Raw genomic sequence first — 55,043 nt, 5'->3', positions numbered from 1 at the left:
TGTGCTCCCGTAAGGAATAGTATGATATGTAAAAGCGGCTTGTTTGTAAGTACATGTCTTATACTAGATTATGAGCCGAAGAAAATAGGTGAAACTCTTCTTGTAATAGAAGAGTTTTTTTATGTAGATTGAACGAGTTAGAACAATTCTCACGATTAGCTTGTTCTAATTTTGAAAGTACGAACTTACAATAATAATAGACAGGCAGCATAGAGGAGGGAATAACGTGAAGAAAGTTATTGGGTGGTCGCTTTTTTTGTACGTTGGGTTTGCGTTATTTATATATTGGTATTTATTTGGATGGAATCATGAACTCATTCCGGACATGTATAAAGGAACGAGTGCAGATCCAGAAACTTTTATGAATGCGAAAGAGCTTATGTTAAGCCAAGATTATTCGCGTATGAAAAATTTACTGTACTTTTTAGCGACGCCTCTTGAATGGATTATTTTATTATTTGTACTTGTGCTCGGTATTTCAAAAAAGTTTGAGAAATGGTCGAAGGAAACGACTAAAATAAGTGTCTTACAAGTTGCGATTTATTTCTTTTATTTATCATTACTTACAACGGTACTAGCATTACCGATGCAATGGATCGGCCGTAAAGTATCCGTTAATTACGGTATTTCAACGCAAAGTACACAAAGCTGGATTAAAGATCACGTCATCGATTTTTGGGTGAATTATGCGACTATGTTCCTCATTGTTACGGTTTTATTATGGCTCATCCGTAAATTCCCGAAGAGATGGTGGCTAGCAGGATGGGCACTCTCTGTTCCGTTTACGATTTTTTTAACGTTTGTGCAACCTGTTATTATTGATCCACTTTATAACGATTTCTCGACGCTGAAAAATAAAGAGTTAGAAACGAAAATTTTAGCGATGGCAGACAAAGCTGACATTCCTGCTAAACACGTATATGAAGTAAATATGTCGAAAAAAACGAATTCGTTAAATGCATATGTAACAGGAATTGGTCTTAACTCGCGTATTGTAATGTGGGATACAACGCTTAAGCAATTAAAAGATAAAGAGATTTTATTTATAATGGCCCATGAAATGGGACATTATGTTATGAAACATATATATTGGGGCGTTGCTAGTTATGTCTTGTTATCGTTTGTAGGTATGTATTTAATTAGTCGTATTTTAAATATGTGTATTCGAAAATGGGGAGATACGCTGCAAATTTCAAAAGTGGCATGTTTCTCAATTTTACCTTTGTTTTTCTTAATTTCCTCTTTACTATCTTTTGCATCACAACCAGCAACAAACTATGTTTCACGTATAGAAGAACGTGCGGCAGATCAATATGCTTTAGATATGACGAAAGATGGGAAATCAGGTGTGAGAACTTTTCAATATTTATCAAAAACAAGTTTAAGCCAAGTAAACCCGCCTGCGTTAGTGAAGTTTTTCTTATACACACATCCACCAATTTTCGAAAGAATTCATACGTTTGAACAATATGAAAAACAGAAGAAGCAGTAGGATACTGCTTCTTTTTATTGTGGAGTATTCGAATTTTGTATAATATATAGAATATTCAGTGAAATATTTAGGAGGTTAATATTTTGTTTCATTCAAAATCAATGCCAGCTATAAAAATGATTCTTTCGATGTCTATTTTTGGATCGATTGGATTCTTTTCTGTGCAAACTGGTTTACCGTCTTTTGAATTAGTATTTGTTCGTTGTATTTGTGCGACTTTATTTTTAGCATTATGTTGGTTAGTAACAGGGCAATACAAAAGTGAGAAATGGAACAAAAAAGAGACTATACAAATATTAGCTTGTGGTGTATTTCTCGTTTTTAACTGGGTATTTTTATTTAAAGCGTTTGAAGTCATGTCGATTACAATTGCGATTTCTGTGTATCATCTTGCGCCGATCATCGTATTAATGATTGGTAGTATTGTATTTAAAGAGAGATTAACAGCATTTGCGGTGCTGTCCATTGTCATATGTTTCATCGGCACAGTTTTAATAGCTGGAGTAGATGGCAATGTGTCGCTTGAGAAATTAATGTCATCTGGAATGGTGTGGGCGCTTCTTGCAGCTTTATTTTATGCATTTACAACGTTGCTCGGAAAAGGAATTAAGCATACGAGTGCATATGCGATGACATTTTTACAAACGTTTTTAGGTATATTTTTATTGCTACCATTCGTAGACTTCGGGAAGTTTCAAGGATTAACAGAGATGAACTGGATGATGATCACAGCGACAGGACTTATACATACGGGATTTGTATATTACTTATTTTTTGACAGTTTAAGAAATTTATCGACGAGATTAATTTCGGTATTAGTGTTTTTAGATCCTGCGGTTGCAATACTATTAGATACAGTCTTTACCGGATTTAGACCGACTAGTATGCAAGTAGTGGGGATTATCCTTATATTTGTAGGAATGGCATTTACTTTCTGGAAGCCGAGGGATGAAAGAGTGAAAGTGTACTCAGAAGCATAATATTTACCGGGATTAAAAGTAGCTACGTCATTAATGTTAATAGGTGGAATGTTTTTTAGTGCAAATGGACAATATTTGCACTTTTTTTGTCTGAAAAATGAAGTTTTTATAAGCAAAGGATTTAATGAAAATCTTATAGAATATGTTAATGTACAACATTGTAAATCCTTTGAAACTGAAGAAGGATTTACAGAGTGTACGTCATAATAATTTGTCTATGATTCGATATACCAATTGAAATGAGGACGGAGTTGCTTCCCTTTAGTAGTAATCTTCAAAATAATAGATGTTAAAAATGAATGTATTACATGAGATTTGCAAATACAGCATATGTAATATGGAAAAAGAATGTAGTCTATTATTTTCCATTTTAATGAAATGGAAATGAAGGAGAGAGGGCAATGAAGAAAAGAATGTTGCGTATAATGACGGTAGCGACTATTATGGGTGGTTTATTATTAAATGCAAATGTTCCTAATATAAAAGCAGAAGAGTATCCAGAAATGATTGTATTTGATGATGTTCCAGTAGACTATTGGGCATATGAATATATTATAGACGTTGCATATAATAAAGTTATGCTAGGTTATGGAAATGGGAAATTTGGTGTTGGCGATAATGTAACGCGAGAACAAGTGGCGGCAGTACTGTATCGCGCACTTAATATAAAACATGAAGGGCCATTACACAATCCGTATAAAGATATTTCTGAAAGATCAACAATGTTTCCAAAGGAAATTTTAGCATTAACAGAACATGGTATTTTTAAAGGTGATGAGAAGGGGAATTTCAGACCGAGGGAAACGATAACACGTGCAGAAGTAGCACAAGTCCTTACACGGGCATTTTCATTTGAAGTGAAGAAGAAACATACATTTACAGATGTACCAAATAATTATTGGGCAAAAAATGCAATTAGTGCATTGCAATCTAATAATGTCATAATAGGAACAGGGAATGGAAAATTTGAACCAAATAAATTTGTAACACGTGAGCAATATGCAGCATTTTTATATAAGGCTATTATTAATTTTCATTTGAAAGATGAGAAGTATTAAGCGGAAATTCAAAAGTTGTTTAATAGTAAGGTGAAAATATTTTAATTATAGTAATATGTTATTTAAAAAAAAGTGCAAAAGTTTTGCGCTTTTTTTTATGTAATTCATGTATATTTATTCATTTTAATACAAAACATGAATTTACCAAAAATGAAAAAAACAGGTGTGTTAAAGTGACAATTAATAAGAAAAAGATATTATTTAGTAACTTTATTATCAACGAAGTGTAAAGGAAAGTATGTGAAAAACCGTTCACAAATTAGACAAAATTTATATAAATAAGTATATTGATACTTTTTTATTAATTCTTTATAGTAGAAAAAAAGTATGTTTTTAGGGGGAAAATGCGGTGAAGAAAAAGTTTTTAAAAATAGCAACGGCTTTAACAATTATGGGTGGAGTTGTATTAAGTGCAGAAGGTACTAAAGTAAATGCTGAAGTAGTTGTGAAGCAACAACAACAAGCAAATTCTGTTGTATTTAAAGATGTACCAAAAGGTCATTGGTCTTCTGAAGCTATTAACACTCTAGCAGGCTGGGGAATCATTAATGGTTATGGAGATGGGAAGTTTGGTTTTGGCGATAATGTAACACGTGAGCAAGTAGCGGCTTTAATTTATCGTACGATTGATTTTAGCGAAGTGTTTGAGGAAGGCGACGTACTTGAGAATCCATACAAAGATATTAATGAAAATTCAACAATGTTCATAGAAGAAATTTTAGTATTAACAGAAGTAGGTATCTTAAAAGGTGATGGAACTGGGAACTTTAGACCGAAGGATACGCTAACACGTGCGGAAATGGCACAGGTTCTTACGAATGCTTTTGAATTAGAAGCAAAGGGACCTCATACTTTTAATGATGTTCCAGCAGATTCATGGGCAAAAAATGCGATTAGCGCAATACAAACAAATAATATTACAAATGGAATAGGCGAAAATAAATTTGGTCCGTCTATGAGTGTAAAGCGTGAACAATATGCAACATTCTTACATAGAGCAATTTTAAATGATGAGCAACAATAATTTATAAAAAGAGCTGGTGTTATACAACACCAGCTCTTTTTTTTTGCTTGAAATAAATATATCTTTGGAAAAAATCTGTTAAATTTTCAAAAAAAACTTCCTTTTCTGAAGATTTGTTATATAATATAAAACATAAAATCAAATCTGTTATAAAACAGTTTAAGAAGGGGATGCTAATATGTCGACGCAAACTTCACGGGTTACACTGCCCGGAGAAATGTTACCAGCGTACAACGAAATATTGACACCTGAGGCGCTTAGCTTTTTAAAGGAACTACATGGAAATTTCAATGAACGTCGCGCGGAACTTTTACAAAAGCGTGTGGAGAAACAAAAAAGAATTGATGCAGGGGAGTTTCCTACGTTTTTAGAAGAAACAAAGCATATACGTGAAGGTGATTGGACAATCGCTGAGCTTCCGAAAGATTTAGAGGATCGTCGTGTGGAGATTACTGGACCAGTAGATAGAAAGATGGTCATTAACGCTTTAAATTCAGGAGCACATCTTTTTATGGCAGACTTTGAAGATTCGAATGCACCAACTTGGAGAAATGCTGTTGAAGGCCAAATTAACTTACGAGACGCTACTAGGGGAACGATCTCACATAAAAATGAGAACGGAAAAGAATATCGTTTAAATAGTAATACGGCTGTCTTAATTGTGCGTCCGAGAGGGTGGCATTTAGAAGAAAAGCATATGCAAGTTGACGGCAAGAACATGTCTGGCAGTTTGGTGGATTTTGGATTGTACTTTTTCCATAATGCGAAGACGCTTTTAGCAAAAGGAAGTGGCCCATACTTTTACTTACCGAAAATGGAAAGTTACTTAGAGGCAAGATTATGGAATGACGTTTTCATATTCGCTCAAAAATATATCGGTATTCCGAACGGAACGATTAAAGCGACTGTGTTAATAGAAACGATTCACGCTTCATTTGAAATGGATGAAATTTTGTATGAACTAAGAGATCATTCTGCTGGTTTAAACTGCGGGCGATGGGATTATATATTTAGTTTCTTAAAGAGTTTCCGAAATCATAATGAATTTTTACTTCCAGATAGAGCGCAAGTCACGATGACAGCGCCGTTTATGCGCGCGTATTCTTTGAAAGTTATTCAAACGTGTCATCGCCGTAATGCGCCAGCAATCGGAGGGATGGCAGCGCAAATCCCAATTAAGAATGATCCAGAAGCAAATGAGGCGGCTTTTGAGAAAGTGCGTGCTGATAAGGAGCGCGAAGCTTTAGATGGACATGACGGGACTTGGGTTGCCCACCCGGGACTTGTACCGGTTGCAATGGAAGTATTTAATCACATAATGAAAACGCCAAATCAAATTTTTAGAAAGCGTGAAGAAATACGTGTAACAGAAAAGGATTTATTAGAAGTACCGATGGGAACGATTACAGAAAGTGGTCTTCGCACGAATATTAACGTCGGTATTCAATATATTGCATCTTGGTTAAGTGGGCGGGGAGCAGCTCCAATTTATAACTTAATGGAAGATGCAGCAACAGCAGAAATATCAAGAGCACAAGTATGGCAGTGGATTCGTCATGAGGGTGGAAAGCTAAGTGATGGCCGTGATATCACTTTTAAATTGATGGAAGAATTGAAAGAAGAAGAACTAGCAAAAATAGAAAGAGAGATTGGTAAGGAAGCATTTAAGAAAGGGAGATTTGAAGAAGCTACAAAACTGTTTACAAGCCTTGTTCGCAATAACGAGTTCATGCCGTTTTTAACATTACCGGGTTATGAAATTTTATAAGAAACAAGAAAAGGGGATGGAACATATGAAAAACGAAAGAATTGATACATTGCAAGAAAGCTGGGAGTTAGATACACGCTGGAAAGGAATCACACGTCCATATTCAGCGGAAGATGTAATTCGTCTGCGCGGATCAATTGATATTGAACATACGTTAGCGCGCTGCGGTGCGGAGAAGCTTTGGAAATCACTTCATACAGAAGATTATATTAATGCACTTGGGGCATTAACAGGAAACCAAGCGATGCAACAAGTGAAGGCTGGATTAAAAGCTATTTATTTAAGCGGTTGGCAAGTAGCGGCAGATGCGAATCTTTCTGGACATATGTATCCTGATCAAAGCTTATATCCAGCGAACAGTGTACCGGCTGTTGTAAAACGAATTAACCAAACACTTCAACGTGCTGATCAAATTCAGCATATGGAGGGTAGCGGTGATACGGATTATTTCGTCCCAATTGTGGCGGATGCTGAAGCTGGATTTGGTGGACAATTAAATGTATTTGAACTAATGAAAGGAATGATTGAAGCGGGGGCATCTGGCGTGCACTTTGAAGACCAATTATCTTCAGAGAAAAAATGCGGGCATTTAGGCGGAAAAGTATTATTACCGACGCAAACAGCGGTGCGTAATTTAATTTCGGCACGTCTTGCTGCGGATGTCATGGGTGTACCAACAATTATCGTCGCAAGAACAGATGCAGATGCGGCAGATTTAATTACGAGCGATATCGATCCAGTTGATCAAGAGTTTATTACAGGTGAAAGAACACCAGAAGGGTTTTATCGTACGAAAGCAGGTCTTGATCAAGCAATTGCACGTGGTTTAGCGTATGCGCCGTATGCAGATCTCGTTTGGTGTGAAACGTCGGAGCCAAATTTAGAAGATGCAAAACGTTTTGCGGACGCAATTCATAAAAAATATCCAGGGAAGCTACTGGCTTACAACTGCTCCCCTTCATTTAACTGGAAACAAAAGTTAGATGAAAAAACGATTGCAAGCTTCCAAAAAGAAATTGAATCATACGGTTATAAATTCCAGTTCGTAACGCTTGCTGGATTCCATTCATTAAATTACGGCATGTTTGAATTAGCGCGTGGTTATAAAGAGCGCGGCATGGCAGCGTACTCTGAATTACAACAAGCAGAGTTCGCAGCAGAAAAAGATGGTTACTCTGCAACGCGCCATCAACGCGAAGTAGGAACAGGTTACTTTGATGAAGTAGCACAAGTTATTACAGGCGGTACTTCATCAACGACTGCTCTAAAAGGATCTACGGAAGAAGAACAGTTTACGAAATAGAGATAGAAGTAGGTGCCTATAATAGGCACCTACTTCTATTTAAAATATCCAATTTAATATAGTGAATATGCCAACGATAGCAGTGAAAAGAAGGCATGCGAATAATGCTAGACATCCCCATGTAAATAGTTTGTCTTTCCATGTTTCTTCATAATCATCAATGAGTTCTTCTATAACTTTCTTCTGCAATGGCTGTAAAGGATGTTCGGTGTGTAGTCCTGTAATAATGTCATGATCTCCTTTGAATTTTAAAGCACGTACAATATGATAAGGGTCGTTTCCCATCGATTTTTCAAATTGTCGACATGCAGCGTGCATAATATCTGTTTTCTCTTTTTCGAGATACCAATATCGTCCAGCCATTTCGGGGTATTGTAATGTAAAGTAAATATCACCGAGTTTTTTTCTAAGTTCTAACTCATTCGGATAAGTAGCGATTAATCCGTGTAATCTATCTCTTGCTTTTCCGAGGTTGTTATTTTCAATCTCTTTTTCAATTCTCTTTAATGTTTTTTCGGGGATTATTTCTGCCATGTAATCCTCCTTTATTAAAATCGGTGTGGTTATATTTTATAAGAAATACTAAAAATTAGAAATTCTATTTTCGAAAAAGATTGTACATTTTATTTTAATGTGCTATGATGATGTCAGTTGAATAGTTAAATTAAGCAATCCATATATTATCAAGTGCCGAAAACGAACGAGAAAAAGTATGTGAGAACTAGTTTATGTTTCGTATTTGATAATGTGTGGATTCTTTTTTTATACAGGAAGACTAAAATAATTTGTATTTTCTTAGGAGGAAATAATCATGGCAGTAACAGGACAAGTAAAATGGTTTAACAACGAAAAAGGCTTCGGTTTCATCGAAGTTCCAGGCGAAAACGATGTATTCGTACATTTCTCTGCAATCGAAACTGAAGGTTTCAAATCTCTAGAAGAAGGTCAAAAAGTTAGCTTCGAAATCGAAGAAGGCAACCGTGGACCTCAAGCTAAAAACGTAATCAAACTATAATTTTATAGTTGATGATGGAAAAAAGGATGGCTCATGCCATCCTTTTTTTGTTGTTGAAATATACGAACATAATGATTATATTGGGGGAGAAGGTGGGAATATATATGATGGAAAAGTATATAAATGAAGTAATACTCGATGTTTGTAGAGGTAATGAAAAAGAGTAAAAGGCTTTCCAAAAAAGGAGGGCCTTTTACTCTTCTTTTCCAATTTTTTTCTTTTTGCGTTTCTTGCATTTTGGGCATTTTGATTTACGAAAAGGCTTTGCAAAGAACAGTAGAATGAAAAATAAAGCGAATATAATACTAGCTGAGTTTTTCACAATCACAATGCTGTTATTTTTTATATGAATTGTTGGTTGGATCTCTTTTTCTTCCATAATGGCCCCCCATATATTGGATTTATATTTTAATTATAGCAAAGTTAATTATTGTAATGATGTGAAAAGAGGAAGAGATTATAAATATTTTTTGTACAGGTTTTAATCAATTCATTATTATATAGTTATTTTTAAATTTGATAAATGTTTGATAAATGATAAATTATTGTAAAAAAGGGGGATTTGTAAAGCATTTCCTTTTCGTAGGTGCTAAAATTATACATGCAGCTGCTACTATAAATAGAAAAAAGGAGATAGTAGAATATGGAAAGTAAAGTAGAACGTTATGTCGAAAATTATGTTGTAAGTAAAAATACGATGGCCTTACTTCCTGTTGTTCTAGGAGAAAAGAAAGTGGTTACGCGAATTGTTGAAATGGAAGATTCTTTTTTCGTATTTCAAAAACCTCTCGATATTATAGAGAGAAGTTGCCGGAAACATGGTTCAAGTTTTTTTGGAAGAAAAGAAGGAACGAAGGAGTTAACTAGTATTACACATAAAGCTCCTATCGCAATTAGCCCGACAGATCAACTTTATTTTTTCCCTACGTATTCTTATTCTCGAAAAGAGTGTGCGTGGTTGTCTCATTTTCATATTGAAAATAATAAAGAATTAAAAGATGGAAATCTTATTATTAGATTTATAAATGGTTTCGCTGTGAAATTAGAAATATCCAAAAGTAGCTTTGAAAATCAGCAAAATCGTACAGCGAAATTACGGACAGAGTATGAAGACCGTAAGAAAAAACAAGGAAATCCTTGTTTTAAAGAGATTGATAAAAGTGAAGAATCTAAATTAACGCCAGCCTATGAGAAAGTGTATTTTGTAAGGGAAGGTGAAGTGTGAGAGGAAAAGGGTGAGGAGACTCATCCTTTTTTGATTTCATTATATATACCGTTACGCTGTAAGATTCATAAATAAAACGAGAAAAATTTGCGGATTTTTTGTTCTTTAATAGCTTAAGGAAGTGTAAAATTACAATATAAGGGTAATTTTACCACATATACTTATCGCGATGTTAATATACATCATTTTACATTTGCGGCATACAGGATATTTCTTACCTTATTATATAAAAAGGAGATGGTATGTTGAAAAGGACTATGTTATTTTGGGCGCAATATATTCTTGTTTTGCCTATATTATTTCTTACCTTTATGTTTACTGGTTTCGTTGGTAGTCAGTTAATGATAGGTGCTGATAAACAACATTTTATTTTTACGCCTCAAAATGCAACAGAATATAGTCAAATTAGTGAAGTTGATAAATTGCTATTTGCTTTTTCAATTCAGCCAGTTGTCACCATAGTATTTCTGCTATCGATTGTGTACGTACTGACACTTATTGTCTTTCAAATTATTGAATGTAAGAAGAAAAGAAAGATATTACATAGTTTGCAATATATGATTCTTATACCAATTTTTATTTACTTGTGCTTAGGGATAATGCAATTTTCCGCAGTTAGTTTAACTTGGATAGATAATTGGAAAGATTATCTTATATTCACTCCTAGTACGATAACTGATGAGCAAGATATATATACGATTGATAAGTTTTTATACAAATTTCGAATGCTACCTATTCCGAGTACAGTATTAATACTATCTTTCTTATATTTATTAATACTTATCGTGATTGATAGTATACGCTTACTAAAAAAGTTTCTTGTAAGAACTAGTCATTAGAAAAAGAGGATTGTTTGAAGGTATAACAATTATTTGTCACTACTCATTTCTACCTGTATGGAAATACGGATTGATACTTCTGTAGTTCCTTCTTTTTCATAATATGTAACCGTTAAGTTATAACCTGTGCGTGGTGTCTAAATTATTCTCATGTTCTGTCGAATATTGAAAGATTATCATAGCATAATAATGAAGGAATTCTAGCGGAAGATATGGAAACTTAATAATTACATCTCCATATGTCATATCTACCATTTCCTCTTTCATATAAGCGATGATACAGTAGAGGTAGTAATTAGAGTAAAGGGGTAATGTGTAGAATGGATTTTCAGACAATCAAAGAATATTTTTCACCAGAAAATATGGATCACATTGTTGAAAGTTATAAAGCGTTCGGGCCGCTTCTTGGTATTGGTTTACCGATGATAGAGGCGCTTATTCCAGCATTGCCTCTCATTGTGTTTGTACTGGCGAATGCTGTTGCATTTGGTTTTTGGTTCGGTTTTCTTTATTCGTGGCTTGGATCAGTAATTGGTGCAATGCTTGTATTTTTCATCATTCGTAGCTTTGGAAGAACGCGTTTCTTTTCTTTTGTAAATAAACATGAGAGAGTGCGAAAGGCGATGGGATGGATTGAAAGAAAAGGGTTTGCGCCAATCTTTGTCATATTCTGTTTTCCGTTCACACCATCTGCGCTTATAAACGTTGTAGCTGGTTTGTCTCGCATTAGCGTAAAACAATTTGGACTAGCGTTAGCATTCGGAAAGCTTGTTATGATTTTTATTTTAACGTATATCGGTCATGATTTAATGTCGTTTATTCATAAACCGGTAAAATCCGTTATTGTAGCAATTGGTATTTTTATTTTATGGTATGTAGGTAAAAAAATTGAAGTAAAGTTAGAACTACATTAGGAAAAGTCTTCTTTATAAAGAAAAGCTTCATTATTAAAGGGCGAGGGGAGAAGCGAATGAAGAAAACTTTGAAAAAAGAAGGGCTAGAGTGGATAAGAACAATTTTAATTGGTGTACTATTAGCTGTATTTTTTCGAACGTTTTTCTTTTCAACGTACGTTGTAGAGGGGAAGTCAATGATGCCGACATTGCAAGATGGCAATATGCTCGTTGTAAATAAGGTGAGTTATCAAGTAGGGGACTTGAATCGATTTGATGTTGTTGTGTTTCATGCGAATAAAAAAGAGGACTATGTAAAACGAATTATCGGTTTACCTGGGGATCATATCGAATATAAGCATGATAAACTATATATAAATGGACAATTCGTAGATGAACCTTATTTAGAGAAGTATAAGAAAGAGATAAATGGACGACAACTAACAGGTGATTTTAAACTAGAAGAGTTAACGAAAGAAAAGTCGGTACCACCTGGATATATTTTTGTAGTAGGTGATAATCGCCTCGGGAGCTGGGATAGTAGGCACTTTGGATTTGTAAAAGCTGATACAGTTGTCGGTAAAGTTGATTTACGATATTGGCCGATTAAAGAGGTGCAAACGAATTTTTCAAAAGGTTGATATAATTAAGTAAAAGTATAGAAAAAGACAAACAACTCAGTTTGTCTTTTTTCGTGTCCTATAATACAATTATGGTAGCAAACTAACGTTCGTTATGTAAGTGAAAGGTGGGATTACATGTCACTTCGATTTGTGATTGGTAGAGCTGGAAGTGGAAAAAGTACACTTTGTTTACACGAAGTGCAAGAAGAGTTAAAGCAGCGCCCAAGAGGGAAAACAATATTATATCTTGTGCCAGAACAGATGACATTCCAAACGCAACAGGCGTTAATTGGGAGTGAAGAGGTAAGAGGTTCTATTCGGGCACAAGTTTTTAGTTTTTCGCGATTAGCGTGGAAGGTGCTGCAAGAAGTTGGCGGAGCGAGTCGTCTTCATATTGATGAAGCGGGCGTGCATATGTTACTTCGTAAAATTGTAGAGTCCCGTAAAGATGGATTATCGGTGTTCCAAAAAGCAGCGGAGCAAAACGGTTTCTTTGAACATCTTGGTAGTATGATTGCGGAGTTTAAACGTTACAATGTGACGCCATCTAACGTATATGAAATGTGGCAACAATTAGATGCGCATAGCAGTAGTGCAGAGCAAAAGCTGCTAGCGAATAAAGTGTATGATTTACAGTTATTATATGATGATTTTGAACGTGCTTTAATCGGAAAGTATTTAGATTCAGAAGATTACTTACAATTATTAATTGAGAAGCTTTCAGAATCTGAATATGTAAAAGGCGCGGAAATTTATATAGATGGATTCCATTCATTTTCCCCTCAAGAGCTAGAAATTGTTAGAGGGCTAATGAGATTAGGAACTAGAATCACAATCACATTGACAATAGATGAAAAAACGTTAGCGCAGCCAGTGAATGAACTAGATTTATTTTATGAAACGACGTTAACGTATGAACGAATAAAGCAAGTAGCTCGTGAAGAGAAAATAGAAATTGAAAAAACAATTCCGTTGATGGAGCAGCCGCGTTTTCATTCTCCGGCATTAGCTCATTTAGAAGCCCATTATGAAGCGCGTCCGAATGAAAAATTTAACGGTGAAGCAAGTGTAACGATTAGTACAGCAGCTAATTTACGAGCTGAAGTAGAAGGTGTTGCTCGTGAAATTAGAAGACTTGTGGCGGATGAAGACTATCGTTACCGAGATATCGCAGTCCTTCTTCGTAACGGAGAAAGTTATTACGACGTAATGCGAACGTTATTTACAGATTATAATATCCCGCATTTCATCGATGAAAAACGCCCAATGTCACATCATCCGCTAGTAGAATGTATTCGTTCTGCACTCGAGATTATTAGCGGGAATTGGCGTTATGATGCAGTATTCCGCTGCGTGAAAACAGAGCTTTTATATCCATTAGATGTAAGAAAAGAAGCGATGCGCGAAGAGATGGATGAGTTTGAAAACTACTGTTTAGCGTACGGTGTACAAGGGAAGAGATGGACTTCAGAAGATCCGTGGATGTATCGCCGCTATCGTTCTCTTGATGATGCGAGCGAAATGATAACAGACAGTGAGCGTGAAATGGAAGAGAAAATAAATCAACTTCGTGACGTTGTAAGAACGCCAGTTATTCGTATGCAAAAAAGGCTGAAGCGTGCTGGAACAGTTATGCAAATGTGCGAAGCGGTATATTTATTTTTAGAGGAGCTTGACGTTCCGAAAAAACTAGAAGAATTACGTGTTCGTGCAGAAGAAAGTGGAGATTTCTTATTTGCGACAGACCATGAGCAAGTATGGGAAGAAGTGATGAGCCTTCTTGATACGTTTGTAGAGATGCTTGGTGAGGAGAAGATGTCACTATCTATGTTCACGGACGTTATGTCGACAGGTCTTGAGGCGCTTCAATTTGCGAACATTCCGCCGTCACTAGATCAAGTGTTAATTGCTAATATTGATCGTTCTAGATTATCAAATATTAAAGCGACATTCGTTATTGGAGTGAATGAAGGCGTTATTCCAGCAGCACCTATGGATGAAGGGATGCTGTCTGATGAGGAAAGAGAAGTTCTTGGCGCGGCAGGAATTGAATTAGCGCCAACGACGAGACAAACTTTATTAGAAGAACAGTTTGTTATGTATCAAATGGTAACGAGAGCATCTGAGAAATTATACATTTCATGCCCGCTTGCAGATGAAGAAGGGAAGACGTTACTTGCTTCTAGTTTTATTAAAAAAATAAAAAGAATGTTCCCTGATGTGAAAGAATCATTTATTACAAATGACGTAAATGACTTATCACGTTCGGAACAAATTTCATACGTAGCAACGCCAGAAGTGACATTGTCTTATGTCATGCAGCAGCTGCAAACATGGAAGCAATACGGATTTGAAGGTAATTTAGACTTTTGGTGGGATGTATATAATTTCTACGTTACTTCAGATGAATGGAAACAAAAAAGTAGCCGCGTGTTATCAAGTTTATTCTACCGAAATCGTGCACAGAAACTAAGTACAGCGGTAAGTAGAGATTTATACGGAGATACAATTAAGGGAAGCGTTTCTCGTATGGAATTATTTAACCGTTGTGCGTACGCTCATTTCGCACAGCACGGTTTATCGCTAAGAGAGCGTGATATTTTCAAACTTGATGCGCCAGATATCGGTGAACTATTCCATGCAGCGCTGAAAAGAATTGCAGACAGGTTATTACGTGAAAACCGTACTTGGGCAGATTTATCAATAAAAGAGTGTGAGCATCTTTCTACTTTAGTAATAGAAGAAATTGCACCATTATTACAAAGACAAATTTTATTAAGTTCAAACCGTCATTTCTATTTAAAACAAAAACTACAACAAATCATATTCCGTACATCACTCATTCTTCGTGAACATGCGAAGTCTAGCGGTTTTGTACCAGTTGATTTAGAAGTACCGTTTGGTATGGGCGGGACTGGATCTCTTCCGCCAATGGAATTTGCGTTGCCAAATGGTGTGAAGATGGAAGTAGTGGGCCGTATTGACCGTGTTGATAAGGCAGAAGATGAGAGTGGTACGTTCCTTCGTATTATTGACTATAAATCAAGTTCGAAAGCGTTAGATTTAACAGAAGTGTATTACGGACTAGCGCTTCAAATGTTAACGTATTTGGATGTTGTTACTTCAAATGCACATACGTGGATGAAAAAGGGCGGCACTGCATCACCGGCGGGTGTATTGTATTTCCATATTCATAACCCGATTGTTGAGATGAAAGGCGATGCATCTGAAGAAGAAATTGAGAAAGAAATTTTAAAGAAATTTAAAATGAAAGGGCTCGTACTAGGAGATGCTGATGTTGTTCGTTTAATGGATAATAAACTTTCAACAGGAAGCTCTGATATTATTTCTGCTGGTCTGAAAAAAGATGGTAGTTTTAGTGCGCGTTCTAGCATTGCAAGTGAACAAGAGTTTAATGTACTTCAAAAATATGTACACCACTCGTTTGAAAATATCGGAAAAGACATCACAGAAGGTGTTATCGATATTGCTCCTTACAAAAAGGGGAATAAAGCGGCTTGTACGTTCTGTAACTTTAAATCTGTTTGTCAGTTTGATGAATCACTTGAAGATAACCAATTCCGTACGTTAAAAGATATGAAAGATAGCGAAGCAATGGAGAAAATTAGAGAGGAGGTTGGCGAAGAATGATAGAAAATTGGCCTGAAAAACCAGAAGGTAGTCAATGGACAGATGACCAGTGGAAAGCGGTTGTAGCGAATGGACGTGATATTTTAGTCGCAGCAGCAGCTGGATCTGGGAAAACAGCAGTATTAGTTGAACGTATTATTAAAAAGATTATAAGTGAGGAAAATCCAGTCGATGTCGACCGCCTGCTCGTTGTAACATTTACGAATGCAGCGGCGCAAGAAATGAAAAATCGAATTGGAGAAGCGTTAGAAAAAGTATTAATTGATGGGCCAGGTTCACAGCATATAAGAAAGCAGCTTAGCTTATTAAATAAAGCTTCCATTTCAACAATCCATTCATTTTGTTTACAAGTGATTAGAGGATACTACTACATGCTTGATGTCGATCCTCGTTTCCGTATTGCGAACCAAACAGAAAATGAATTGTTAAAAGAAGAAGTGCTAGATGACATATTAGAAGAAGAGTATGGAATCGAAGATAATAGTATTTTCTTTGAATTAGTTGATCGTTATACGAGTGACCGTAGTGACGATGACCTACAACGAATGATTTTAGCGCTTCATACAGAATCAAGAGCGCATCCAAACCCGGAAAAATGGCTTGATAAATTAGTAGAAGCATACGATGTTGAAGGAAAGACGATTGAAGATTTAGTGTACGCTTCTTACTTATTAGAAGATGTGAAATTCCAGCTGGAAACAGCGGAACAGCATATTCGTAAAGCGACTGAACTCGCAATGCTTCCTGACGGTCCGGCGCCTCGCGTTGAAACGTTACAAGCGGATTTAGCTTTACTTGGAATGTTATCCTCAGCAGCTCGTGGGTCGTGGACAAGCGTTTATGAAGCGATGCAAAACGTATCGTGGCAAACGCTAAAGCGTATTAAGAAAAGTGATTACAACGAAGATGTTGTAAAACAAGTAGATTCTCTTCGTAATAAAGCGAAAGATGAAGTAAAGAAATTACAAGAAGAACTATTTAGCCGCAGACCTGAAAGTTTCTTACGAGATTTTCAAGATATGCATCCTGTATTAGAAAAACTCGTGAAGCTTGTAAAAGTATTTACAGAGCGTTTCCAAGCGATTAAGCGTGATAAAGGAATGGTTGATTTCACAGATTTAGAGCATTTCTGTTTACAAATTTTAAGCGAGCAAAGTGAAGACGGTGAAATGAAGCCTTCAGCAGTAGCGCTGCAATATCGTAATAAATTCGCTGAAGTACTAGTCGATGAATATCAAGATACGAATTTCGTACAAGAATCCATTATTAAATTCGTAACGAAAGACTCTGAGAGTGAAGGAAACTTGTTCATGGTAGGTGACGTGAAGCAGTCAATTTATCGTTTCCGACTAGCAGAACCAGGACTGTTTTTAGGGAAATACAAACGATTCACACAAGAAGGATCGGGCGGTGGAATGAAGATTGACTTAGCGAAAAACTTCCGTAGCCGTCATGAAGTGTTAGCAGGTACGAACTTTATCTTCAAACAAATTATGGGCGAAGAAGTCGGAGAAATCGACTATGATGCTGACGCTGAATTAAAGCTAGGTGCTAGCTATCCAGAAGGTGAAGATGTAGCGGCTGAATTACTATGCATTCAGCAAACAGAAGAAGAAGTGCTAGACGGTGAAGAAGGTGCAGAAGTAGAAAAAGCACAGCTTGAAGCTCGTCTTATGGCGCAGCGTATTAAAGCAATGGTCGATTCAGGTTATGAAGTGTATGATCGTAAAACTGATAGTATGCGCCAAGTACAATACCGTGATTTCGTTATTTTACTTCGCTCCATGCCGTGGGCGCCGCAAATTATGGAAGAGTTAAAGCTGCAAGGAATTCCGGTATATGCTGACCTTGCGACTGGTTACTTTGAAGCGACAGAAGTAAATATTATGATGAACGTATTCCGCGTTATCGATAATCCGATGCAAGATATTCCGCTTGCAGCTGTACTTCGTTCACCGATCGTTGGACTAAATGACGAAGAACTTGCAACGCTTCGTGCTCATGGAAAGAAAGGTTCATTTTATGAAGTGATGAGTTCATTCTTAAAAGGAGCACCGCTTGAAGAAGAACAAGAACTGCATGATAAATTAGAGTGGTTTTATAACTTACTGCAAGGGTGGCGTGAATTTGCGCGTCAACAATCACTTTCCGATTTAATTTGGAAAGTGTACGGTGAGACAGGCTATTACGACTTTGTCGGCGGTTTACCAGCCGGAAAGCAAAGACAGGCAAACTTACGCGTACTATATGACCGCGCGAGACAATATGAAGCAACATCGTTTAGAGGATTATTCCGCTTCTTACGTTTTATTGAGCGTATTTTAGAACGCGGAGATGATATGGGAACGGCGAGAGCTCTTGGAGAACAAGAAGACGTTGTTCGTATTATGACGATTCATAAAAGTAAAGGGCTAGAGTTCCCAGTCGTATTTGTAGCTGGACTTGGTCGCCGTTTTAATACACAAGATTTAATGAAACGCTTCTTACTTCATAAAGATTTCGGTTTCGGTTCACAATTTATCGATCCTCGTAAACGAATTAAATATACGACATTATCACAACTAGCGATTAAGCGTAAAATGAAAATGGAATTAATTGCGGAAGAAATGCGCGTATTATACGTAGCGTTAACGCGTGCAAAAGAGAAGCTAATTTTAATCGGAACAGTTAAGGATGCCAATAAGGAAATGGAAAAATGGCTCGATGCGCGGGAGCATAGTGAATGGTTATTACCAGATCATATACGTGCCGGAGCGTCTTGCTATTTAGACTGGATTGCACCTTCATTATATAGACATCGTGATAGTGAAATGCTTCTTGAATTAGGACAAGGAAATATTCCAGTCGACATTTATGAGTATGACACTAGCTGGAAAGTAGAAGTTGTTGATGGAAAAGATTTACTTGCACCAGAACCAGTTCAAGAAGAGAAACAAGAATTGTTAGAAGCGCTTCGTGAGAAAAAGGCTGTTCCGCTAGAAAGTGAACGGAAAGAAGAAGTGTACGATAGATTAATGTGGGAATACGGGTATGAGGACGCGACATCGCACCGTGCGAAACAATCTGTTACAGAAATAAAGAGAAATTATCAATCTGAAGAAGGTAGCGATAATGCCTTTATTAAAAAACTTCGTGCACCAATTAAAACACGTCCGCGCTTTATGGAGAAAAAAGGACTAACGTACGCAGAGCGAGGGACAGCAGTCCATGCCGTTATGCAGCATGTAGATTTGAAGAAACCAATTACGATTGAAGTTCTTCAAGAACAAATTGCAAGAATGGTAAATAAAGAACTATTAACATTTGAACAAGCTGAAGAAATAGCGATTGAAAAAGTCATTTCATTCTTTGATAGTGGTTTAGGTAAAAGAGTAGTAGCAGCAAAAAGTGTTGAGCGTGAAGTACCATTTACGATGATGCTTTCAGCAGAAGAAGCGTATCAAGATTGGCAAGGGAAGAAAGGCGAATCAATACTTGTCCAAGGGGTTATCGACTGTATGATCGAAGAGGAAGACGGAATTACATTAATCGACTTTAAAACAGATACGATTGAAGGAAAGTTTCCAGGCGGATTTGATCAAGCGAAACCAATTTTAGAAGACCGATACAAAGTACAGCTTTCACTATATGCAAAAGCACTCGAGAAAAGCTTAAAACATCCTGTGAAAGAGAAGTGTTTATACTTCTTTGATGGGAATCATGTTGTAAAGGTTGAGGAATAGAGCTTAGAAAGAGGTTATGGAGTATGGCGACGTTAAGAACTTGTGATCAAGGACACGAGTATTATAAAAATAGCGATTGTCCAACTTGCCCAACCTGTGAGAAAGAGAGAAAGCCGAAAGAAGGCTTTCTTTCTCTTTTTTCAGCACCAGCAAGGCGAGCGTTAGAACACTATGGAATTCACACTGAAGAAGAACTTTCAAAGTACAGTGAAAAAGAAATTTTGAAACTGCACGGTATAGGACCAGCATCTTTACCTAAATTGAGAGCGGCTTTAGCAGATAAGGGATTATCATTTAAATAAAGAAAAACTAATCATTAGTGAGGAGTAGCATCTTAACTAATGATTAGTTTATATAATCGGTATTAATTAGCTGGATAAACGTATATAACGAAATCTCATTTTGAAAATCTTAAATCGATGGACAAAACGCTTTAACAGATGAATTTATGAAGTGTAGAGAACTTGATAAAGAATATAAGTGAATTGATTATAATAGTAAGAAAGGAAGTGCAATACTATGGATTTCGAAACAGTAATGCAAGAGCTTGAAACTCTCGGCAAGGAACGGACTAAAAAAATATACATATCCAATGGTGCAAAGGAGCCACTTTTTGGAGTAGCTACAGGTGCTATGAAACCAATCGCGAAGAAAATAAAAATCAATCAAAGTTTAGCTGAAGAGCTTTATGCTACAGGTAACTATGATGCGATGTACTTTGCAGGCATTATTGCAGATCCAAAAACTATGAACGAATCGGATTTTGATCGTTGGATGGATGGGGCGTACTTTTATATGCTATCCGATTATGTGGTGGCAGTAACTTTATCAGAATCAGAGTTTGCACAAGACGTGGCTGATAAATGGATTGCAAGTGGTGACGAATTAAGAATGTCAGCGGGGTGGAGTTGCTACTGCTGGCTTTTAGGGAATCGAAAAGACCATGAATTTTCCGAAAGTAAGATTGCCAATATGCTAGAAGTTGTAAAAAATACAATTCATGATGCGCCAGAACGTACGAAATCCGCTATGAATAATTTTCTAAACACCGTGGGGATTTCATATGTGCCGCTACATGAAAAGGCAGTTGAAATTGCAAAGGAAGTAGGCATAGTGGAGCTAAAACGGGACAACAAGAAAAGCAGTTTTCTAAATGCTTACGAAAGTATTCATAAAGAACTTGATCGAGGAAGACTCGGATTCAAACGTAAATATGTAAGATGCTAAAAATAGAAGAAACAGCCCTAGCTCTACACAAAATAGAGCTAAAAGCTGTTTCTTTTTTACGCTGTTGCAATTTGATCTTGGTCTGCAACGTCCGAATCAAATGTATTTGTTGCACTAACTCCGCTAAAAGTATTAACGACAAATCCGACATTGGAAGCCCCAGACCCGTTATAAGCTTTCGTATTTTCTTTCGGAGATACATTATAAAAATCCCCTAAATTGAAAGAGCCATTACTGTTTTGAACGACGAGATTTCCTACAACAGAAGGCATGCTATCCACCTACTTTACTAAGCTTTTTAATTACTATATGAATTATTGAGCGGAAGGTTCATCACTAATGTATTGGCGGATTTGCATAATACGAGAGTTATTAAAAGCATAATCGACATTTCCAATTTGAAAGCAACCAGAATTTAAAAGTGTTCGCAATTCAACATTGTTTACTTCAATAAAAGGGCATTCATTTATAATATTTACTTTTACATCTGTTGTTCGCTTTGGAATAGTAATGTACTCATCTGTGAAAACTTCAAAAGCATCTAAGCGACCTTCTCCTTTTAAATAACAAGGAATTTCCCGATGAACTAAAAGTGCCCTACTTTTTAATTCCATTTGATTTGCATCACCAACTTGAAGTACTGCGGTAATCCCTAAAGAAATAATAGAAACATTTTGGACGACGGAAACATGATGTAACATAAGTTTGGTCTCCTTAGCCTGGAGTTGGAGGGACATCTGTTACTAATGGTACAAATGGCCCCTCTGTAACAGATTCGAATGGCGTATCAAGAATAGAAGAAAGGATGAGAAGGTTTGCATCTCCAATTAAAAATAATGCAGAAGAAGAAACCCCGTTCATTTTAATCTGCCCTACTTTTAACTCGCGGTTTACAACATTTAAATTCATACATACTTACTCCTTTCGGAAATTGCCCGGTATGTGTTGAATAAAGGAAAGAAAGGCTTTGTCAATATCTTGTTTCATTGCTTGAATAATGACGTCTCGTAAATAATTGGGATCTGTTGAAACACCCTCATAAGATTGAACTTGTGATAAATAATACGGAAGTCTATGTTCCATCTGTTTTTTTATGTCATCCACCATCATTTGCCGATACATCTCATCAAGCGGTGTTCTCTCTTCTTGTTCAAAATGGAGGATTCGATTATATGCTTCTTCATCTAAATAGCGATGCATTTCTTGAAGGACACCTTGATAGAAGTCTGGATTTGGTTCTGTTTCAGGGTTTACTTTCAACGTTTCTGTATCCACTTGAAAATCTTCAATTTGCTGCCCTTTTGTCGCAAATGGATTTAAACCAATATTTAAAGTGCCGTTTAAATTTTCTACTTTTAATTGATCGAATTTGTATTCCACTTTTCCTATAGAAGAGGAGGGGCGATTTTTTAATTCATTAAGCTCTTCTTGTAATAGGCGGACTTGATCTTCTAGGTTAAGGATGGTTGCTTGTTGTGTTTGAAGAGCTTGCTGAAGTTGGTGTAAGTAAGTATATATATCTTGATTCATTTTGTGATACCTCCTTTTCAATAGGGAGGGTATATTACTGCTATATATTTATGATAAGGATGGCCTAAGAAGAACTAGCTGAAAGGCTTTATGGAAATAATTTGTCCTTTCGCATTCAAAGGGCGAAGAGGTGCTGTAAATCCACCGCTATTTGAAAATTTAGATAGAGCTTTAATACTTCCGGCAGTACCAATTTGAAATACAGAAGATGTCGTAATGCTATCGATTTTAATACTGTTGATGATGATGCTTTGGTTTACATAAAAATTCAATGTAATCGCCTCCTTTAAGTTGAACCAATTATCGCTTGATCGATTACATCTGAATCATTTACAGTTGTTGAACTTTGATAATTGTAGACAGAGACATTATCTCCAACATTAAAGGAGCCGGCCCCGGCAAAAGCACGTGAATAACTAATAGGTCTAATCGCAAATACATCTCCAATATGAAAAATCCCACTTGAACCAATATTAACGATACGAATATGTCCGACCATAGCTGGCATATAAAACACCTTTCATTTTTAAAATTTTCTTTTCTACTATTGTATGGGCGTTTTCAATAAAATGTGTCCTTTTTTGAAATAAAAGAAACACATACGTTATTGCGTATGTGTTTCGAACATTTGAGTGTGTGTGCAATCTGTGTGTATAGGCCAAACAACATTTAAGAGCCTGTCCAGTTCCTGGCTACAATCCACTGTTTTTTGAGAAGTCATTCCGTAGCGTTCAGCAAAATAGATCATTTTTTCGCGTTTTTTTTCGATAGCTTGCTCAAACATTGAAATCGGCTCCATCTCTCAATAAATTTTATGTATATATGTAGTACATATTATACAAAAATCCCATAAAAAAGAAACATCTTCGCTAAAAAAAGTATAATTTCTACATTTTATGTCAAATGACGATGTGGAACAAATATAATAATGGTTGAATATTGTAAAAATTAGCGTGCATAAGAAGGTTTTTTTCTTAAGGATGCGAATACAATTAAAGGGTATGAGTTTTAGGATGGAGAGTGGAAATATTGCGTTTTGTAACGGCTAAGAAAGAAGAAAAGGTATTTGTAGGTATTGTGGATGAAGAGGAAGATAGAGTCTTACATTTAAGAGAAGCGCAAAGACAAAAAGGGGAAAAGGTTACGATCCCAATTACTATGTTAGAGTGTATTGAAAGAGGAAGTGAATGCCTTGAGAAGGTGTACGATATTGTAAATTGGGCGAAGGAAAATGCGGAAGCAGCGTATTATCCGTTAGCAGAAGTGAAAATATTAGCACCGATTCCAAGGCCGAGAAAAAATATTCTTTGTGTTGGAAAGAACTATCGTGAGCATGCGGTGGAAATGGGCGGAGTAGAGTCTATCCCTGAAAATATAATGATCTTTACAAAAGCGCCAACAACAGTGATCGGAATTGATGAGCAAATTAATGGTCACCCTCATGCAACGAATGAACTGGACTATGAAGGGGAGCTAGCAATCGTTATTGGTAAGCGAGGGAAACAAATAAAAATAGAAAAAGCTCTTGACCATGTTTTTGGATATACAGTTATAAATGATGTAACTGCTCGGGATATTCAAAGGAAACATAAACAATTTTTCCTAGGGAAAAGTTTCGATACATTTTGTCCGATGGGACCGTATTTAATTCATAAATCGATGGTTAGAACGCCGAATGAATTACACATTGAAACGGTGGTAAATGGAGAAGTAAGGCAAACTTCAAATACGAGAGAAATGATTTTTTCAGTAGAAGAAATTATTTCAACTATAAGTAAAGGCATGACATTAGAGCCAGGAGATATTATTGCAACAGGGACACCAGCTGGTGTTGGAAAAGGTTTTACACCACCGAAGTTTTTGCATGCTGGTGATGAAGTTGTTGTTACAGTAGAGGGAATTGGTACGCTTAGAAATATTGTGAAATAAAAAAAGAGCTATCTTTTCATAAGATAGCTCTTTCCTATGGTCGCGGATTAACAGAGTAATTTAAAATGGCAAAAATATACAATCCGATTAATGCTAAAGTGCAAATTCCAATTAGCATAACTGCAAGTGCGCTTCTTTCGCGGCCAAAACCGATAATTGTAAGGAAAACAGCAGTCCAAAATGATGTTTTTAGTAGTGTGAATGTATTAGGAGTTGAATAATGACTGAGTAACGTTGTAGATAATATGAAGCCGATGAATGTCATAGAAATAAAAATTGTAGCTAAATAGTTAATATGTTTACCGTATTTCAACAGCATACAGTTACCCCCTTTTCTAAAAAGACGGAATATTCAATTTTATTTTACGGTAAATTACTAAAAAAAGAAAGAGGTTGTCCTATATTTTAGGACAACCCCACTATGATTAAGATAGTACAGCTTTAATTTTTTGGAATGCCCACTCTAAATCTTCTTCAGAGATTACTAGAGGTGGTGCAATACGAATTACGTTTTCGTGTGTTTCTTTACATAATAGACCAGCTGCTTTTAGTTGCTCACAGTAAGGACGAGCTGGCTCGTTTAATTCGATACCGATGAATAAACCTTTACCGCGAATGTCAGTAATCATTGGGTTATCAATTTCTCTTAATTGTCCAACTAGTTTTTCTCCTAATTGAAGAGAACGCTCTGTTAATTTTTCTTCTTCTAATACTTCAAGAGCTGCGATAGAAACAGCACATGCAAGTGGGTTACCACCGAATGTAGAACCGTGAGAACCTGGCTCGAATACGCCTAAAATGTCGCTGTTTGCTGCAACACAAGAGATTGGGAATACACCGCCGCCAAGTGCTTTACCAAGTATGTACATGTCAGGAGTTACATTGTCCCAGTCGCAAGCAAATACTTTACCAGTACGGCCTAAGCCTGTTTGGATTTCATCTGCTACGAATAAAACGTTTTCTTTTTTACATACTTCAAAAGCTTCTTTTAAGAAACCAGCTGGTGGAATGTTAATTCCTGCTTCACCTTGGATTGGCTCTAAAATGAATGCAGCTGTATTTGGTGTAATCGCAGCTTTTAACGCTTCTAAATCACCGTAAGGAATTACAATAATGCCAGGAAGCATCGGACCGAAGCCACGCTTGTACTCTTCGTTTGATGACATAGAAACAGCACCCATTGTACGTCCGTGGAAGTTATCTTCACAAACGATGATTTCTGCACGGTTTGCCTCTACCTTTTTCACATCGTAAGCCCAGCGACGAGCTGTTTTAATTGCAGTTTCAACAGCTTCTGCGCCTGTATTCATAGGAAGTACCATATTTTTATTTGTTAGTTTCGCAACTTTTTCGTACCAAGGACCTAATTGATCGCTATGGAAAGCACGAGAAGTTAACGTAACTCGATTAGCTTGGTCAATTAAAGCGTTAATAATTTTTGGATGACGATGACCTTGGTTTACTGCAGAATATGCACTTAGTAAGTCCATATAGCGGTTTCCTTCAGGATCTTCTACCCAAACGCCTTCTGCTTTAGAAATAACGATTGGAAGTGGATGGTAGTTATTTGCTCCGTATGTGTCTGTAAGTTCGATAATATCCTTAGTTTGAATCATGATTGTTCCCCCTTTTGTTATTACAAGAAGTTTGTAAATACTCTAAATATTATAGCATTTAAATGTAAAAAAGCGAAACATTTCCTGAAAATAAATGAACATGTTATCATATAGAGTGAAAAAGTGTGAAAAAGAGGAGGCAGGAATACGATGATACATATGCATATTACAGCATGGGCGTTAGGGTTAATTTTATTCTTCGTTGCGTATTCACTTTATTCGGCAGGAAGAAAAGGTAAAGGTGTACATATGGGGCTTCGCCTTATGTACATTATCATTATTGTGACAGGTTTCATGTTGTACATGAGTATTGTGAAGACGGCAACAGGTAGCATGCACATGTGGTACGGCATGAAAATGCTAGCTGGTATTTTAGTGATCGGCGGCATGGAAATGGTTCTTGTAAAAATGAGCAAAAACAAACCAACAGGGGCGGTTTGGGGCTTATTTATTGTTGCGCTAGTAGCAGTATTTTATCTTGGACTGAAATTACCGATGGGTTGGAAAGTATTTTAATTACAAATAAAACCACCTTATCTCTCGAATATTTGGGAGATAAGGTGGTTTTTATTTTATCCCGTAAACACCCGATTGGTGCGGGCTGATAATCAGTGGGGGATGCCCCTACTGATTAAAGTTTCACTTTATGTCGCATCGATATGCAACTCTTCTCCATTTACTTTCGTAAAACGGAACATATTTTTATTTGAAGCAGAGTGACGAACAAAATGGTGTTGCAGTGTACAAATCATCTCTTCATTATCGAATAAAAGAATATTTACACCTTCGCATGCTTCTTCTTTTGGCAAGAAGGATAAATAATTATGACAATACATGCAATCATATAAAGAGTAATGAAGGGATTGTAATGCCTCAGTTAATAATGTAAAGACAGAGTCAGGTAACTCCTCAAGCCATTCATTATAGCTAAGAAGTAATTTTTTTCGAATTCGTATCATTTCCCCGTTTTGCAAATGATGCTGTTCGTTGGCGATTTGTAATACATCTTGTTCATAGAAACGGGCTGGTAGCCAATTGTTGTTATACAAAAGTTCAAATCCATCTTGGATAATATCTTCTAATAAAAATGCTTCATCATTTTCATCATCAAAGAATACCCACTCATTGTTTATATATTCTACATTACCGACTGTATGAGCGCGCGGCTGGTTATACAAAATATGTTTGCGTTGTACCATAGTTCATTTCTCCTTTTATAGAAATAGTTATTCTTGTTATGGACAGTTCGTACGTCCTTTATAACTAGACACACCTAAAGAGAGGTGGGCATACAATAAAACACGCTTTACACTGTGAAACTGCTATTCCATATATGAATAGTTAGTTATCGTCAAGTTTGTTGTTTTTATGTATCCGCACTCATAGGGTGGGGATTACTGCACGTTCAGAAACAGATATTAGATTAGGAAGGATGATTCTTATGTGCGGGATTACAGGATGGGTGGATTATAAACGCTCATTAGAAGGAGAAAGAGACGTCGTTACGAAGATGGCTGAGACGTTAGCGAAGCGTGGTCCGGATGATAATAAAGTTTGGATAAAAGGAAATGTCGCATTTGGGCATAAACGGTTAATCGTTGTAGATCCTGAAGGTGGTAAACAGCCGATGACTTGTTTAAAAGATGAAACGAATTATGCCATTTGCTATAACGGCGAACTGTATAATACAGAAGACATTCGGAAGGAGCTGTTAAGAAGAGGGTACACATTCAAGGGTCATTCTGATACGGAAGTATTATTAGCTTCTTATATCGAATGGAAAGAAGAATGTGTCGATCATTTAAACGGTATATATGCGTTTGCAGTATGGGATGAACAGAAAGAACAAGTGTTTATTGCAAGAGATCGATTAGGTGTAAAGCCGCTTTTTTATAAATATGATAGTGGACGATTATTATTTGGTTCAGAGTTAAAAGCGATACTGGTGCATCCAGAGGTGAAGGCGGAAGTAACGTTAGAAGGATTATCAGAAATATTAGGTCTTGGACCATCTCGAACGCCTGGTCACGGCATTTATGCTGGTATTAAAGAACTGCGTCCGGGTCATGCGATGACTTTCTCAAAAGACGGTTTATGCATATGGAGATATTGGAATGTGGAAAGTAAAAAACATGAAGATTCATTTGAAGAAACCGTAGAAAAGACACGTTTTTTATTACAAGATGCGATTACGAGACAATTAGTTTCTGACGTACCGTTATGCACATTTTTATCGGGTGGTGTAGATTCAAGTGCTATAACAGCAATTGCCGCAAAAGAATATGAAAGATCAGGGAAAGGTCAATTACACACGTATTCTATTGACTATGAAGATAATGAAAAATACTTTAAAGCGAATGCATTTCAGCCTAATTCAGATACTCCATTTATTAACTTAATGACTGAGACATTTCAAACAATCCACCACCGTTGTGTCATTTCAAATGAACAACTAGCACAGTATTTAACAGAAGCAGTGCTCGTTCGTGATTTGCCAGGTATGGCAGATATTGATTCGTCATTATTATGGTTTTGTCGTGAAATTAAACAAGATTTTGTCGTCGGTTTATCTGGGGAATGTGCAGATGAAATATTTGGGGGGTACCCGTGGTTTTATAGAGAAGATGATTTACAATCAAGTGCATTCCCATGGATGCGCTCTACAGAGGCGCGTGAACAACTTCTAAAGAAAGAATGGAGAAGTAAACTAAATTTACAACAATATGTACAGCAGCGTTATGAAGAATCTATTCAAGAAGTTCCTATTTTAGAGGGAGAAAGCCCACTAGAAGCGAAGAGACGGCAACTATTTTATTTAAATATGGTATGGTTTATGACAACATTATTAGACAGAAAAGACCGTATGAGTATGGGTGCAAGCTTAGAAGTACGCGTTCCATTTGCTGATCACCGACTTGTCGAATATGCGTGGAATATTCCTTGGGAAATGAAAATGTATAAAAACCGCGAAAAAGGTCTATTGCGTAAAGCGTTAGAAGGATTGCTTCCAAATGACATCTTATATAGAAAGAAGAGTCCATATCCGAAAACGCATAATCCACACTATACGAAAGCAGTCACAGTATGGCTACAAGATTTATTAACAGATAAAGGATCAATTTTACACGAACTATTTGATAAACAGCAGCTAAGCGGATTAATTGAATCAGGTGGCAGTGCATTTCAATCGCCTTGGTTCGGTCAATCAAACCCAATCTAACTACAATAAATAATTATAGTTAGATTGGGTTTATTTTAATTGAAAGTCCATTACCTTAATTATAGGTAGAATAGGATTCTTTCCAACCCTTGCTGGTTTTATTACATCAATTGACATAGAAGATACAAATGAATTCACGGCAGCCTTCTTCGATTCATTATTTAAGTGGACCCACTCGTTTTTCAATTTGTTTAATAGTTCTTTGATTTCAAATGAAGAAACTGTATCCTCTTTGTTGGCAAGTTGTTTTTGTATTAAGGTTTCTTCTTGTGTGAGTGTTAGCATGTCTTTTTTATATTCATTTTTAGGAATATCTCCTTCTATAAATAAATATTTTAAACGTGACTTTTTCTCTTGAATCTTATTATATTGTTCTTGCAAGTTACTTAATTCCATCGGTGGTTCTATATTATCATCGAGATCAACAATTACTGATTCTAATATATTTAAAAATTCTTTTTCGACCACACCTTCTGGAACTTGTGGCATATCACACATTCCTTTATGATGTCTTGAGCTGCATCGATAACCCATTACAACTCTATCGTTAGTTCGCACTTGTTTATTACCTAAGAAGTGCTTTCCGCATCTTGCGCATTTTAAAACATTGGAGAATACGAAGTAATTCTGCAATCTAACTTTCCCTATTTTTCTACTGTTTTGTATTTGTTGTATCGTATACCATGTATCTCTATCGATAAATGTTTCGAAATCTTTTTGAGCTATATCTGTTAAAACATCTTCACCCCAACGGATTTTACCGATATAAATAGGGTTATTTATAATATAACGTACTGCATCATAATTAAATGCTTTTCCTTGTTTGGTTTTAATACCTCGGCTATTTAAAGATTTTACAATACTTATTACGCCTTTTGTTTTATAAGATTCAAATATGTATTTTACAATTTCAGCTTCTTCATGATTTATATATAGATTTCCGCCTTTTTGATTGTATCCCATAGGTGACTTTGCGCCATTCCTTAGACCTAATTCAGCTTTTTTCTGCATGGAATCTCGTACGCGTTCTGCTGTCGTTTCTCGTTCCCATTGCGCTAGTGTCGCGACCAATGTGATAAACATCCTACCTGTAGCAGTTGTTGTATCGAATACTTCTGTACTGCTCTTAAACTTAACGTTGTATTCATCCATTGTTTTAAGAAGAGCATGTAAATCCATCACAGATCGAGTGAAACGATCTAATCTGTAAACAAGAATAATATCATATTGATGTTTTTTCATGTCCTTTATCATTTTTTGAAAAGCAGGTCTTTCTGTATTTTTTGCGCTATATCCTTCATCACAGTAATCATTTATGACTACCCAGTCTTGTGATTTAGCGTATTGCTCCAGACGTAATTTCTGCATGTCTAATGAAATACCTTCTTCAACTTGCATATCAGTAGATACACGTCTATAAATTACACACTTCATTTGCATATACTCCTTTCTTAACTAAATTTCTATATCATATGTTTTATTGGAACTGATTAGACAAATGCATGGGTCAACTATTTGATTGACTATTGGGCCCCAGTGAGAAATTCTCACTGTTCATCCGACTGAATGAAATCATATAGTTCTTCCATATTCACATTAAGTTGAGAAGCAATATTCTTAGCGGTTTGATAAGACATAATCCTATCGTTATTTGCATAAGAATGAACTTGTTGTTTTTTCATGCCTAACTTTAATGCTAGATCTACTTGTGTTATTTTCTTCTTTTTTAAAATTTCATTCAGTCGGCATTTGCCGACTACATACACTGCTTCACCGCCTAATTACTGAATGATTGGACTCACACTGTATAAAAACTTACCTATTATTTTTATATCCTCGCAATTATCTCGTGAGAATTGTTGGTCCTTGAAACTTTCATCATGAGAAAAAGGTTCCAATATTATTAAGTCTGTAAACTTATACACTTTTTTCAGAGTTGCATAATGTCCGTTCACAATCACAGCGGCTATTTCTCCATTTTCAACATCTGGTTGTTTTTTTAGTACGGCATAATGACCATTTGGAATAATTTTATTCATTGATTCACCATTCACAACGAGACCAAATAGTTCATCGATGTTGTGTGTTTGGTATGGAGGCGTAATCCTGTCAACTACATCTTGCACTGCTTCTATGGGTGTACCAGCAGCTATTTGACCAATGACAGGTATTTCACTTTTTTCTACTTTATATTCAATAGGTTTTTCTGTTACGAGTTGAAGCTCCCCATTTATAAGTTCAACTTTAGTGTTTTTATATGTTGTATCAATATCAGCTTTTGTTACACCAAATACAGCTGCCATTTTCTCTAAAACACCTGCACCTGGTTTAGATCTATACTTCATATAATCACTCATAGTACTTCTTGCAATACCTATTTGATTAGCCAAATCTGATTGAGTCATATCATGTTGTTTTAAAAGCTTTTTAATGTTCTTCACTATAATTTCTTTTTGAAATTCACTCATGTTTTCACCTCCTATATTGATTATGGTTTTAATATATCACATTACGAATAATTCGTAAAGTGCACGTTCTGTATGTTTTTTTCGTACTTTTGTATTGATATTACTTAAATTTAGTAATACAATAAGTTTCGAAGGGAGGGGGTTACACGATGGAATATTTCAAAAGAACATTAAATGAGTTAAGGGAAAGTGCAGGATTCAATCAAGCGGAACTCGCTGATATACTAGAGGTTTCCCCTAAAACATTGTGGTTATACGAACAAGACTCTACTAACATGCCTGATGAATTAATAAAAAAATATATGTACTTATTTGATGTTCCCTATGAGGATATATTTTTTGGTAGCAAGTACGAAAAAATCGTACTGGTTAAAAATAGGGTTATGGAAAGAGCGAACAACTTAAAAAGGATAGTTTCTTGAAAGAAGAATAATCAGGAATGTCAAAATTTTAAGTATATAGAAGAAATATGAATTCAAAGGATAGTCCTACTGTCCCACTTACATATAAATGCACTGAGGTGATAGAGGATGGGGAAAGGACAAATTATTCGAGATGAAAACGGATATGTAATAAAAGTAATACCGACAAAAGAACAATGGAAGAATTTTTTAATACCGTTGATACCAGCTGCACGGGAGCTAATTATACAAAGGAAAATAGATCAAAGAAATAAGGGGAACGAAAGTAAATAATTTTTTTAATATATTTGCGAAATTTGTTGATAAATATTTGTTCTATAAATTAAAGGAGAGTGAAGAAAAATGAACGGAGTATTATCTGCAAGTAAATTAATGAAAGCATCAGAGGTTGTAAGAAAATGTGCAGAAATGAGAAATAATCCAGCGTCATTACTTATTACTGAATTAGAAGCAAAGTGTCAGTTAAGGGAAATGAACTGCAAGGTTTCAGATCGAAGGGAGGTGAGTTAATTGAAGGATGGAAATGATGTATTTACAAATTTGAAGCAAGCTTTTGAAGAAGCTGTTGAATATGCAGTGGTAAATAGTATGAGTGAATGCAATGTAAACGAGATACAACGTTCAGAACTGTTGACGGCAGTAACGAACGAAGCATCTCGAAGATTAAAAGAAAGAAATGTACCTTATCAAGATGGTCTTGCGAATGTAATTACTGGTCGTAGAAAGTATCAAGACTATTAAATTTTTTTCTGAGTACTTTCGAAAAACATTTTAAATGAGTATTCGAAAACTCTCATAAAGCTATCTGATGTAGGATTTGTTTCTAAATATTCCCGAATGCTCTCATAGTCTTTTGTATTTGGGAAATTATTATCCAATTCCACATCGACTGCTATGTCGCCGATAGGAAAATCTACACCTTTGAATTTTAATAACCATTCTTTATAAGTTAGCAACAGTATCACCTCCTATGGAGGATTATACCAGAATAATAGATTGGAGAGAGTTAATTGAAGGAAGTAACATTAGTTTTTAAATCAGGTGTCAAAGCAAGTTTTACAGTAGAGCAATTTAAAACAATTATAAATGGCTTTGGTTCTTTAACGAAAATTGAATATGAAGGTGCTACTGGAAAGGTACCATTCCACATTGGATTATGTAATGTTGATGCAATATTTGTGGAAGACATTGCTGAAAAGGAATCTAAGAGCCTGTTTATAGTCTTATCTTTTTATTAAAATAGCGAGAAATCCTAGGACAACCATTTGTTTACTTGTTTCTAGTTTTCTCTCTACATTTTTGAACAATCGTCTGTATTTTTCTAACCAAGCAAATGAGCGCTCTACGATCCATCTTTTAGGGATCACTTGAAATTGATGCAATTCGGACCGCTTGGCAACTTGTACTTCAGCATTCAATAGCTTTTGAATTTCTTTTTGAAACTTTTCTCCTGTGTACCCACCATCCGTGAGGATGGCTTCTATGGTTTCTTTCAATTCAGGATATTGCTCGTACATTTCGAGTGCGCCTTTTCGATCTGTGACATTGGCAGTGGTAACATGGATTGCATGGGGAAATCCAAGAATATCTACACTGATATGTCGTTTAATACCAGAAACTTTCTTACCACCATCATAACCTTTTTGTTCAGCCGTATCTGCATTCTTAACACTTTGGGCATCGACAATATTAAAGCTAGAGCTTTTGGGGCGATTCACTGCTTCCCTTATTTGCCCAACAATTTTTTTAATAAGGTCTCTAATAGACTACTACCTTCGGCATTGGATTTACTCCATTTTGCATAGTAGCGGTAAACATTTTGCCATTTGGGATAATCTTTTGGTAAAGCACGCCACTGGCAGCCTGTACTCAGAACATAGAGTAGTGCATTGAACACATCATAAAGGTCATACTTTCGCGGACTTGTGCGTTTGCTAAACGTTTCTAGTTCCTCCCGAATGATCTCGAATTTTTCACGGCTGATATCACTTGGATAAGACACACACTCATCTCCTGTTTTTGCATACATCCTAACATATTTATAAGACTATAAACAGGCTCTAAGGAACCTGATCATCCAATTGAAGATTTCTATGGTTGTGAAATTAAGCAAGATGATAAGTATTTTATGTTTGGACAGGATGTCGTACTTAAAGAAAATCTAACGGAATATTTAATCGAACAACAAAACGTTGAATGCTTTCGAGCAAGTTAACTAAAGAAAGGATGGTAAAAGAAAATGACAGCACAGCAGTTGTTTGAAGAAAAACAACATTTAGTAATCGCAGCGATTAAACAAAGGTTTGGAAGTATCGCAAGAGCCACACAAATTGCAGAAATGAACAATATGGAGTTGGACGATTTAATTCAAGTTGGTCGTATGCATTTATGGGTTTGTTGTGTGAAACATGATGTAGAGAGAGCGGAGACCTTCAATGCATATGTTATGAAAGGTATGAAATGGGCCATGAGTGATGAGCTGCATATGAAAGGAACGGCTTTTAAAGTAAGTAGAAAAGTTAGTCATGAGGAAAAAAATCAAATCAATATTCATTCGATTGATTTGCATCGAGATGAGGAAACAGTAAATGAATTTTATGCAGTTTCTCCTATCAATGTGGAAGAAGACGTCATGTCATCCATTGAATTTGAAGAAGTAACGAGTGTGCTGGAAGAAAAAGAAAAGTCAATCATTCTGCATATTGGTGAGGGATATACCACAAGAGAAATTGCAAGGAAATTTGAGATGGGGAAATCCACAGTGAACAAAAAGAAGAACGAAGCATTTTTGAAAATCAATCCAGATTATAAACCGATGAAACAAAGATCATTTTTCTTGGGTAAAAGGACATTAAAGGGGAACCACCAGCAGCTTCTGGTGATGTAAAGTATAGGGAAACGTAAAAAAAGACCTGTTAAACAGGTCGAAAGCAAGGGTTTTTCGTGACAATACATGATTCAATTGTATTGTAACAAATGCACAAGGAGAATACTAGTCTTTGAATGCAGAATCTTCAATCATTTCTATGTGGAGGGATGTTAAAAATGAATAATCAATTAAAAGTACAAACTTCTTATTTAGTAATGGTGGGGAACCTATTTATTAGGAACCACACCCCGTTAATGATGTCTAAAAATATTAACGGTGCAATGGAGTTTGATTATGCTATGGCAAAGAAAACTGCTGCTGATTTTGATGGCGTAGTAGTAAGAAAAACTGTGGAATATGAAGTAGTAATCAATAGATAACAGGGAGGGATTTAACATAATTGAAAATCCAATGATTATAGGGAATCCACATGACTCAGCGATAACTAATATTATGGGCCATTGTGAAAGTTGCAATAAGGAAATCTATTTCGGTGAAGAATACCGCGACATGGATGGTGATTCCATACACGACGAAATAGATTGTATCACAAAATACGTAGAGTCTCATTCTACAAAGAAGATAGCGGGTGAGTGAAATGAATTTACAGGACAAAATTGAATTTGAAATTAAGATTCTAATGGGATTAATAGAACGCTATAAGCAAAGTGAAGATCTAAGTGCATCCTCTATCATTATCGCTTATGAATATGGGTTACAAGCGTTGATGGCTGTGTATGAAGCAAGCAAACAAGAAGAGGTGAAGCCGTTTTGAAAAGATCGATAGGGGAATTGCAAAAGGTAGTAAAGGTCGAGAAAAGAAAATTGGCGGATTACGAGTTCAAGTTAAAACAATTGAAAGAACATGAACTTCTCCTTCATGAATCAATCGAAGATACGAGGGTGAATATTCTGGATTATGAAGAAACATTACAGGTATTAGAACGCATAGTAAGGGAGTGATTCGATGTTTCAGGTCACACAGGCGCAACGTGAGAAGATGAAAGCTGTGATTGGGTTTATTGGTTGTAGTGGATCAGGGAAAACAGGTAGTGCATTACTTACGGCTTTTGGAATGATGCAAGAAGCTTATCCTGATTTATCAGAAGAAGAACTGTGGAAGAAGATTGGGGTTATTGATACAGAACATGAACGTTCAAAACTTCATGTAGGTCTTGTGTATGGAGAAGTGAAAATAGGAAGTTTCCTTCATATCAATTTCACTCCACCGTACACAACTGAACGATACAACGTAGCTGTGCAAGTGATGAAGCAAGCTGGTGCTGAAGTACTTATTATCGATTCTCTTTCTCACAATTGGCAAGGAGAGGGTGGTATTGTAGAAACGCATGGAAATATGTCGGGTAACTCCTTTCAAAATTGGGGGAAATTAGCTTTTGAAACAACGAAGCTGATTAAAACTCTCACGCAGAATGACGTTCATATTCTGGCTACCCTTCGAACTAAAACAGAATACGTCGTGGAATCGGATTCCAATGGGAAGATGGCACCACGTAAGGTCGGAACGAAGCCTGTTCAGAAAGACGAGATGGAATATGAATTTATGTTGAATTTTGTTATTGATATCGACCATGTGGCGGATACATCCAAGGATAATACGCAACTGTTCGAGGGTAATCCACAGAAGATTACAGCGGATGTAGGGCGTAAACTATATCAATGGCTCGAGCTAGGAATTGATGTGAAAGCAGAGGAAGAAGCAAGGCGGACAAGCCTTATTCAGCAAGTTATAGACATTGCAAATGCACATACAGAGGCACAAATGAAGATACAAGAATTTGAGCTAAAGGCAAATCGAAAATTAGAAGACTTTACGATGAAGTTAGCACAAACAGCGTTAGAAAGATTACAAACTTTTATCAATCGGGAGGAATAAAGAATGTTTACAGTAGATCATACAAAAGCAAAAAGATTTGAAGAAGTGAAACCAGGTGAATATGAGGTAACAGTGGTGAAATATGACCAGACAACATCACAAAATGGGAACCCACGCATTATCGTTGATTACGAGATTCGCAGTGATGTAGCACAACCGCATCAAGGGCAACAAATACGTTTTGATAACTTCGTTGTAACGGAGAATTCTATGTGGAGATTGCATGCAGCGTCGGAGGCAGCGGGATTCCCAACTGGTATGGGATTTAAGTCGTATAAAGAATGGGCAGATACGCTCTTGAATAAGCACCTTAGAGTAGTAGTGGGAGAAAGAGAATATAACGGGAAAAAGTACCCGCAGGTAACTGGATTTAAACCGTCAGAAGTTGTACCACCTCAAAGTATCCAGGTCTCCGATTCAGACGTGCCGTTTTGAGAATAAATCGAATGCAGGTAGGAGAGAGTCCATGTGGTTCTCTCTCTAGCCTGTTATGTAATCAGTGTGGGAGGGTGAGAATGTGCCGCATAAAATGCCAAGTTATACAAAACGCATCCAGGAAGTACTTCCGCATGCAAAAATTATTCAGTTAATTGGATATGCAAATGGAAATAGAGAGTATCAAAAAGCGAAATGTGCAGTGGGAAAGTGGCAAACAACAGGAACATTACAAGACGAACAAATTCACGCATGGATACAAAAAGGTGGATGGATTGGCGTTAGAATTCCAGAAGGAAGAGTTGTCGTTGATATCGATGATAAAACAGAATGTGCCTTATTACGTGAGCTTCTAGACGGGGAGCACATTCATCATCATGCCATGCAAACACCAAATGGTTGGCAGTTTATTTTTTGTAGTGAAACAGAACAGTCACGTGCACAAGGGCAATACCAAAAGTATGTGAATCGATTAGGGCTTACACAGGATACACGGGCTGCGGAGAAAGGTTATATTGTTTTTCCAACTGAAAATACAGAGGGGCGTTATTTGGTTACGCAAAGCTTAAAAGGAGTGGATGAACTGCCCTCTTTTTTATATAAGGCTTGGAATGGTGCGAAAACCCCTTCACCAATGGCATATCCGTATGAAGGAAGCGGATCGCGTGACGGTGATTTTTATGATATGGCGAGAAGGTTATTGACATGTGGTGTGAGTAAGCAAGATGTATTAGGAAGCTTACAACTCGCTTATCAATATTTTGTACCGCACAAGAAAGACTTCCCTTTCCAAACCGTACAGGAGAAAGTGGAATCTGCTTATAGAAAGGTCAGTGAGGGGGGAAATACGGCGCCTAATGATATAAAAACCCCTGAATCCTATGTGAAAGGTAGTAGCAAAAATACAGTGATTCCGAAGCCGTTTAAAGTAGGGACAAATGCTACACTTTTTGAGGAAAAAGAGGATAAGGATGGAAATGTAATCACGAAACTCGTTTCGCGTAAAACGCCCTATATAACCAAGGAATTTCATAACATAGAACGTTCACAAGTGTTGTATGAAATCGAATGGAAGGAACAAAACGGGGCCGTGAAAGAAGTCATACCAGCTTCCACGATTGCGATTAGGAAAGAATTATTAGAATTAAGCGATAGGGGCTTTTCTGTTCATGATAATAATGTGAAACAAATCATTACGTACTTTGACCAGTATTTAGTGATGAATGATATAGGCCAATATCGAGCAGTAGAACGTTTAGGACATGTCAAGGATAGTTTTATTCATCCATCTGTAACAAAAGATGTTGAAATCATGGCGATTGATTATGGTGAGAAACAACTATTGGAAGCATTTGAAGTGAAAGGGACCGGCGAAAGTTGGAAACAAGAAGTGTTTGCACGTATCAAACAGAATCCGAAGGCAGTCTTTTTCATACTTGCTAGTTTTGCGAGTGTTATTATTCAAGACTTGCGTCTACAGCCCTTCATTGTTGATTTAAGTGGTACAACCTCACAAGGGAAAACGACGACACTCAAAGCGGCTGCCAGTGTATGGGGAAATGAAAGGTTGATGAGCGAATGGAATGCCACAAAAGTATCGATTGAAAGAAAAGCGGCTTATTTAAATAGTTTCCCTTTACTGCTAGATGACACACGAAAGGCCAATGAACGCATATTAAAAGATATCATTTATCAATTTAGCGGAGGGCGCTCCAAGGGGCGTGGTTCTCTAAAAGGAAGTCAGAGGGAATTCACGTGGCACAACATTCTCCTCAGCACAGGTGAAGTATCTTTAAATGAATATGCGAAGAATCAAGGGGGAGCGGCTGCTCGTATTATTCCTCTTATTGATGAACCGCTTGGGAAGAATCACGGAAATATTATGAGCCTTCATGAAGGGATGGAAAAAAATTATGGAGCGATTGGGATTGCATTCTTGCAAGTATGGCTCGCAAATAAGAAGACCTTGCTCTCGGAGTACCCTACATTCAGGAAATATTATGTAGAGAAAGCAAAAGGGAATGAAGTGCTAACGAGACTTGCGGGATACTATGCAGCCGTTCACTTCACTGGGAGCATATTGAAGGAAAAACTACGACTGGATGTGGATTTACAAGCAATATCTGATTTGTTTGATGAAATCGTCAAGGAAAATAAAGCAATAGACAAGCCGATGCAGTTTTTAGAGGAAATCCTTACTGATTTGGATAGTAGTAGACAGGATATCTTTTACACGTGGGAACCAACGCTGAATAAGGCTATTTATAAAAAAGATCAGCTATATTTCATGCCAGCCTTCATCTCTCGATTCTTAGGTGTAGAAGAGAAACCGACCCGTCGAGAGTGGTTAAAGCGTGGGATAACGGTAGGGAAGAAAGAGAAAGGAACATATGTAGATTATGTTGCGATTAAACAAAAGGGAAAAACGTATCGGGCGATACCTGTTAATATGGATTATGTAAAAAAATTAGGGTTTGATTTTGAAGAAATACCGGGAAAATATGTTCAAGGATAACAACTTGTAACCTTCATAAATGCAGTCATATCAATGGTTTTGAAGTAATGGGGTTACAAAGGTTACAAGGGAAAATACAAGCTTGTAACCTCATTCATCCCTAGAGCCACAAGGTATAGAAGGGTAAGGGTTACAAAAGTTACAAGTATAATACATATATACGTATGGAAAATGTTTTATCATTAAAAAGTTTTTCTTACATTATATATAGTGTTTTTTTTTTTCGGAAAAGCTGTAACTTTTGTAATCGATGAGCCTCAATCCCTTGGGAGAGTAAGGATGAAGAGGGTTACAAGTTAGTGGAATTGCTTGTAACCTCTTGTAACCTTTTAACACCTTTGAAAGCTAAAGCCCTTGGGAGAGTAAGGGCGAGAAGGATAACAAATTAGAAGTAGGCGTTGTAACCTTTTTTGTAACCCGAAAGGCTAAAAATCGTCGGGACAGTGAAAATGGACGTTCTTTTTGGGGAAAATTAACTGTGATAGGAGATTGAATATGAGAGAGAGTAAGTTTCGAGCATGGGATTTAGGTGTTGAGCAAATGTATGGTTGGGACACTATAAAACAATTTTTCAGGGGACATGTTGAACATAAATTAGTAGTGGTGATGCAATATACGGGATTAACAGACAAGGACGATAAGGAAGTCTATGAGGCGGATATCCTTCATATTTGTAGTGGAAATGTTAAAAATATTGCCGAAGTAACCTTTGATGATGGTTGTTTTTGTGTAACTGGACATCTGGGTGATCAGAGAACATACCCACTGAAAGATTTTTTATGGAGGGTTATGATGTTGAAGTAATTGGAAATAGATTTGAAAATCCAGAGTTAATGGAGCAATTTATATGAGTGCCATTCATTATCGCTACTCAGAGTCGGAATTAAAGAAGATTCTCCATACACTTGAAATTATCGTAGACACGCGGGAACAAAAGAATCAACATGTACTGGAGTATTTTCGTAAAAAGAAAGTACCTTTCAAAATACAGACAATGAAAACAGCTGATTATTCAGCAATGATTCCAAGTAATCCAGCAATGGGAGTTACACGTGATGTTTATTTAAGTGCCGGATTAGAACGGAAAAACGGTGTAGATGAACTTGTGGAGTCCATTAAAGACCGTACCAGATTTGAAAATGAATTAATACGTGCTTCTAAACACCCATTTGTTCTTATCGTGGAAGATTTGGAAGGCTATCAAAAAATATTGAAGGGTGAGTACAGAAGTAGATACAAACCCGAATCGTTGTTAGGTAGTCTGAAAACGTTCGAAGTACGATATGGATTTTCTACTGTGTTTCTTGCACCTGCTACTACCGGAAACTATATTTATCACCATTTCTTATATATGGCTCGTGAGCTACTGAAAAGAGGGTTTATATGATTGAAACAGTTTCTATTCATCAAATAAATAAAGCGATTGAAATTCAAAAGGAGTTCTACCAATCTGAGTTAATTCAAATGGGATATTTTAAAACACCAGAAGGGCTACAGTTATATGAACTTTCGTTGAATCAATTAGAAGATATATATAGAAAGGAAAGGAGGGCGAATAGGGAATGAGTGATAGAAGTTTTACAATACAAAAAACAGCTAGCATAAGCTAACTGCTCTCTGTGGCCCAAGGTAAGAGGAGAGTTTTACTAACGATTTCAACTTAGGAAGTTCAGCCATATTGGCTCATAGATAGTATGAATCAAACGTAGAATTTTATGCAGGAGGGATAAAAAGTGAGAGCATCCACAGATTTTCTATTAGTACTATCTACAAAATTGCAAGAGATTGCGGACAATACGGCAGATATGGAAACAGAAAGTGAATTAAATGAGTTAATTGACAAAATCATTGAAAGTGTGTAAGAGCCTGTTTATAGTCTTATCTTTTTATTAAAATAGCGAGAAATCCTAGGACAACCATTTGTTTACTTGTTTCTAGTTTTCTCTCTACATTTTTGAACAAACGTCTGTATTTTTCTAACCAAGCAAATGAGCGCTCTACGATCCATCTTTTAGGGATCACTTGAAATTGATGCAATTCGGACCGCTTGGCAACTTGTACTTCAGCATTCAATAGCTTTTGAATTTCTTTTTGAAACTTTTCTCCTGTGTACCCACCATCCGTGAGGATGGCTTCTATGGTTTCTTTCAATTCAGGATATTGCTCGTACATTTCGAGTGCGCCTTTTCGATCTGTGACATTGGCAGTGGTAACATGGATTGCATGGGGAAATCCAAGAATATCTACACTGATATGTCGTTTAATACCAGAAACTTTCTTACCACCATCATAACCTTTTTGTTCAGCCGTATCTGCATTCTTAACACTTTGGGCATCGACAATATTAAAGCTAGAGCTTTTGGGGCGATTCACTGCTTCCCTTATTTGCCCAACAATTTTTTTAATAAGGTCTCTAATAGACTACTACCTTCGGCATTGGATTTACTCCATTTTGCATAGTAGCGGTAAACATTTTGCCATTTGGGATAATCTTTTGGTAAAGCACGCCACTGGCAGCCTGTACTCAGAACATAGAGTAGTGCATTGAACACATCATAAAGGTCATACTTTCGCGGACTTGTGCGTTTGCTAAACGTTTCTAGTTCCTCACGAATGATCTCGAATTTTTCACGGCTGATATCACTTGGATAAGACATACACTCATCTCCTGTTTTTGCATACATCCTAACATATTTATAAGACTATAAACAGGCTCTAAGGGATTTTCATTTCTTAGTAAAAACGACGTCATAAAACAGGGGGAATAGGCGTTTGAATTTCTTTTGAATACCATAGGTATCTAAAGTTGTAAAACCTCTTAAAACGAATTCTACACGCTTATAAAGAAAGTAGGTGAATCATCAAGTGTTAGACTGGTTAAAAGATTATCGAAAGTTAGAAGATGAAATTATCTATTTGGAAAGTGACTTATACCGAAGCAAGCGAGAACTAAAACGATGGGTCAGTGGTGATTTGCGAGAGGTACGATTAACCGCTGAGTCAGAAGGAGCAAAACTTGAAGATCGTATTGCTGTACGGGAATATGATTTAGCTCATAAGATGAATGACATGTTTGATTTCAAAAAGGTAATTAGTACATTCCACGGTTTGGAACATAAAATTATGTATGGTAAGTATGTGGAGGGCAAGACATTGGAAAAGCTTGCTGAAGAGTTAGACTACAGTCCACGTTATATCTATAATAAACACTCGCAAATAAAGCGTATGATTGAATATGCTCAAAAGTTAGGTTAACAAAGTATTAAGTTCACTTCAGTTCATGTTAACTATTGCAAAAAGGGTTTATAGTAATAACATAAAGAATTGACGAAAGGGCAACTGATGATGCACGGTTGCTCTTTTGTTTATGTGTGGATAATAAAATATCACGTACCGGATTATTTATTGAATTGTGGAAGACTGAAGTAGGAGGTTTACAAGTGAATCTAAAAGACATATCAACCAAAGATCTAAGTGATGAACTGGAGAAACGTGAAGGTATTTCAACCATTTCTGTTGAGCCTTACGAAAAAAATTGAAGTCGGTGGATTTGTCGTTAGTGGTCCTGCGATTATTTTGATTAATAAGGATTAGGGGTGAAAGTATGAAGAGAGCTGTATTAAAAACTGTTAATGGTGATGTTCATGTTATGAAGGGCCCATCTTTATTAGCTTTATATAGACAACTTGGCAATAAATTATTCACTACAGATATCGTTATAGATATCAAAGATGATAACGGGGAAATTATGGCGATGTTAAATGCAAAGTATGTTGTTTCGGTTGTATTTGATAACAACTAAACAGTTGGAATTTTACATGTAACAGCCGATAAAATCCAGTCTGATACGAAACCATACATTTCACTGGAAATGCGCTCATGCTTGCTATAGAGCGAAGGGGTGGATATGCGAGTGTGGAAGGGATTAATTTACCCTCCCATCGATGCGCTTGACCATCTAATAAGGAAATACAGAAATGAAATTTGAGGAGGTGATTCTCATGAAAAAACACGAGAAAATGCTTATTCAAAAACTAAAGAACGATGCTCTTGCGGTTGCTAATGAGATTAACGACATGTCTTATGATACGGCCCGTAAAAAGAAAGCTGAGTTTCTAAGAAAGCAACTCCAAGATGTGAAGGTTATATGCGGCGCTATAAACAAATCAACCGGAAAGATATGTACGAAACCTCCTGTAGAAGGCTCGGCTAGATGCGCTGGACATGGAGGACTGTGTACTGGACCTGTTACGGTAGAGGGTAAGGAGAGGGCGTTAGCTAACTTATCTCCACAGGCCAATATGATATACGGTTTATATGCGCGCTTTGTTATGACTGACGAAGAGAGGGTGTTTTATGGTTCTATGATGGAAAGCTATGAAGCTAACTATGAACTAGACCTGGCAAACCTTATGTTATTAGACCGAGCATTGCGTAACTTCATACTCAATCAACGTAAGGAGATAGCTGAAGCTGGTGAACAAGTAGACGAAAGCAACAGCTACAATGACTATGACACGAAGTTTTTACGATACATGCAGGCACTTGGATTTGATCGTAAGTTTAATGTAAGTAAAGAGCACAAAGATAATGATAAAGGAATCAACCTTAACATGTTATTCGATATGGGTGATGAGTCATAAAACAAATGCATAAAAACATGTATAAATGATGGGAAACGTTAGTAAATAGGCTTTCGAGGAGATTTCAAGAATGTTGTTATATCAACGATGTATACTTATACACTACCTACTTTTTGTGTATGTATTAAGAACGTTGATATATCAGTGCTTGAGGGAGATTGATAGTTTACATAACGAGAGTTATCGGAAGTCATTTTAGTTACTGTATACAAATCCTATACATCGTGGTGTTCTTACCTCTCGAAGCCCCGTCATTACTACATTTATCGCTAATATTATGAGGGTAGGGGGGCTTTTCCGCTCGCATGGTGACATTTTTCGAAACTATAAATTTACTAAAAAAAATTTTTCCTTTAGAAAATTCGGAAGCTTCTACATGTTAGAGAAGGCTAGGATTCACGATATACTTTGGTTGCTCTTTTGGAGAATATTTTCTAATGGATGCAATTTGATCTACAAAGTGATCCTGTCCATTCTTCCTAAATGTTTTACGCTTGGTAGTTGAAGAATATTTTTTAGTCCCTAAAAGTGTCTTATGTTTGCGGCCCTTTGTAACTTTGATTGTATTCGTATCGATGAATACAATTTCGATTGCTTCCATTTGTAGAATTGAACCATTTTTCATAATAATCTCTGTTCCGTTGTATAAAGGGTTAAGCATGGCATTAGAAAATCCAGCTTTTTTATCTAGTTTATTCTGGAATCTTTTTTGGTTTGCTTCTTTTATAGCCTGATACCTATCGGATTCTTTTCTTATCCAGTTTTTCAGTGAAGATAGCATGTTTTTAACTCCTTAAATGGATGTGTTGATTTAACAGTACATGATGAAGAATTAAAAGGTCAATAAAATTTGCTGTGAATTTTTAGAAATGAGGTGGTTCAGATGAATGACCTCACAGCCAAACAATTAAAACATATGCGGAATGTAATGAAAGACCCTATAGGATTTACTGAAACAACTGGAACTGTAAAAGGTAAGCCGTTTCGTTTTGCTCATAGAGGACATTTACATGATGTGTATCGGGATAAGCACCCTCGTATTGTTATCGTTGCGGGTCGCCAAGTAGAGAAATCGGAGACAGTTGACCGCGTGATGAAATACTCAGGATATCAGCGAGCCTATACAACAATCACTTACACAGCCCCACGGCAAGAACAAACGACACGTTTTGTGAATGACCGATTTAGGGCTTCTATTAAAGCGAGCAATCAAGGAATACTTGAGGGAATGGTGGACCCAAAAGGAGATGCCAAAACTCGTATACGATTGCTTAACTCTACAGTTTACTATTTTGGTAGTGCATGGGCTGATGGTGATGCATTACGTGGTATCCCAGGAGATATGGTATTTTTTGATGAGGTCCAGGATATTACGCAGACGGCCATCGAATCAATTGAAAAATCCGTTTCTCACTCGGAAATGAAGGACCCTAAGACAGAATTAAATGGGAAGTGCTTCTATACTGGCACACCTAAACAAAAAGGTTCTTATTATGACAGAACACTTTGGGGACAGTCGGACCAAAAGAAATGGAACGTCGTCTGCTGCAACTGTGGACATAATCAATTCATGACGATGAAAAATATCATGGTTCAAGATGAGGGAGAAGAAACAGAGCGTAGGTATTTCGGTTGTTTGAAATGTAAAGAAGAGTTAGACCGAGAAAATGGCCATTGGGTTGCAACTAAACCAGCTAACAAAATGTATAGCGGCTATTTGTTTAATCAGCTCAACATGACCTGGATTAGCGCTAATCAAATTTGGCGTGACTTCCTTACGATGGATTCTATGACATTCCACAATGAGGTACTTGGTGAGTTTTATTCTGGTGAGGAACAACCAATTACACTCGAGGATGTACTTGCTTGTACGGATAAAACGCTAACTTTGAAGAAGCAATCTGAATTCCAAACAGTAATGGGTATTGACTATGGTAGTGGAGAGAAATCCAAAACAATCATAACGATTGGTCACAGTTATAACGGGAAAATTTATATTGTTTATTTAGAAAGTTGGCTTCCGGATAAAAACGATAAGCGTAATCACCATGATCAACTTATTGAACATTTGTGTAAGCTACAAGGGCGCTTCAATGTTGAAAAAATCGTGGGTGACATTGGTTATGGTAGCTATGAGTCTCAGAAACTATATGGTATCTATGGGCGAAATGCTATCAGCTGTCGCTACGTAACGTATGCTAACGACCCACGAAAACGCGAATACAAAGGATTTAATGATTCTACATTACAAGTGGATCGTACTTTTTCAATGGATAAGCTTATTGACATGTTTCATAAACAACAAATAGTTATTCCTTACAAAGAACCGGATAAAGTCGAGTTCTTTTTTGATCATTATACAGCCATTGAAAAGATATTCACTGAGTCCACTACTTCAACGGGGACGAAACGCTACGACCACAGAACACCAGACGATGCCTTCCACAGCTTGAATTATGTTCGCGAAGCAATATATGAGCTTTCGAACCGTTTTGAGTGGGCTGTAGTAGAAAGAGAGGATACATTAGATCATCTCTTTGGAGACAATGACGACTTACCACAATGGTAATTATTTCTGTAGTAAGGGGGTGGGAAAATGGGACTTTTTACAGGTCTACGCGACAAAATGCCTTGGAATTATGCTCAAAAGAAGCAAGAAAAGGAACTTTTAGAGTTAGCACGAGAGATTGGTCTTTATAAAGATGATACGTATGAAAGAGATAATCAAACCGACTTTAATCCTTCTGATTTTGGGCTTGAGGTTTACGACAGAATGTTGACAGATGGGCAAGTTAAAGCTGGATCTGAAATGATTAAACTTTCTAGTACAGCAAAAGGATTTACTGTTACTGGAGATGATGAAGAAACTCGTAAGTATGCTGAGTTTATACTTGAAAACTTTGAATCTATACAAGGTAATATGGAAGATTATATCAGGGAAATACTCTCAGCTATTGATTATGGATATAGTTGTACTGAAAAGGTATTTGCGTATCAAAACGGTCAGATTAGACTAAAAAAGTTAAAAACATTAGACCCTTACAAGGTTAGTATGAAAACAAATGGCTTCGGGGATATCGAATACATTAAGCAATCCATTGGTACAAAAGAAATTAAAATACCAGCAAACAAGGTATGTTGGTATGCTTACGATAAAAAGTTTGGCAACTTGTATGGAAACTCCATGTTGAGAACAGCTTATAAACATTGGCTCATCAAGGACAAGTTATATCGCTTTGCAAACATAGCTTACGAGCGTTATGGTACACCTCTGTTGGTTGGTAATGTACAAGATGCAAAAGACGTAGGGAAAATGGAAAAAATACTGAGAAGTATTAATGGAATGACTGGTCTAGCTATCTCTGGAGGCGACTCTATCAAGGCTGTACAGATGAGCAATGCCGATTTTATCGGTTATATCGAGCATCATGATCGTAAAATTATGGAGTCTATGTTAATTCCACCAATGTTATTGGGGCTTTCTCGTGGACAATCTGGCAGCTATGCTTTATCGGGTAACCAATTTGATATCTTTATGATTCGTCTGGAGTCACTTCAGAGGGATGTAAAGTCATTAATTGAAGAAGAGATTATAAGACCGTTGATAGATTTGAATTTTCCTAACGTAAAACGATATCCTTCTTTTCAATTCAGACCATTGGCTGATAAGGATACCGAGAAAATGGCTCGTGTGTTCCAAATGATGATTGACAAAGAAGTAGTTGCACCATCTGAGGACTGGATTCGTGAAGAACTTGGGATGCCAGCAATAAGTGAAGAAGCGAAAAGAGAGATTCAAGAAAATAAAACTTTACAAAGTGCGTTACATAAAGCAAAAGAGGATAAGAAAAAAGAAGATCCAGGAGCAAAAGATACAGAGGGAAAGTAAAAGCTTCTGAGATGTTTCCAAGGAAGCATGTAACATATGGCGAGAGACGAAAAAGGCTTAACACAAAGTTAATTCTCAAAGATATGGAAGAAATTGAATCAGCCTTCCTTACTGAATCTCAGAAGCTAAACAAAAAACGTCACGAGCAACTTATGGAGCGGACTAAAAAGTTGATTCCAGAGCTTCAAAAGGCTCATCAACAAGGTGATTTCAATGAGGTTGAAGGTCTTTTAGCAACTCTACAGATGCCATCTCATAAGGAATACAAAAAGTTAATGACTAAATTAATAAAATCATCTGTGGAAGCTGGAGTTTTACGAGCACATTCTGAATTGGAGAAAATACAGAAGTTATATTCCTTTTCAGAAGATATTTTCGAACAAATAACAGGCCATTACGCTTATGAGGTTGTATTTCCTCCAGAAGCTCAAGTGTTTTTGGAAAATTATTCACTTGAAATCACAGCTATTACTGAAGCTACAGTGCTCAATGCTATCCGAGAAGTATTCATGCAAGGGTTAACTTCCGGAACAGCACTAAAAGAGCTTATTCAGCTCATTAGGGAATGTTCTGAGAGATGGCTAAGCCAACATCACGCTGAAACAATAGCCAGGACGGAAAACGGTAAGATGTACAACGCAGGAAGACTTGCGCGTTATATGTCACCGGAAAATAAAGGGTTCGTAGTTGCCTTACAATATGATTCTATTGTGGATGGTCGAACAACTAAAATCTGTAGACACCTTGACGGAATGATTATTTCAATCGGGAACGCTTCAGTAATTGCCGAGTATACGCCACCTAATCATTTTAAGTGTCGTGCTACTTGGCTACCTGTATCAAAATTTGAGGAGTGGGAAGATAACTTTGATATCTCTATGAAGCCAGAAAAAGGTTTCGATTTTACAGCCCCATTACCGAGGTTACTAAATGGTATAAATCGGGAACCACTTGTTAGGCCAAGACCAGAATAAAGCTCACCTCAATATGAGAGTGGGTTATTTGTGTTGCCTGATAATACGCTCCAATTGTGATTATCTCCACTGCGTCGATGAGGTCATTATACCTGGGGCGTATTTAATTAGATGGTTCCAGTACCTCTTTGCTCCTCAAAAATACATTAGGAGGTGAGAAAGATGAGTAAAGTTAAAAATTTGTTTTATGAAGGGAAACTTACAAAGTCATTTTCAGAAGGTGGCGAAGGAGAAGATCTCATCAAAGAAGCTGAATTGTTCTCTACTGGTATTCATCGAGGAACTGCGTACACTGTGGAAGACTTAAATACACTAGCTAATAACTTTGATGTTACCGAAGAAATCCCAATTCAACTTGATCACTCTAATAGTGTCCGTGACACTGTTGGATATCTTGAAGAAGTAAGTGTGGAAGGCGATAAATTATTAGGTAAAGTTCGTATTATTGACGAATCCACAAAAGAACGTATCGAAAAAGGATTAATGAAAAAACTTTCTATCTCATTTTACATTCAGTACAACGAAGAGGATGACACGATTAGGCCTCATAAATTAAGAGAGGTCTCTTTAGTTGCGTTTCCTCAAGTAAAGTCAGCTCGTTTATTCAGTGAAAATGGTTATATTTCGGAAATTGATGAGACTAAGGAGGCTGAAACAATGCCAGGACAAAACAATCAGCAACCGCAAAATTTCAAACAGTTGCAAGAACAATATAAACAGTTAGAAGAACAAATGAAACAATTACAAGCTCAAAATCAATCATTCTCAGAAGGGAAAATGGATTCAAAAATAGAGAAATTCCAAGAAGAGAGCAAAATTGTACCAGCTCAAGCTGTTTCATTAAAAAATTTATTATCTTCATTTTCTGAAGAACAAACTCAAATGTTTGATGAGTTTATGAAAAATGCTACACAAATCGACTTCCAAGAACAAGGGGCAGTTGCTGGAGAAGGAGATCAAGATAAACGAACTCAAGAGCAAAAAGAATTTGATAAATTCTATGAAGAACACGAAGCTAAATTCGGCAAAGATTTATAAAACTATAAAAAGGGAGGTCCGAAACTATGAGAAATAGAGTTGAATTAAATATTCCTGAAGATGGTATTTTCACTTTCAAAGTAAAAGCTGGTCAAACTGTTAAGGTTGGCGAGTTAGTTGAGATTACAGGGGATTTTGAGGTGCAACGTGCCAGCGCTGATTCGAAGAAAGTTTTTGGAGTAGTATACTCTGGAACTGTTGCAATTGATGGTGTCAATGTAGGATACCAAGGTGACAAAGGAGATTCCGTTTCAATTGCTTTCAAGGGGTTACTTTACGTAATAGCAGGTGGAACTATTGTAGCAGGTGACAAAGTTAAAGCTGGTGCAAATGGTGCAGCAGTAAAGCAAGTAGCTACAGCTACTTATGTTGCGGATGAGGAAAAACAAGTAGTTGGCACAGCACTTACAGGGGCTACTTCCGGAAACAAATTTATTGTAGCGTTAGGCTAATAATTTTATAACCAAGGGGGTCATATAAATGGCTGATATTATGTTAGGACAACATCCACTTTTAAAGAAAGAATTTATTGATAAACGTGTTAGGGGACTTATTGGACATCAATTTGTAGCTGATCAATTGTTTACAGCTTCCACAGTGGATGCTTTAGCAATTAAATATTTACAGGATGCCGATAAGGACTCAAAAGATCGTCAAGCTTATGACGGAGTACCAGAAGTAGGGGAAGGCTCTACTTTCCAACGTATTGGATTGAACGAAGAGGAAAAGACAGCAATGATTAAAAAATATGGTCTTGAAGCTGTATTAACTTACGAAATGCAAAAATGGGGTTCTGATGGTGTTTTTGAACGTGCTATTCGCAAATTAGCTCTTAATGTCAAGAAAATGGTTGATACAATGGGTTACGATGTAGCAACTAACAAGTATACTATCGGAAATGGTATTCAAGGTTCGACTTCAGGGGGCTGGGCAGCAAACGAAACCAATGTGATTAACGAGCTTGTTGATGCAAAAACAGCAATTGCTGACTTTGGTTATTCGGCTGACACAGCTGTTGTTCATCCAAAAGTTGGAGCTACATTATTGAAAAATAAAGGTATTCGTGATGCATTACGTGTAAACAACACTGACGTAGCTTTATTGCGTGGATATATTGGCGACTTTATGGGTCTTTCCATTATTCAAGATGACAACTTCAAGGATGGAGATGTTGTAGTCCTTCAGAAGAAAATCATCGGTGATATTGCTGACGCTGAAGGGTTACGAACTGGTACGTATAACGAGGAGAAAAATATGAGAACTGTTGCACGAGCTACTCGTTTTACTCAAGCGTACGTAACAGATCCTAAAGCAATCTTCTTACTTAAAACTGTTAAATAAGAATAGAACAGCAATACCAGGGGAGGTTCATACATATTGTGTGAGTCTCCCTTAATTTTTGATATGGAGGCAATACGATGAAAGTCAAAACGTTAGTTGAGCATGTACTTGAGTATCAGCGACCAGTAGGTGAAACCTTGGAAGTTGATGAGGCAGTAGGTAATCACTTAATCGAGCATGGTTATGCCGAAGAAGTAAAAGAAACTCGTAGCAATGCAAAGAAAAGTACAGATCCAAAGAAAGAAGATAAATAAGGGAGGTTGACAGAATGGCATACACAACGCCTACAAACATTAGAACGACTGTAAGGGATTTATCTCCAAATATCACTGACTCAGAAATACAGGTCTTTTGTGAGAAAGCTACTATTTACCTTGATGCTAGACTAGGAAGTTTGTATGCTGTTCCATTCAACCCAGTACCACCAATGATTAAGGAACTAGCTACCGATTTAGCTGGTTACTACTTGGGAAAATGGTTGTATTCTTCTCAGAAACCAAACTTAGACGAGAAGGTTGCTAACAAGTTTGTTGAAATTAAGAATACAATTACTGAAATTATTGCTGGTGACATGGACATTGGAGTACCGCTTTTAAACGGAAAACACTCTGGCTTTGCTACTACAAACAACAGAGATCCTATATTTAACTTGGATACGGAGTGGTAGGTTATGCCAGGAGTAGACTACAGGGTAACTGTAAGACCTAACGGAACTGATTTGCGCCTCAGAAATATAGGCAATCGTTTAAAAGATTTGAGGACGCCAATGACTCGCTCGGCTACCTATATGGAGCGCTCTGTTGGGAATCGTTTTAGAGCAGCACCTTGGGTTCCACTAAGCGAGAACACTATCAAATGGCATCCAAACCGAGCAGGTGGAAAACCACTGAATGATACAGGACAGTTAAAAATGAGCGTAACAGGTGGAGCTATCAAACGCATTGATAAACTGGAAATGTATTTTGGAACAGCTTTACCAAAAGCGAAACTTCATAACTTTGGAGGCCGCACAAAGTTTGGCTATGTGCCAGCTCGTAAATTTTTATACTTTGATACGCAAGATGAATCCATGATTAAGCGTATCTTTCAGGATTATATAGAGGAGTTGGTAGACTAATGGGTCTATACCTAACTATCAAAAATGCATTATATGACCAATTAGTTGCTGGTCTTACTACTCAGTCAATCAAAGCAGACGTACACAAAGTACACTATCAAAATATAGCATTCTTTCCAGCTCTTGCTTTTGAGCTACAGAAACGCAGAAAAGTCAAAAAGGGACTTGGAGTTTCAGAGGTGGAGTTTACTATATTGGTTTGGGTGTATTCAAACATACTTGATGCTGAGGATGCTGAGGAAGAGTGTATCGAGCTCTTGAACGTTGTAGAGAAAATCATCGAGAGTGATAAAACTCTTGGTGGTACTGTTGCGTATCTTTCCATAGACGATGAGGCCGAATTTGGACAAGTTGAAACTGGGGAGGCTAATTTTCTACAAGGTGCAAGACTTCCAGTTTTGATCCGCTCAAAACCAATACCAAAGGAGGTATAACATGAAGCTCAAAAATCCTTTCAATTTTGACCTCAAAATAATTCAACCTTTTGATCAACTAGTCAAAGCTGGGGAAACCATTGAGGTAGACAAGAAAGAAAAACAACTTATAAAAGACCTTAAAGCCGTCGGATTTGAGGAAGTAAAGGAGGTTGGTGAATAATGGCACACGGATTTGACCACACAGTTGTAGTTGGTAAGGAAACTACAGCAGGTACAAAAGTAACTGCTTTCTCATGGCTTACGATTCTTGAAAGTTTTGAGCCAGAAGAGAATTTTAATGTTGATCAACGTAAAGGTCTCGGACAGCGGTCTCCAATGAAATTACGTACAAAAGCTAAAGAGTTCGATGCAAGCTTTGGAGGCGTACTACAAAACGCTCGGCCAATCTTGATGGCTCTTGGTAAAGAAGTAAAAACAGGAGATGCTACAGCGGGTTATACACATACACTTACTCCAGTAGGCAAAGGAGAAGTTCTTCCAAGCTTCACTTTCCAACATAATATTGCAAGTGGCTCGCTATTGCGCAACTATCTTGGTGGCAAAGTTGATACGTTAACTCTTACAGCAACAGCTGAGGAAGCGGTTGAGATCGAAGGGGATATGCTTTTCTTAAACGTTGATACGACTGGCACAGCGTCAGCAGTTACAGCTGAGTTGAATAACTATTACATGTTCTATGAGGGCACTGTGAAAGTGAACAACGCCACTGTATCGAATATCTCTGAGTTCGAACTTGAGATTAGTAACAATTTAGAACGTCGCTTTTATGTCAACGGTAAAGACACAGCTGGGAAGGTTCAAGAAGGCTCACTTGATCTTGCTCTCTCAATGACAATGGATTACTTAGATAAAACACACTGGGATTTATTCCAAAGAGGTGCGGATATTGCGGTTGAGTTGAAACTTCAAGATGTTGGCGAGCCAAAGAACTCAATTACGATTACGCTTACTGGTGGTAAGTATGATACGAACGCTATTGGTGCTGGCGCTGAGGACGTAACAGAACAAGAACTTGAAGCAGTATTCACTGATATCTCAGTAGTTGCTAAAGACGTAATTAACAACTTATTCGCTTAATAAACTGAGGGTCTTAGTCCCCTTTCAAAATAAAACGATAGGAAAGTAGGAAACTATAATGACAAACTCTAAACCTTGGCTACGTAAGAAAGAAGAAGAACTTGTAACATTACATGGAGTGAAAATTCACTATAAAAAGTTGAGTTATGGTGAGTCTCGTAAAATCGCTGAACAAGCTACTACTTTTGACAAAATGGGACGTCCAATTAAAAACGATGTATCACTTGCAATGACACTTCAAGTAGTCCACTCAATTACTGATTGGGAGCTAACTAACGATGTTGGGGAGAAGTTACCAATTATGTTAGATACGTTTGATAACGAATTAGATCCAGACTTTGTAGGGGAAATTATTCAAGCTGTACACACGAAAATTGATAACGGGGTAACAGAAAAAGAAAAAAAGCAATAGAGCAGGCAACAAAAAGAATGTTAGAAGGCAAGTCTGTTGCCAATCCTCCTCGTTCTCTTTTGTATTACGAAATAGGAAAGATCTTCAAAAAGTTACCCGACGAGATTGATCGACAAGAGAACAAGATTATGCAGGAACTTCTCATTGTTCACAATACCATCAGTGAGTTTGAAGCTAAAGAGTCACGAAAAGCGAAACGTCAACAGGCTAAGCAAAAACTAGGAGGAGGTGCTAGGTAATGGCTTCAATAATAGACATCATCGTTAAAGCGAACGACAATGCTAGCCGAGTGCTCGATAATGTTGCTGACAAAGCTAATTCAACAGGAACAAAAATAGCTGCTATTGGTGCTGTAGCTAGTGCCTCCATGCCAGCTTTACTTGCAGGGCTTGGC

General features: G+C 36.9%; 70 protein-coding genes and 3 pseudogenes (1 of these 73 running past the window's edge). 54 read left to right on the top strand and 19 right to left on the bottom strand.

Annotated elements, in window-relative coordinates:
• From ACP6L7_RS22375 to aceA, 7 genes are all read left to right on the top strand, one after another.
• On the top strand, nt 1-13 hold the end of the coding sequence (locus ACP6L7_RS22375) for a hypothetical protein (RefSeq protein ID WP_097829982.1). The gene continues 287 nt to the left of window position 1, outside the view; the window shows 13 of its 300 coding nt (coding positions 288-300); its start codon lies beyond the left edge, outside the window; the stop codon is at nt 11-13.
• A 213-nt stretch (nt 14-226) separates the two neighbouring features.
• Nucleotides 227-1,492: a M48 family metallopeptidase gene (locus tag ACP6L7_RS22370; protein ID WP_097829983.1), complete on the top strand. Its 1,266-nt coding sequence runs from the start codon at nt 227-229 to the stop codon at nt 1,490-1,492.
• Nucleotides 1,493-1,575: 83 nt separating this feature from the next.
• Nucleotides 1,576-2,472: a DMT family transporter gene (locus tag ACP6L7_RS22365; protein ID WP_097829984.1), complete on the top strand. Its 897-nt coding sequence runs from the start codon at nt 1,576-1,578 to the stop codon at nt 2,470-2,472.
• Between the two features lie 401 nt (nt 2,473-2,873).
• Complete coding sequence (locus ACP6L7_RS22360) at nt 2,874-3,530, top strand: S-layer homology domain-containing protein (RefSeq protein WP_002149918.1); 657 nt, start codon at nt 2,874-2,876, stop codon at nt 3,528-3,530.
• A 349-nt stretch (nt 3,531-3,879) separates the two neighbouring features.
• The gene (locus tag ACP6L7_RS22355) at nt 3,880-4,554 is read left to right on the top strand and encodes an S-layer homology domain-containing protein (protein WP_097829985.1); all 675 of its coding nucleotides are present in this window, start codon (nt 3,880-3,882) and stop codon (nt 4,552-4,554) included.
• 178 nt (nt 4,555-4,732) lie between these two features.
• Nucleotides 4,733-6,322, top strand: coding sequence for a malate synthase A (gene aceB / locus ACP6L7_RS22350; RefSeq protein ID WP_097829986.1), 1,590 nt, complete (start codon nt 4,733-4,735; stop codon nt 6,320-6,322).
• Between the two features lie 25 nt (nt 6,323-6,347).
• Nucleotides 6,348-7,625, top strand: a complete 1,278-nt coding sequence (aceA, locus tag ACP6L7_RS22345) for an isocitrate lyase (protein ID WP_430529446.1) — start codon at nt 6,348-6,350, stop codon at nt 7,623-7,625.
• A gap of 39 nt (nt 7,626-7,664) precedes the next feature.
• Here aceA and ACP6L7_RS22340 read toward each other — a convergent pair whose 3' ends face one another.
• Nucleotides 7,665-8,159 carry a DUF6584 family protein gene (locus tag ACP6L7_RS22340; RefSeq protein ID WP_097829988.1) on the bottom strand — a complete coding sequence of 165 codons (495 nt, stop codon included), beginning with the start codon at nt 8,157-8,159 and terminating at the stop codon, nt 7,665-7,667.
• 277 nt (nt 8,160-8,436) lie between these two features.
• Between ACP6L7_RS22340 and cspA the strand changes: the two genes are divergently transcribed.
• On the top strand, nt 8,437-8,640 hold the full coding sequence (cspA, locus tag ACP6L7_RS22335) for an RNA chaperone/antiterminator CspA (RefSeq protein WP_000301522.1): 204 nt from the start codon (nt 8,437-8,439) through the stop codon (nt 8,638-8,640).
• Between the two features lie 193 nt (nt 8,641-8,833).
• Here the strand turns inward: cspA and ACP6L7_RS22330 are convergent, their stop codons facing one another.
• Nucleotides 8,834-9,019 (bottom strand): hypothetical protein, encoded by a 186-nt coding sequence (locus ACP6L7_RS22330; RefSeq protein ID WP_430529445.1) that lies wholly within the window; start codon nt 9,017-9,019, stop codon nt 8,834-8,836.
• A 264-nt stretch (nt 9,020-9,283) separates the two neighbouring features.
• Between ACP6L7_RS22330 and ACP6L7_RS22325 the strand changes: the two genes are divergently transcribed.
• The 8 genes from ACP6L7_RS22325 (at nt 9,284) to ACP6L7_RS22290 (ending at nt 20,820) form a co-directional block, all read left to right on the top strand.
• Nucleotides 9,284-9,865: a competence protein ComK gene (locus ACP6L7_RS22325; RefSeq protein ID WP_097829990.1), complete on the top strand. Its 582-nt coding sequence runs from the start codon at nt 9,284-9,286 to the stop codon at nt 9,863-9,865.
• Nucleotides 9,866-10,107: 242 nt separating this feature from the next.
• Nucleotides 10,108-10,704: a DUF4306 domain-containing protein gene (locus ACP6L7_RS22320; RefSeq protein ID WP_097829991.1), complete on the top strand. Its 597-nt coding sequence runs from the start codon at nt 10,108-10,110 to the stop codon at nt 10,702-10,704.
• Nucleotides 10,705-11,024: 320 nt separating this feature from the next.
• On the top strand, nt 11,025-11,618 hold the full coding sequence (locus tag ACP6L7_RS22315) for a TVP38/TMEM64 family protein (RefSeq protein WP_097829993.1): 594 nt from the start codon (nt 11,025-11,027) through the stop codon (nt 11,616-11,618).
• A 56-nt stretch (nt 11,619-11,674) separates the two neighbouring features.
• Complete coding sequence (lepB, locus tag ACP6L7_RS22310) at nt 11,675-12,238, top strand: signal peptidase I (protein ID WP_097829994.1); 564 nt, start codon at nt 11,675-11,677, stop codon at nt 12,236-12,238.
• Between the two features lie 117 nt (nt 12,239-12,355).
• The gene (addB, locus tag ACP6L7_RS22305; protein WP_097829995.1) at nt 12,356-15,871 is read left to right on the top strand and encodes a helicase-exonuclease AddAB subunit AddB; all 3,516 of its coding nucleotides are present in this window, start codon (nt 12,356-12,358) and stop codon (nt 15,869-15,871) included.
• On the top strand, nt 15,868-19,593 hold the full coding sequence (gene addA / locus ACP6L7_RS22300; RefSeq protein WP_097829996.1) for a helicase-exonuclease AddAB subunit AddA: 3,726 nt from the start codon (nt 15,868-15,870) through the stop codon (nt 19,591-19,593). The genes addB and addA overlap by 4 nt, the downstream gene beginning before the upstream one ends.
• Before the next feature lie 23 nt (nt 19,594-19,616).
• On the top strand, nt 19,617-19,895 hold the full coding sequence (locus tag ACP6L7_RS22295; RefSeq protein WP_097829997.1) for an RNA polymerase alpha subunit C-terminal domain-containing protein: 279 nt from the start codon (nt 19,617-19,619) through the stop codon (nt 19,893-19,895).
• Nucleotides 19,896-20,112: 217 nt separating this feature from the next.
• A complete protein-coding gene (locus ACP6L7_RS22290) occupies nt 20,113-20,820 on the top strand; it encodes a DNA alkylation repair protein (RefSeq protein ID WP_097829998.1) in 708 nt (235 codons plus the stop codon).
• Between the two features lie 56 nt (nt 20,821-20,876).
• On the opposite strand, the gene gerPF is transcribed toward ACP6L7_RS22290, so the two are convergent.
• From gerPF to ACP6L7_RS22255, 7 genes are all read right to left on the bottom strand, one after another.
• Nucleotides 20,877-21,092, bottom strand: coding sequence for a spore germination protein GerPF (gene gerPF / locus ACP6L7_RS22285; protein WP_002170786.1), 216 nt, complete (start codon nt 21,090-21,092; stop codon nt 20,877-20,879).
• Between the two features lie 42 nt (nt 21,093-21,134).
• Nucleotides 21,135-21,521 carry a spore germination protein GerPE gene (locus tag ACP6L7_RS22280; RefSeq protein WP_097829999.1) on the bottom strand — a complete coding sequence of 129 codons (387 nt, stop codon included), beginning with the start codon at nt 21,519-21,521 and terminating at the stop codon, nt 21,135-21,137.
• A 13-nt stretch (nt 21,522-21,534) separates the two neighbouring features.
• Entirely contained in the window at nt 21,535-21,729 is a 195-nt protein-coding gene (gerPD, locus tag ACP6L7_RS22275) for a spore germination protein GerPD (protein WP_001052805.1), read from the bottom strand.
• Between the two features lie 6 nt (nt 21,730-21,735).
• Nucleotides 21,736-22,350, bottom strand: a complete 615-nt coding sequence (gene gerPC, locus ACP6L7_RS22270; RefSeq protein ID WP_097830000.1) for a spore germination protein GerPC — start codon at nt 22,348-22,350, stop codon at nt 21,736-21,738.
• A 74-nt stretch (nt 22,351-22,424) separates the two neighbouring features.
• Nucleotides 22,425-22,622, bottom strand: a complete 198-nt coding sequence (gene gerPB, locus ACP6L7_RS22265; protein ID WP_097830001.1) for a spore germination protein GerPB — start codon at nt 22,620-22,622, stop codon at nt 22,425-22,427.
• A 14-nt stretch (nt 22,623-22,636) separates the two neighbouring features.
• Nucleotides 22,637-22,858, bottom strand: coding sequence for a spore germination protein GerPA (gene gerPA, locus ACP6L7_RS22260; RefSeq protein ID WP_001111191.1), 222 nt, complete (start codon nt 22,856-22,858; stop codon nt 22,637-22,639).
• A gap of 96 nt (nt 22,859-22,954) precedes the next feature.
• Complete coding sequence (locus tag ACP6L7_RS22255; RefSeq protein ID WP_002087032.1) at nt 22,955-23,134, bottom strand: aspartyl-phosphate phosphatase Spo0E family protein; 180 nt, start codon at nt 23,132-23,134, stop codon at nt 22,955-22,957.
• A 245-nt stretch (nt 23,135-23,379) separates the two neighbouring features.
• Between ACP6L7_RS22255 and ACP6L7_RS22250 the strand changes: the two genes are divergently transcribed.
• The gene (locus ACP6L7_RS22250; RefSeq protein WP_170961003.1) at nt 23,380-24,279 is read left to right on the top strand and encodes a fumarylacetoacetate hydrolase family protein; all 900 of its coding nucleotides are present in this window, start codon (nt 23,380-23,382) and stop codon (nt 24,277-24,279) included.
• A gap of 34 nt (nt 24,280-24,313) precedes the next feature.
• On the opposite strand, the gene ACP6L7_RS22245 is transcribed toward ACP6L7_RS22250, so the two are convergent.
• A complete protein-coding gene (locus ACP6L7_RS22245; protein ID WP_097830003.1) occupies nt 24,314-24,598 on the bottom strand; it encodes a hypothetical protein in 285 nt (94 codons plus the stop codon).
• Nucleotides 24,599-24,704: 106 nt separating this feature from the next.
• Nucleotides 24,705-25,895, bottom strand: a complete 1,191-nt coding sequence (gene rocD, locus ACP6L7_RS22240) for an ornithine aminotransferase (protein ID WP_097830004.1) — start codon at nt 25,893-25,895, stop codon at nt 24,705-24,707.
• A 150-nt stretch (nt 25,896-26,045) separates the two neighbouring features.
• Here rocD and ACP6L7_RS22235 point away from each other — a divergent pair, with 150 nt between their 5' ends.
• The gene (locus tag ACP6L7_RS22235) at nt 26,046-26,411 is read left to right on the top strand and encodes a YisL family protein (protein WP_097830005.1); all 366 of its coding nucleotides are present in this window, start codon (nt 26,046-26,048) and stop codon (nt 26,409-26,411) included.
• Between the two features lie 128 nt (nt 26,412-26,539).
• On the opposite strand, the gene ACP6L7_RS22230 is transcribed toward ACP6L7_RS22235, so the two are convergent.
• Nucleotides 26,540-27,094 (bottom strand): DUF2777 domain-containing protein, encoded by a 555-nt coding sequence (locus tag ACP6L7_RS22230; RefSeq protein ID WP_097830006.1) that lies wholly within the window; start codon nt 27,092-27,094, stop codon nt 26,540-26,542.
• 242 nt (nt 27,095-27,336) lie between these two features.
• Here ACP6L7_RS22230 and asnB point away from each other — a divergent pair, with 242 nt between their 5' ends.
• Nucleotides 27,337-29,115, top strand: coding sequence for an asparagine synthase (glutamine-hydrolyzing) (gene asnB / locus ACP6L7_RS22225; RefSeq protein WP_430529444.1), 1,779 nt, complete (start codon nt 27,337-27,339; stop codon nt 29,113-29,115).
• Nucleotides 29,116-29,145: 30 nt separating this feature from the next.
• Here asnB and ACP6L7_RS22220 read toward each other — a convergent pair whose 3' ends face one another.
• From ACP6L7_RS22220 to ACP6L7_RS22210, 3 genes are all read right to left on the bottom strand, one after another.
• On the bottom strand, nt 29,146-30,549 hold the full coding sequence (locus tag ACP6L7_RS22220; protein WP_430529443.1) for a recombinase family protein: 1,404 nt from the start codon (nt 30,547-30,549) through the stop codon (nt 29,146-29,148).
• A 113-nt stretch (nt 30,550-30,662) separates the two neighbouring features.
• Nucleotides 30,663-30,881, bottom strand: coding sequence for a helix-turn-helix domain-containing protein (locus ACP6L7_RS22215; protein WP_430529442.1), 219 nt, complete (start codon nt 30,879-30,881; stop codon nt 30,663-30,665).
• 15 nt (nt 30,882-30,896) lie between these two features.
• Nucleotides 30,897-31,583, bottom strand: a complete 687-nt coding sequence (locus ACP6L7_RS22210; protein WP_430529441.1) for a LexA family protein — start codon at nt 31,581-31,583, stop codon at nt 30,897-30,899.
• 149 nt (nt 31,584-31,732) lie between these two features.
• Here ACP6L7_RS22210 and ACP6L7_RS22205 point away from each other — a divergent pair, with 149 nt between their 5' ends.
• From ACP6L7_RS22205 to ACP6L7_RS22190, 4 genes are all read left to right on the top strand, one after another.
• A complete protein-coding gene (locus ACP6L7_RS22205; protein ID WP_430529440.1) occupies nt 31,733-32,005 on the top strand; it encodes a helix-turn-helix transcriptional regulator in 273 nt (90 codons plus the stop codon).
• 108 nt (nt 32,006-32,113) lie between these two features.
• Entirely contained in the window at nt 32,114-32,278 is a 165-nt protein-coding gene (locus ACP6L7_RS22200; protein WP_430529439.1) for a hypothetical protein, read from the top strand.
• Nucleotides 32,279-32,347: 69 nt separating this feature from the next.
• Nucleotides 32,348-32,515, top strand: coding sequence for a hypothetical protein (locus ACP6L7_RS22195; protein WP_430529438.1), 168 nt, complete (start codon nt 32,348-32,350; stop codon nt 32,513-32,515).
• Nucleotides 32,516-32,746, top strand: coding sequence for a hypothetical protein (locus ACP6L7_RS22190; protein ID WP_242136684.1), 231 nt, complete (start codon nt 32,516-32,518; stop codon nt 32,744-32,746).
• On the opposite strand, the gene ACP6L7_RS22185 is transcribed toward ACP6L7_RS22190, so the two are convergent.
• Complete coding sequence (locus ACP6L7_RS22185) at nt 32,743-32,970, bottom strand: YozE family protein (protein ID WP_430529437.1); 228 nt, start codon at nt 32,968-32,970, stop codon at nt 32,743-32,745. The genes ACP6L7_RS22190 and ACP6L7_RS22185 overlap by 4 nt on opposite strands.
• Nucleotides 32,971-33,015: 45 nt before the next feature.
• Between ACP6L7_RS22185 and ACP6L7_RS22180 the strand changes: the two are divergent.
• A pseudogene (locus ACP6L7_RS22180) lies at nt 33,016-33,210 on the top strand (hypothetical protein); the annotation flags it as partial.
• An 18-nt stretch (nt 33,211-33,228) separates the two neighbouring features.
• Here the strand turns inward: ACP6L7_RS22180 and ACP6L7_RS22175 are convergent.
• Nucleotides 33,229-34,034, bottom strand: a protein-coding gene (locus tag ACP6L7_RS22175; protein ID WP_430529436.1) for an IS5 family transposase whose coding sequence is annotated in 2 segments (ribosomal slippage) — nt 33,229-33,746 and nt 33,746-34,034 — 807 coding nt in all. Because the reading frame shifts where the segments join, the coding sequence is not laid out codon by codon here.
• 33 nt (nt 34,035-34,067) lie between these two features.
• On the opposite strand from ACP6L7_RS22175, the pseudogene ACP6L7_RS22170 reads away from it, so the two are divergent.
• The 12 genes and pseudogenes from ACP6L7_RS22170 to ACP6L7_RS22115 form a co-directional block, all read left to right on the top strand.
• Nucleotides 34,068-34,220 (top strand): annotated as a pseudogene (locus ACP6L7_RS22170) (YqaI family protein); the annotation flags it as partial.
• A 24-nt stretch (nt 34,221-34,244) separates the two neighbouring features.
• Nucleotides 34,245-34,892: a sigma-70 family RNA polymerase sigma factor gene (locus tag ACP6L7_RS22165; protein ID WP_430529435.1), complete on the top strand. Its 648-nt coding sequence runs from the start codon at nt 34,245-34,247 to the stop codon at nt 34,890-34,892.
• A gap of 116 nt (nt 34,893-35,008) precedes the next feature.
• The gene (locus ACP6L7_RS22160) at nt 35,009-35,254 is read left to right on the top strand and encodes a hypothetical protein (RefSeq protein ID WP_430529434.1); all 246 of its coding nucleotides are present in this window, start codon (nt 35,009-35,011) and stop codon (nt 35,252-35,254) included.
• 218 nt (nt 35,255-35,472) lie between these two features.
• Nucleotides 35,473-35,649 carry a hypothetical protein gene (locus ACP6L7_RS22155; RefSeq protein WP_430529433.1) on the top strand — a complete coding sequence of 59 codons (177 nt, stop codon included), beginning with the start codon at nt 35,473-35,475 and terminating at the stop codon, nt 35,647-35,649.
• Entirely contained in the window at nt 35,646-35,837 is a 192-nt protein-coding gene (locus ACP6L7_RS22150) for a hypothetical protein (RefSeq protein WP_430529432.1), read from the top strand. The genes ACP6L7_RS22155 and ACP6L7_RS22150 overlap by 4 nt, the downstream gene beginning before the upstream one ends.
• A 4-nt stretch (nt 35,838-35,841) precedes the next feature.
• Nucleotides 35,842-36,771, top strand: a complete 930-nt coding sequence (locus tag ACP6L7_RS22145; RefSeq protein ID WP_430529431.1) for a DEAD/DEAH box helicase family protein — start codon at nt 35,842-35,844, stop codon at nt 36,769-36,771.
• Nucleotides 36,772-36,774: 3 nt separating this feature from the next.
• Nucleotides 36,775-37,206 (top strand): DUF669 domain-containing protein, encoded by a 432-nt coding sequence (locus ACP6L7_RS22140; protein WP_430529430.1) that lies wholly within the window; start codon nt 36,775-36,777, stop codon nt 37,204-37,206.
• A gap of 94 nt (nt 37,207-37,300) precedes the next feature.
• The gene (locus tag ACP6L7_RS22135) at nt 37,301-39,721 is read left to right on the top strand and encodes a DUF927 domain-containing protein (protein WP_430529645.1); all 2,421 of its coding nucleotides are present in this window, start codon (nt 37,301-37,303) and stop codon (nt 39,719-39,721) included.
• Between the two features lie 495 nt (nt 39,722-40,216).
• Nucleotides 40,217-40,525, top strand: a complete 309-nt coding sequence (locus ACP6L7_RS22130; RefSeq protein WP_430529429.1) for a YopX family protein — start codon at nt 40,217-40,219, stop codon at nt 40,523-40,525.
• A 43-nt stretch (nt 40,526-40,568) separates the two neighbouring features.
• A complete protein-coding gene (locus ACP6L7_RS22125) occupies nt 40,569-41,108 on the top strand; it encodes an ERCC4 domain-containing protein (RefSeq protein WP_430529428.1) in 540 nt (179 codons plus the stop codon).
• Complete coding sequence (fbpA, locus tag ACP6L7_RS22120) at nt 41,105-41,287, top strand: Fur-regulated basic protein FbpA (protein ID WP_430529427.1); 183 nt, start codon at nt 41,105-41,107, stop codon at nt 41,285-41,287. The genes ACP6L7_RS22125 and fbpA overlap by 4 nt, the downstream gene beginning before the upstream one ends.
• Before the next feature lie 167 nt (nt 41,288-41,454).
• Nucleotides 41,455-41,583 carry a hypothetical protein gene (locus ACP6L7_RS22115; protein WP_430529426.1) on the top strand — a complete coding sequence of 43 codons (129 nt, stop codon included), beginning with the start codon at nt 41,455-41,457 and terminating at the stop codon, nt 41,581-41,583.
• Between the two features lie 16 nt (nt 41,584-41,599).
• On the opposite strand, the gene ACP6L7_RS22110 is transcribed toward ACP6L7_RS22115, so the two are convergent.
• Nucleotides 41,600-42,378, bottom strand: a protein-coding gene (locus ACP6L7_RS22110; protein WP_430528891.1) for an IS5 family transposase whose coding sequence is annotated in 2 segments (ribosomal slippage) — nt 41,600-42,117 and nt 42,117-42,378 — 780 coding nt in all. Because the reading frame shifts where the segments join, the coding sequence is not laid out codon by codon here.
• Between the two features lie 208 nt (nt 42,379-42,586).
• On the opposite strand from ACP6L7_RS22110, the gene ACP6L7_RS22105 reads away from it, so the two are divergent.
• The 4 genes and pseudogenes from ACP6L7_RS22105 (at nt 42,587) to ACP6L7_RS22090 (ending at nt 44,364) form a co-directional block, all read left to right on the top strand.
• Nucleotides 42,587-42,976 (top strand): hypothetical protein, encoded by a 390-nt coding sequence (locus ACP6L7_RS22105; RefSeq protein ID WP_430529425.1) that lies wholly within the window; start codon nt 42,587-42,589, stop codon nt 42,974-42,976.
• Nucleotides 42,977-43,161: 185 nt separating this feature from the next.
• A pseudogene (locus ACP6L7_RS22100) lies at nt 43,162-43,315 on the top strand (BC1881 family protein).
• A gap of 10 nt (nt 43,316-43,325) precedes the next feature.
• Nucleotides 43,326-43,523 (top strand): hypothetical protein, encoded by a 198-nt coding sequence (locus ACP6L7_RS22095; protein WP_430529411.1) that lies wholly within the window; start codon nt 43,326-43,328, stop codon nt 43,521-43,523.
• Nucleotides 43,524-43,722: 199 nt separating this feature from the next.
• Complete coding sequence (locus ACP6L7_RS22090) at nt 43,723-44,364, top strand: HGGxSTG domain-containing protein (RefSeq protein WP_430529410.1); 642 nt, start codon at nt 43,723-43,725, stop codon at nt 44,362-44,364.
• 379 nt (nt 44,365-44,743) lie between these two features.
• Here ACP6L7_RS22090 and ACP6L7_RS22085 read toward each other — a convergent pair whose 3' ends face one another.
• A complete protein-coding gene (locus tag ACP6L7_RS22085) occupies nt 44,744-45,145 on the bottom strand; it encodes a hypothetical protein (RefSeq protein WP_430529409.1) in 402 nt (133 codons plus the stop codon).
• A gap of 102 nt (nt 45,146-45,247) precedes the next feature.
• Here ACP6L7_RS22085 and ACP6L7_RS22080 point away from each other — a divergent pair, with 102 nt between their 5' ends.
• The 14 genes from ACP6L7_RS22080 (at nt 45,248) to ACP6L7_RS22015 (ending at nt 54,888) form a co-directional block, all read left to right on the top strand.
• The gene (locus ACP6L7_RS22080; protein WP_430529408.1) at nt 45,248-46,933 is read left to right on the top strand and encodes a phage terminase large subunit family protein; all 1,686 of its coding nucleotides are present in this window, start codon (nt 45,248-45,250) and stop codon (nt 46,931-46,933) included.
• A gap of 27 nt (nt 46,934-46,960) precedes the next feature.
• Complete coding sequence (locus ACP6L7_RS22075) at nt 46,961-48,253, top strand: phage portal protein family protein (protein ID WP_430529407.1); 1,293 nt, start codon at nt 46,961-46,963, stop codon at nt 48,251-48,253.
• 11 nt (nt 48,254-48,264) lie between these two features.
• Nucleotides 48,265-49,227: a phage head morphogenesis protein gene (locus ACP6L7_RS22070; RefSeq protein ID WP_430529406.1), complete on the top strand. Its 963-nt coding sequence runs from the start codon at nt 48,265-48,267 to the stop codon at nt 49,225-49,227.
• Nucleotides 49,228-49,389: 162 nt separating this feature from the next.
• The gene (locus ACP6L7_RS22065; RefSeq protein ID WP_430529405.1) at nt 49,390-50,265 is read left to right on the top strand and encodes an HK97 family phage prohead protease; all 876 of its coding nucleotides are present in this window, start codon (nt 49,390-49,392) and stop codon (nt 50,263-50,265) included.
• 26 nt (nt 50,266-50,291) lie between these two features.
• Complete coding sequence (locus ACP6L7_RS22060; protein ID WP_430529404.1) at nt 50,292-50,717, top strand: hypothetical protein; 426 nt, start codon at nt 50,292-50,294, stop codon at nt 50,715-50,717.
• Nucleotides 50,718-50,745: 28 nt separating this feature from the next.
• Nucleotides 50,746-51,606 carry a phage major capsid protein gene (locus tag ACP6L7_RS22055; RefSeq protein WP_430529403.1) on the top strand — a complete coding sequence of 287 codons (861 nt, stop codon included), beginning with the start codon at nt 50,746-50,748 and terminating at the stop codon, nt 51,604-51,606.
• A gap of 77 nt (nt 51,607-51,683) precedes the next feature.
• On the top strand, nt 51,684-51,860 hold the full coding sequence (locus tag ACP6L7_RS22050; RefSeq protein WP_430529402.1) for a hypothetical protein: 177 nt from the start codon (nt 51,684-51,686) through the stop codon (nt 51,858-51,860).
• Nucleotides 51,861-51,874: 14 nt separating this feature from the next.
• The gene (locus ACP6L7_RS22045; protein WP_430529401.1) at nt 51,875-52,273 is read left to right on the top strand and encodes a phage protein Gp36 family protein; all 399 of its coding nucleotides are present in this window, start codon (nt 51,875-51,877) and stop codon (nt 52,271-52,273) included.
• A 3-nt stretch (nt 52,274-52,276) separates the two neighbouring features.
• The gene (locus ACP6L7_RS22040) at nt 52,277-52,723 is read left to right on the top strand and encodes a phage virion morphogenesis family protein (protein ID WP_430529400.1); all 447 of its coding nucleotides are present in this window, start codon (nt 52,277-52,279) and stop codon (nt 52,721-52,723) included.
• On the top strand, nt 52,723-53,157 hold the full coding sequence (locus ACP6L7_RS22035) for a hypothetical protein (protein ID WP_430529399.1): 435 nt from the start codon (nt 52,723-52,725) through the stop codon (nt 53,155-53,157). Before ACP6L7_RS22040 ends, ACP6L7_RS22035 begins: the two co-directional genes overlap by 1 nt.
• Before the next feature lies 1 nt (nt 53,158).
• Nucleotides 53,159-53,320 (top strand): hypothetical protein, encoded by a 162-nt coding sequence (locus ACP6L7_RS22030; protein ID WP_430529398.1) that lies wholly within the window; start codon nt 53,159-53,161, stop codon nt 53,318-53,320.
• Nucleotides 53,320-54,237, top strand: coding sequence for a phage tail tube protein (locus ACP6L7_RS22025; protein WP_430529397.1), 918 nt, complete (start codon nt 53,320-53,322; stop codon nt 54,235-54,237). The genes ACP6L7_RS22030 and ACP6L7_RS22025 overlap by 1 nt, the downstream gene beginning before the upstream one ends.
• A gap of 58 nt (nt 54,238-54,295) precedes the next feature.
• Nucleotides 54,296-54,649: a hypothetical protein gene (locus ACP6L7_RS22020; protein ID WP_430529396.1), complete on the top strand. Its 354-nt coding sequence runs from the start codon at nt 54,296-54,298 to the stop codon at nt 54,647-54,649.
• Nucleotides 54,650-54,666: 17 nt separating this feature from the next.
• Nucleotides 54,667-54,888, top strand: a complete 222-nt coding sequence (locus ACP6L7_RS22015; RefSeq protein ID WP_430529395.1) for a hypothetical protein — start codon at nt 54,667-54,669, stop codon at nt 54,886-54,888.
• Nucleotides 54,889-55,043: the final 155 nt, after the last annotated feature.

The sequence above is a fragment of the Bacillus silvicola genome, assembly GCF_050524305.1.
GTDB classification, from domain to species: domain Bacteria; phylum Bacillota; class Bacilli; order Bacillales; family Bacillaceae_G; genus Bacillus_A; species Bacillus_A cereus_AT.
Note: the sequence above shows the minus strand (reverse complement) of the source record. Positions and strands in the feature narration are given on the sequence as shown.

Bases quoted from the DNA above. Each gene is read 5' to 3' on its own strand.
- ACP6L7_RS22360 (WP_002149918.1), top strand. From the start codon at position 2,874: ATGAAGAAAAGAATGTTGCGTATAATGACGGTAGCGACTATTATGGGT.
- aceB (WP_097829986.1), top strand. From the start codon at position 4,733: ATGTCGACGCAAACTTCACGGGTTACACTGCCCGGAGAAATGTTACCA.
- aceA (WP_430529446.1), top strand. From the start codon at position 6,348: ATGAAAAACGAAAGAATTGATACATTGCAAGAAAGCTGGGAGTTAGAT.
- ACP6L7_RS22340 (WP_097829988.1), bottom strand. From the start codon at position 8,159: ATGGCAGAAATAATCCCCGAAAAAACATTAAAGAGAATTGAAAAAGAG.
- cspA (WP_000301522.1), top strand. From the start codon at position 8,437: ATGGCAGTAACAGGACAAGTAAAATGGTTTAACAACGAAAAAGGCTTC.
- ACP6L7_RS22330 (WP_430529445.1), bottom strand. From the start codon at position 9,019: ATGGAAGAAAAAGAGATCCAACCAACAATTCATATAAAAAATAACAGC.
- ACP6L7_RS22325 (WP_097829990.1), top strand. From the start codon at position 9,284: ATGGAAAGTAAAGTAGAACGTTATGTCGAAAATTATGTTGTAAGTAAA.
- ACP6L7_RS22320 (WP_097829991.1), top strand. From the start codon at position 10,108: ATGTTGAAAAGGACTATGTTATTTTGGGCGCAATATATTCTTGTTTTG.
- ACP6L7_RS22315 (WP_097829993.1), top strand. From the start codon at position 11,025: ATGGATTTTCAGACAATCAAAGAATATTTTTCACCAGAAAATATGGAT.
- lepB (WP_097829994.1), top strand. From the start codon at position 11,675: ATGAAGAAAACTTTGAAAAAAGAAGGGCTAGAGTGGATAAGAACAATT.
- addB (WP_097829995.1), top strand. From the start codon at position 12,356: ATGTCACTTCGATTTGTGATTGGTAGAGCTGGAAGTGGAAAAAGTACA.
- addA (WP_097829996.1), top strand. From the start codon at position 15,868: ATGATAGAAAATTGGCCTGAAAAACCAGAAGGTAGTCAATGGACAGAT.
- ACP6L7_RS22295 (WP_097829997.1), top strand. From the start codon at position 19,617: ATGGCGACGTTAAGAACTTGTGATCAAGGACACGAGTATTATAAAAAT.
- ACP6L7_RS22290 (WP_097829998.1), top strand. From the start codon at position 20,113: ATGGATTTCGAAACAGTAATGCAAGAGCTTGAAACTCTCGGCAAGGAA.
- gerPF (WP_002170786.1), bottom strand. From the start codon at position 21,092: ATGCCTTCTGTTGTAGGAAATCTCGTCGTTCAAAACAGTAATGGCTCT.
- ACP6L7_RS22280 (WP_097829999.1), bottom strand. From the start codon at position 21,521: ATGTTACATCATGTTTCCGTCGTCCAAAATGTTTCTATTATTTCTTTA.
- gerPD (WP_001052805.1), bottom strand. From the start codon at position 21,729: ATGAATTTAAATGTTGTAAACCGCGAGTTAAAAGTAGGGCAGATTAAA.
- gerPC (WP_097830000.1), bottom strand. From the start codon at position 22,350: ATGAATCAAGATATATATACTTACTTACACCAACTTCAGCAAGCTCTT.
- gerPA (WP_001111191.1), bottom strand. From the start codon at position 22,858: ATGCCAGCTATGGTCGGACATATTCGTATCGTTAATATTGGTTCAAGT.
- ACP6L7_RS22255 (WP_002087032.1), bottom strand. From the start codon at position 23,134: ATGTTTGAGCAAGCTATCGAAAAAAAACGCGAAAAAATGATCTATTTT.
- ACP6L7_RS22245 (WP_097830003.1), bottom strand. From the start codon at position 24,598: ATGCTGTTGAAATACGGTAAACATATTAACTATTTAGCTACAATTTTT.
- rocD (WP_097830004.1), bottom strand. From the start codon at position 25,895: ATGATTCAAACTAAGGATATTATCGAACTTACAGACACATACGGAGCA.
- ACP6L7_RS22235 (WP_097830005.1), top strand. From the start codon at position 26,046: ATGATACATATGCATATTACAGCATGGGCGTTAGGGTTAATTTTATTC.
- ACP6L7_RS22230 (WP_097830006.1), bottom strand. From the start codon at position 27,094: ATGGTACAACGCAAACATATTTTGTATAACCAGCCGCGCGCTCATACA.
- asnB (WP_430529444.1), top strand. From the start codon at position 27,337: ATGTGCGGGATTACAGGATGGGTGGATTATAAACGCTCATTAGAAGGA.
- ACP6L7_RS22220 (WP_430529443.1), bottom strand. From the start codon at position 30,549: ATGAAGTGTGTAATTTATAGACGTGTATCTACTGATATGCAAGTTGAA.
- ACP6L7_RS22210 (WP_430529441.1), bottom strand. From the start codon at position 31,583: ATGAGTGAATTTCAAAAAGAAATTATAGTGAAGAACATTAAAAAGCTT.
- ACP6L7_RS22205 (WP_430529440.1), top strand. From the start codon at position 31,733: ATGGAATATTTCAAAAGAACATTAAATGAGTTAAGGGAAAGTGCAGGA.
- ACP6L7_RS22200 (WP_430529439.1), top strand. From the start codon at position 32,114: ATGGGGAAAGGACAAATTATTCGAGATGAAAACGGATATGTAATAAAA.
- ACP6L7_RS22195 (WP_430529438.1), top strand. From the start codon at position 32,348: ATGAACGGAGTATTATCTGCAAGTAAATTAATGAAAGCATCAGAGGTT.
- ACP6L7_RS22165 (WP_430529435.1), top strand. From the start codon at position 34,245: ATGACAGCACAGCAGTTGTTTGAAGAAAAACAACATTTAGTAATCGCA.
- ACP6L7_RS22160 (WP_430529434.1), top strand. From the start codon at position 35,009: ATGCAGAATCTTCAATCATTTCTATGTGGAGGGATGTTAAAAATGAAT.
- ACP6L7_RS22155 (WP_430529433.1), top strand. From the start codon at position 35,473: ATGAATTTACAGGACAAAATTGAATTTGAAATTAAGATTCTAATGGGA.
- ACP6L7_RS22145 (WP_430529431.1), top strand. From the start codon at position 35,842: ATGTTTCAGGTCACACAGGCGCAACGTGAGAAGATGAAAGCTGTGATT.
- ACP6L7_RS22140 (WP_430529430.1), top strand. From the start codon at position 36,775: ATGTTTACAGTAGATCATACAAAAGCAAAAAGATTTGAAGAAGTGAAA.
- ACP6L7_RS22135 (WP_430529645.1), top strand. From the start codon at position 37,301: ATGCCAAGTTATACAAAACGCATCCAGGAAGTACTTCCGCATGCAAAA.
- ACP6L7_RS22130 (WP_430529429.1), top strand. From the start codon at position 40,217: ATGAGAGAGAGTAAGTTTCGAGCATGGGATTTAGGTGTTGAGCAAATG.
- ACP6L7_RS22125 (WP_430529428.1), top strand. From the start codon at position 40,569: ATGAGTGCCATTCATTATCGCTACTCAGAGTCGGAATTAAAGAAGATT.
- fbpA (WP_430529427.1), top strand. From the start codon at position 41,105: ATGATTGAAACAGTTTCTATTCATCAAATAAATAAAGCGATTGAAATT.
- ACP6L7_RS22095 (WP_430529411.1), top strand. From the start codon at position 43,326: ATGAAGAGAGCTGTATTAAAAACTGTTAATGGTGATGTTCATGTTATG.
- ACP6L7_RS22090 (WP_430529410.1), top strand. From the start codon at position 43,723: ATGAAAAAACACGAGAAAATGCTTATTCAAAAACTAAAGAACGATGCT.
- ACP6L7_RS22085 (WP_430529409.1), bottom strand. From the start codon at position 45,145: ATGCTATCTTCACTGAAAAACTGGATAAGAAAAGAATCCGATAGGTAT.
- ACP6L7_RS22080 (WP_430529408.1), top strand. From the start codon at position 45,248: ATGAATGACCTCACAGCCAAACAATTAAAACATATGCGGAATGTAATG.
- ACP6L7_RS22075 (WP_430529407.1), top strand. From the start codon at position 46,961: ATGGGACTTTTTACAGGTCTACGCGACAAAATGCCTTGGAATTATGCT.
- ACP6L7_RS22070 (WP_430529406.1), top strand. From the start codon at position 48,265: ATGTTTCCAAGGAAGCATGTAACATATGGCGAGAGACGAAAAAGGCTT.
- ACP6L7_RS22065 (WP_430529405.1), top strand. From the start codon at position 49,390: ATGAGTAAAGTTAAAAATTTGTTTTATGAAGGGAAACTTACAAAGTCA.
- ACP6L7_RS22060 (WP_430529404.1), top strand. From the start codon at position 50,292: ATGAGAAATAGAGTTGAATTAAATATTCCTGAAGATGGTATTTTCACT.
- ACP6L7_RS22055 (WP_430529403.1), top strand. From the start codon at position 50,746: ATGGCTGATATTATGTTAGGACAACATCCACTTTTAAAGAAAGAATTT.
- ACP6L7_RS22050 (WP_430529402.1), top strand. From the start codon at position 51,684: ATGAAAGTCAAAACGTTAGTTGAGCATGTACTTGAGTATCAGCGACCA.
- ACP6L7_RS22045 (WP_430529401.1), top strand. From the start codon at position 51,875: ATGGCATACACAACGCCTACAAACATTAGAACGACTGTAAGGGATTTA.
- ACP6L7_RS22040 (WP_430529400.1), top strand. From the start codon at position 52,277: ATGCCAGGAGTAGACTACAGGGTAACTGTAAGACCTAACGGAACTGAT.
- ACP6L7_RS22035 (WP_430529399.1), top strand. From the start codon at position 52,723: ATGGGTCTATACCTAACTATCAAAAATGCATTATATGACCAATTAGTT.
- ACP6L7_RS22030 (WP_430529398.1), top strand. From the start codon at position 53,159: ATGAAGCTCAAAAATCCTTTCAATTTTGACCTCAAAATAATTCAACCT.
- ACP6L7_RS22025 (WP_430529397.1), top strand. From the start codon at position 53,320: ATGGCACACGGATTTGACCACACAGTTGTAGTTGGTAAGGAAACTACA.
- ACP6L7_RS22020 (WP_430529396.1), top strand. From the start codon at position 54,296: ATGACAAACTCTAAACCTTGGCTACGTAAGAAAGAAGAAGAACTTGTA.
- ACP6L7_RS22015 (WP_430529395.1), top strand. From the start codon at position 54,667: ATGTTAGAAGGCAAGTCTGTTGCCAATCCTCCTCGTTCTCTTTTGTAT.